At 43.6% G+C, this 57671-nt stretch carries 48 protein-coding genes, 3 tRNA genes and 1 pseudogene; 17 read left to right on the plus strand and 35 right to left on the minus strand.

Annotated features, from left to right (window positions below; all coding sequences use genetic code 11):
- Positions 1-656 precede the first annotated feature (656 nt).
- The 4 genes from JMW85_RS11325 to JMW85_RS11340 all read left to right on the plus strand — a co-directional run bounded on the left by JMW85_RS11325 (position 657) and on the right by JMW85_RS11340 (position 5317).
- Entirely contained in the window at positions 657-2156 is a 1500-nt protein-coding gene (locus JMW85_RS11325; RefSeq protein ID WP_087813692.1) for a SulP family inorganic anion transporter, read from the plus strand.
- A gap of 174 nt (positions 2157-2330) precedes the next feature.
- Positions 2331-3185, plus strand: coding sequence for a universal stress protein (locus tag JMW85_RS11330; RefSeq protein WP_060491981.1), 855 nt, complete (start codon positions 2331-2333; stop codon positions 3183-3185).
- Between the two features lie 455 nt (positions 3186-3640).
- On the plus strand, positions 3641-3979 hold the full coding sequence (locus JMW85_RS11335; protein WP_010197981.1) for a P-II family nitrogen regulator: 339 nt from the start codon (positions 3641-3643) through the stop codon (positions 3977-3979).
- 75 nt (positions 3980-4054) lie between these two features.
- Positions 4055-5317 (plus strand): ammonium transporter, encoded by a 1263-nt coding sequence (locus JMW85_RS11340; RefSeq protein WP_045452414.1) that lies wholly within the window; start codon positions 4055-4057, stop codon positions 5315-5317.
- 111 nt (positions 5318-5428) lie between these two features.
- On the opposite strand, the gene JMW85_RS11345 is transcribed toward JMW85_RS11340, so the two are convergent.
- From JMW85_RS11345 to JMW85_RS11355, 3 genes are all read right to left on the minus strand, one after another.
- On the minus strand, positions 5429-5812 hold the full coding sequence (locus tag JMW85_RS11345; RefSeq protein ID WP_045445845.1) for a DUF2147 domain-containing protein: 384 nt from the start codon (positions 5810-5812) through the stop codon (positions 5429-5431).
- Positions 5813-6067: 255 nt separating this feature from the next.
- Positions 6068-6331 carry a hypothetical protein gene (locus JMW85_RS11350; RefSeq protein ID WP_201581859.1) on the minus strand — a complete coding sequence of 88 codons (264 nt, stop codon included), beginning with the start codon at positions 6329-6331 and terminating at the stop codon, positions 6068-6070.
- A gap of 87 nt (positions 6332-6418) precedes the next feature.
- Positions 6419-7312, minus strand: coding sequence for a DNA/RNA non-specific endonuclease (locus JMW85_RS11355; RefSeq protein ID WP_227681846.1), 894 nt, complete (start codon positions 7310-7312; stop codon positions 6419-6421).
- Positions 7313-7440: 128 nt separating this feature from the next.
- On the opposite strand from JMW85_RS11355, the gene JMW85_RS11360 reads away from it, so the two are divergent.
- A tRNA-Ser gene (locus JMW85_RS11360) sits at positions 7441-7531 on the plus strand.
- A gap of 169 nt (positions 7532-7700) precedes the next feature.
- On the opposite strand, the gene JMW85_RS11365 is transcribed toward JMW85_RS11360, so the two are convergent.
- The 6 genes from JMW85_RS11365 to JMW85_RS11390 form a co-directional block, all read right to left on the minus strand.
- The gene (locus JMW85_RS11365; RefSeq protein WP_201581860.1) at positions 7701-8426 is read right to left on the minus strand and encodes a DUF3726 domain-containing protein; all 726 of its coding nucleotides are present in this window, start codon (positions 8424-8426) and stop codon (positions 7701-7703) included.
- Complete coding sequence (locus JMW85_RS11370) at positions 8410-10149, minus strand: hypothetical protein (protein ID WP_265090753.1); 1740 nt, start codon at positions 10147-10149, stop codon at positions 8410-8412. Before JMW85_RS11370 ends, JMW85_RS11365 begins: the two co-directional genes overlap by 17 nt.
- Positions 10150-10275: 126 nt before the next feature.
- A complete protein-coding gene (locus JMW85_RS11375) occupies positions 10276-11961 on the minus strand; it encodes a BCCT family transporter (protein ID WP_201581861.1) in 1686 nt (561 codons plus the stop codon).
- Between the two features lie 191 nt (positions 11962-12152).
- Complete coding sequence (locus JMW85_RS11380; protein ID WP_201581862.1) at positions 12153-13142, minus strand: membrane dipeptidase; 990 nt, start codon at positions 13140-13142, stop codon at positions 12153-12155.
- 46 nt (positions 13143-13188) lie between these two features.
- Positions 13189-14664, minus strand: a complete 1476-nt coding sequence (locus tag JMW85_RS11385) for an aldehyde dehydrogenase family protein (RefSeq protein WP_201581863.1) — start codon at positions 14662-14664, stop codon at positions 13189-13191.
- A gap of 48 nt (positions 14665-14712) precedes the next feature.
- Complete coding sequence (locus tag JMW85_RS11390; protein WP_201581864.1) at positions 14713-15102, minus strand: RidA family protein; 390 nt, start codon at positions 15100-15102, stop codon at positions 14713-14715.
- A 157-nt stretch (positions 15103-15259) separates the two neighbouring features.
- Between JMW85_RS11390 and JMW85_RS11395 the strand changes: the two genes are divergently transcribed.
- The 3 genes from JMW85_RS11395 to JMW85_RS11405 all read left to right on the plus strand — a co-directional run bounded on the left by JMW85_RS11395 (position 15260) and on the right by JMW85_RS11405 (position 18765).
- Entirely contained in the window at positions 15260-16165 is a 906-nt protein-coding gene (locus JMW85_RS11395; RefSeq protein ID WP_087813654.1) for a LysR family transcriptional regulator, read from the plus strand.
- Positions 16166-16274: 109 nt separating this feature from the next.
- A complete protein-coding gene (locus JMW85_RS11400; protein ID WP_201581865.1) occupies positions 16275-17069 on the plus strand; it encodes a YdcF family protein in 795 nt (264 codons plus the stop codon).
- Positions 17070-17241: 172 nt separating this feature from the next.
- Positions 17242-18765, plus strand: coding sequence for a phospholipase D-like domain-containing protein (locus JMW85_RS11405; RefSeq protein WP_201581866.1), 1524 nt, complete (start codon positions 17242-17244; stop codon positions 18763-18765).
- Positions 18766-18832: 67 nt separating this feature from the next.
- Here JMW85_RS11405 and JMW85_RS11410 read toward each other — a convergent pair whose 3' ends face one another.
- The 7 genes from JMW85_RS11410 to rsmH all read right to left on the minus strand — a co-directional run bounded on the left by JMW85_RS11410 (position 18833) and on the right by rsmH (position 28571).
- On the minus strand, positions 18833-19810 hold the full coding sequence (locus JMW85_RS11410) for a putative RNA methyltransferase (protein ID WP_201582151.1): 978 nt from the start codon (positions 19808-19810) through the stop codon (positions 18833-18835).
- Positions 19811-20048: 238 nt separating this feature from the next.
- On the minus strand, positions 20049-21167 hold the full coding sequence (mraY, locus tag JMW85_RS11415; RefSeq protein WP_087813657.1) for a phospho-N-acetylmuramoyl-pentapeptide-transferase: 1119 nt from the start codon (positions 21165-21167) through the stop codon (positions 20049-20051).
- 3 nt (positions 21168-21170) lie between these two features.
- Entirely contained in the window at positions 21171-22631 is a 1461-nt protein-coding gene (locus JMW85_RS11420; RefSeq protein WP_201581867.1) for a UDP-N-acetylmuramoyl-tripeptide--D-alanyl-D-alanine ligase, read from the minus strand.
- 111 nt (positions 22632-22742) lie between these two features.
- Positions 22743-24452 (minus strand): UDP-N-acetylmuramoyl-L-alanyl-D-glutamate--2,6-diaminopimelate ligase, encoded by a 1710-nt coding sequence (locus tag JMW85_RS11425; protein ID WP_201581868.1) that lies wholly within the window; start codon positions 24450-24452, stop codon positions 22743-22745.
- Between the two features lie 71 nt (positions 24453-24523).
- Entirely contained in the window at positions 24524-26632 is a 2109-nt protein-coding gene (locus tag JMW85_RS11430; RefSeq protein WP_087813660.1) for a peptidoglycan D,D-transpeptidase FtsI family protein, read from the minus strand.
- Positions 26629-27126 carry a cell division protein FtsL gene (ftsL, locus tag JMW85_RS11435; protein WP_201581869.1) on the minus strand — a complete coding sequence of 166 codons (498 nt, stop codon included), beginning with the start codon at positions 27124-27126 and terminating at the stop codon, positions 26629-26631. Before ftsL ends, JMW85_RS11430 begins: the two co-directional genes overlap by 4 nt.
- A gap of 245 nt (positions 27127-27371) precedes the next feature.
- Entirely contained in the window at positions 27372-28571 is a 1200-nt protein-coding gene (gene rsmH, locus JMW85_RS11440; protein WP_374220461.1) for a 16S rRNA (cytosine(1402)-N(4))-methyltransferase RsmH, read from the minus strand.
- A 319-nt stretch (positions 28572-28890) separates the two neighbouring features.
- Here rsmH and gltX point away from each other — a divergent pair, with 319 nt between their 5' ends.
- The 4 genes from gltX (at position 28891) to JMW85_RS11460 (ending at position 31363) form a co-directional block, all read left to right on the plus strand.
- Positions 28891-30420, plus strand: coding sequence for a glutamate--tRNA ligase (gene gltX, locus JMW85_RS11445; RefSeq protein ID WP_201581870.1), 1530 nt, complete (start codon positions 28891-28893; stop codon positions 30418-30420).
- Between the two features lie 144 nt (positions 30421-30564).
- Positions 30565-30942, plus strand: coding sequence for a hypothetical protein (locus JMW85_RS11450; protein WP_201581871.1), 378 nt, complete (start codon positions 30565-30567; stop codon positions 30940-30942).
- 122 nt (positions 30943-31064) lie between these two features.
- Positions 31065-31140: transfer RNA gene (locus JMW85_RS11455), tRNA-Ala, on the plus strand.
- Between the two features lie 147 nt (positions 31141-31287).
- A tRNA-Glu gene (locus JMW85_RS11460) sits at positions 31288-31363 on the plus strand.
- 390 nt (positions 31364-31753) lie between these two features.
- On the opposite strand, the gene JMW85_RS11465 is transcribed toward JMW85_RS11460, so the two are convergent.
- The 11 genes and pseudogenes from JMW85_RS11465 to JMW85_RS11515 all read right to left on the minus strand — a co-directional run bounded on the left by JMW85_RS11465 (position 31754) and on the right by JMW85_RS11515 (position 46061).
- Entirely contained in the window at positions 31754-32377 is a 624-nt protein-coding gene (locus JMW85_RS11465; protein WP_045444510.1) for a BLUF domain-containing protein, read from the minus strand.
- A gap of 386 nt (positions 32378-32763) precedes the next feature.
- A complete protein-coding gene (gene ispD, locus JMW85_RS11470; protein WP_201581872.1) occupies positions 32764-33555 on the minus strand; it encodes a 2-C-methyl-D-erythritol 4-phosphate cytidylyltransferase in 792 nt (263 codons plus the stop codon).
- A 150-nt stretch (positions 33556-33705) separates the two neighbouring features.
- On the minus strand, positions 33706-34014 hold the full coding sequence (locus JMW85_RS11475; protein WP_055125147.1) for an FtsB family cell division protein: 309 nt from the start codon (positions 34012-34014) through the stop codon (positions 33706-33708).
- 124 nt (positions 34015-34138) lie between these two features.
- Positions 34139-35455 (minus strand): phosphopyruvate hydratase, encoded by a 1317-nt coding sequence (gene eno / locus JMW85_RS11480; protein WP_201581873.1) that lies wholly within the window; start codon positions 35453-35455, stop codon positions 34139-34141.
- A 320-nt stretch (positions 35456-35775) separates the two neighbouring features.
- Complete coding sequence (locus tag JMW85_RS11485; RefSeq protein WP_201581874.1) at positions 35776-38136, minus strand: heavy metal translocating P-type ATPase; 2361 nt, start codon at positions 38134-38136, stop codon at positions 35776-35778.
- 219 nt (positions 38137-38355) lie between these two features.
- On the minus strand, positions 38356-38580 hold the full coding sequence (locus tag JMW85_RS11490) for a heavy-metal-associated domain-containing protein (protein ID WP_011280902.1): 225 nt from the start codon (positions 38578-38580) through the stop codon (positions 38356-38358).
- Between the two features lie 263 nt (positions 38581-38843).
- A complete protein-coding gene (locus JMW85_RS11495; RefSeq protein WP_201581875.1) occupies positions 38844-39098 on the minus strand; it encodes a heavy-metal-associated domain-containing protein in 255 nt (84 codons plus the stop codon).
- A gap of 30 nt (positions 39099-39128) precedes the next feature.
- Positions 39129-40004: a 3-deoxy-8-phosphooctulonate synthase gene (kdsA, locus tag JMW85_RS11500; RefSeq protein ID WP_201581876.1), complete on the minus strand. Its 876-nt coding sequence runs from the start codon at positions 40002-40004 to the stop codon at positions 39129-39131.
- 229 nt (positions 40005-40233) lie between these two features.
- Positions 40234-41868, minus strand: a complete 1635-nt coding sequence (locus JMW85_RS11505) for a CTP synthase (RefSeq protein WP_045444494.1) — start codon at positions 41866-41868, stop codon at positions 40234-40236.
- A 194-nt stretch (positions 41869-42062) separates the two neighbouring features.
- Positions 42063-43127, minus strand: coding sequence for a porin (locus JMW85_RS11510; RefSeq protein ID WP_201581877.1), 1065 nt, complete (start codon positions 43125-43127; stop codon positions 42063-42065).
- Positions 43128-43861: 734 nt separating this feature from the next.
- Positions 43862-46061, minus strand: a pseudogene (locus JMW85_RS11515) (malate synthase G).
- 680 nt (positions 46062-46741) lie between these two features.
- On the opposite strand from JMW85_RS11515, the gene JMW85_RS11520 reads away from it, so the two are divergent.
- Entirely contained in the window at positions 46742-47434 is a 693-nt protein-coding gene (locus JMW85_RS11520) for a tRNA-(ms[2]io[6]A)-hydroxylase (RefSeq protein WP_374220463.1), read from the plus strand.
- 155 nt (positions 47435-47589) lie between these two features.
- Here JMW85_RS11520 and JMW85_RS11525 read toward each other — a convergent pair whose 3' ends face one another.
- The 6 genes from JMW85_RS11525 to mtgA all read right to left on the minus strand — a co-directional run bounded on the left by JMW85_RS11525 (position 47590) and on the right by mtgA (position 52362).
- Positions 47590-47793: a hypothetical protein gene (locus tag JMW85_RS11525; RefSeq protein ID WP_045453159.1), complete on the minus strand. Its 204-nt coding sequence runs from the start codon at positions 47791-47793 to the stop codon at positions 47590-47592.
- Between the two features lie 78 nt (positions 47794-47871).
- A complete protein-coding gene (locus JMW85_RS11530) occupies positions 47872-48264 on the minus strand; it encodes a hypothetical protein (protein ID WP_201581878.1) in 393 nt (130 codons plus the stop codon).
- A gap of 123 nt (positions 48265-48387) precedes the next feature.
- Positions 48388-48639 carry a hypothetical protein gene (locus tag JMW85_RS11535; protein ID WP_201581879.1) on the minus strand — a complete coding sequence of 84 codons (252 nt, stop codon included), beginning with the start codon at positions 48637-48639 and terminating at the stop codon, positions 48388-48390.
- Positions 48640-48714: 75 nt separating this feature from the next.
- Positions 48715-48885 carry a hypothetical protein gene (locus JMW85_RS11540; protein WP_173936719.1) on the minus strand — a complete coding sequence of 57 codons (171 nt, stop codon included), beginning with the start codon at positions 48883-48885 and terminating at the stop codon, positions 48715-48717.
- Between the two features lie 372 nt (positions 48886-49257).
- Positions 49258-51465: a polyphosphate kinase 1 gene (gene ppk1, locus JMW85_RS11545; protein WP_201582154.1), complete on the minus strand. Its 2208-nt coding sequence runs from the start codon at positions 51463-51465 to the stop codon at positions 49258-49260.
- Positions 51466-51675: 210 nt separating this feature from the next.
- Entirely contained in the window at positions 51676-52362 is a 687-nt protein-coding gene (mtgA, locus tag JMW85_RS11550; protein ID WP_045453173.1) for a monofunctional biosynthetic peptidoglycan transglycosylase, read from the minus strand.
- Between the two features lie 227 nt (positions 52363-52589).
- Between mtgA and JMW85_RS11555 the strand changes: the two genes are divergently transcribed.
- The 4 genes from JMW85_RS11555 to JMW85_RS11570 all read left to right on the plus strand — a co-directional run bounded on the left by JMW85_RS11555 (position 52590) and on the right by JMW85_RS11570 (position 56339).
- The gene (locus JMW85_RS11555) at positions 52590-52907 is read left to right on the plus strand and encodes a glutaredoxin family protein (protein WP_087814428.1); all 318 of its coding nucleotides are present in this window, start codon (positions 52590-52592) and stop codon (positions 52905-52907) included.
- Positions 52908-52943: 36 nt separating this feature from the next.
- The gene (locus JMW85_RS11560; RefSeq protein WP_201581880.1) at positions 52944-54131 is read left to right on the plus strand and encodes an alpha-hydroxy acid oxidase; all 1188 of its coding nucleotides are present in this window, start codon (positions 52944-52946) and stop codon (positions 54129-54131) included.
- Between the two features lie 191 nt (positions 54132-54322).
- Positions 54323-55297, plus strand: coding sequence for a rhomboid family intramembrane serine protease (locus JMW85_RS11565; protein ID WP_201581881.1), 975 nt, complete (start codon positions 54323-54325; stop codon positions 55295-55297).
- A gap of 229 nt (positions 55298-55526) precedes the next feature.
- A complete protein-coding gene (locus JMW85_RS11570) occupies positions 55527-56339 on the plus strand; it encodes a MipA/OmpV family protein (RefSeq protein WP_201581882.1) in 813 nt (270 codons plus the stop codon).
- Positions 56340-56508: 169 nt separating this feature from the next.
- Here the strand turns inward: JMW85_RS11570 and JMW85_RS14325 are convergent, their stop codons facing one another.
- Positions 56509-57183: a DUF4145 domain-containing protein gene (locus JMW85_RS14325; RefSeq protein WP_227681850.1), complete on the minus strand. Its 675-nt coding sequence runs from the start codon at positions 57181-57183 to the stop codon at positions 56509-56511.
- An 87-nt stretch (positions 57184-57270) separates the two neighbouring features.
- Positions 57271-57645, minus strand: coding sequence for a hypothetical protein (locus JMW85_RS11580; RefSeq protein WP_201581883.1), 375 nt, complete (start codon positions 57643-57645; stop codon positions 57271-57273).
- Positions 57646-57671: the final 26 nt, after the last annotated feature.

Here is a 57671-nt window from a genome sequence, read left to right on the forward strand (position 1 = left end):
TCCTTCTGTTGGACGAGCAAAATGGCATCAAACAAAACTAGTATATAAAGAAGCAAAATGATGCCATCAAGATGAGACGCATCATAACGGTATCGTTCAGATTTCGGTACTGGTTTTTTATGACGATGTGCTATTATGCGCCTGTTTTTATATTAAGTGGCTAATGCTATAATAGTTGCCTTAATCTGTAAGTGACTGGGTATTTACCCAAGCATTTTAGTTTAGCATGTTGTCACAGTTAGCACGCTATTGTCACTTCTGTTTGGCAAAGTTACTACTATAGACTGGTCATGTCGAGCGGCTATTTTTATTTGATAGATTATTTATTACCCTCTACCGCAGCATATCATTGCTGACGCTATTCGTTATTGTAGGTGCTCTTATAAATGCCCTGCTTTAAGCACCTTATTTTAACTATTTTTTTAGGTAGTCTCACTGAATTTATCATCGTATCAATTATTGGTGAGCGTATTAGCGATACCAGTAAGTAAATCAATAGACCTACTTATTAGTGACCTTTAATAATTCAATACCGCAATATGACACAGCACATGTTGCCGTAAAAGAAAGATGAATAGCTACTTTTATAGCGATGCGATCATTTTATGAATGAGTAATGATTACTTTTTTTGCCTCTAACCCTATGCAGTTTACTTATGACATCTTTTATTGATAACTTACGTGACGAGTGGTTTTCCAATGTTCGCGGCGACGTTTTGTCCGGTTTGGTCGTTGCCCTAGCGCTGATTCCTGAAGCCATTGCCTTTTCTATTATCGCAGGTGTTGATCCAAAAGTCGGCTTGTATGCCTCATTTTGTATCGCGGTCGTGATCAGTTTCGTCGGTGGTCGTCCAGGCATGATTTCGGCAGCAACTGGGGCGATGGCACTGGTGATGGTTGACTTAGTCGCCGAGCATGGTTTGCAGTATTTGCTAGCTGCCACCTTATTGTGCGGTGGGATTCAGATTGTAATGGGTATTCTAAAGCTCGGTAATTTGATGCGCTTTGTGTCGCGTTCGGTAGTCATTGGCTTCGTCAATGCGCTCGCGATATTGATCTTTGCTGCCCAGCTGCCTGAGCTTAACCCAATGACTGAGCGCGTTGGCATGACGGTTTATATCATGACAGCGGCGGGTTTAGCGATTATCTACTTGTTTCCGCTGATTCCTAAAATCGGTCGCGTGATTCCGTCACCGCTGATCTGTATCGTTGGTTTGACTGCTGTCGCGATGTACATGAATCTCGATATTCGTAATGTCGGCAGTATGGGCGATTTGCCTGATTCATTACCAATGTTCTTATTACCTGACATTCCCTTGAACCTAAATACTTTACTGATCATCGCGCCTTACTCTATCGCACTTGCCATCGTTGGTTTATTAGAATCGATGATGACAGCGACTATCGTCGATGATTTGACAGATACGCCAAGCGATAAAAACCGCGAGTGTCGCGGTCAAGGGATTGCCAACGTCGTATCAGGTTTCTTCGGTGGCATGGCAGGCTGTGCCATGATTGGTCAATCTATGATCAACGTCAAATCTGGCGGACGTACGCGTCTGTCTACTTTGATGGCAGGTATCGTACTGCTCATTATGGTAGTGTTTTTAAGTGAATGGGTCAGTCAAATTCCCATGGCGGCACTGGTCGCTGTGATGATTATGGTCTCCATTGGTACTTTTAACTGGCAGTCTATTCGCGAATTTAAAACGCATCCGATGTCATTTAATATTGTCATGCTAGCGACTGTTTTGACCACAGTATTTACGCACAACCTAGCTTATGGTGTGGGCGTGGGCGTGCTGCTATCGGCGCTGGCGTTTGCCAATAAAATTGGTCAATTCTTAACGGTATTTAGTGAGTATGATGAGAGTACTAATACCCGTTATTATTATGTGCAAGGACAAGTATTTTTTGCTTCTACGACCCAGTTCTTAAACAGCTTCGATACCAAAGAAGCTTTGGACAGTATTCAAATTGATGTCAGCCAAGCGCATTTTTGGGATGTCAGTGCCGTAGACACCTTGGACAAATTGGTCATGCGCTTGCAACGTGAGGGCATTGATGTCAAAGTGGTGGGACTCAATAATGCGAGCCGAACACTGATTGATCGCTTCTCTATCCACGATCGCCGAGATATTGGCTTATTGGATTAAACAAAGCCACGTCTATTTATTGAGTTAATATTGATTAACTGCTCATAAATAGACAGTTGAATAAACAGCTGCATTGGTACAAAGGGTTGGGCATAAGCATTATCGCCCCATCCTTGAGCCAAGCAGCTGTCTTTTTATTCTGTCTTTTTAATATTGGAATAATGTGGTGGTCTTATGAGTAACTTGAAACCAGATAGTGTGATTGCCTGCTTGGACTGCCCAGACCACGTGCAAGCAGTGTTAGAAGCCAGCATGTGGGCCGCGACTCGTCTACAAGCACCTGTTGGACTGTTGCACTCAGTACCGAGCTTACAACAAAAAGCGGCTGTGAATTATTCAGGCTGTCTAAATATCGATGATGAAAACATGCTGCTTGAGCAATTCACCACCAAGGAGCACTTGAGTAATTGTGAGCTAAAAGCCCAAGGCAAGCTTTTGCTTCATCAAGCCACCACCTATTGCGAACAGCAGCGACAAAAACTAAAAACCTATACCCTGCATCGCCATGAACACCTCAATGAAAGTATCGATTACGTCGATGACAAAGCACAATTGATTGTTATAGGTCACAATGTCACCTGCAAATCGACATTGAGCCAGTTAATTAGAGTCAGCCACTGCCCCATTTTGGTGACTCATGCACCATTTTTGCCCCCTACAACCGCGTTATTTGCTTTTGACAACAGTCCAACATCTCATAAATTGCTCAATTGGCTCTGCAAAACCTCACTGGTGCGCGCATTAACCGTTCATATCGTGATGGTCGGTAAAGAAAACTCTGAAAATTGCGATGCGCTACGTGAAGCTTATGCGCGGCTCAAACAAGCAGGCATCAAGTCTAAAAAAGCCTTGCTGGACTGCCGCGATGTCACTTCGGCTTTGAATTATTATCAAAATGAAAATAATATCGGTATGCTGATGACCGGTGCTTTTGGCCAATCTCGTCTGCGCGAACTTCTAAAAGGTAGCGACACAAAAAAGCTGCTCGGCAGCACCAAAACCCCCTACCTACTCTTCCCAAAGGTATAGGCTTTAGCCGATCTACACAGCCACCCCTCTCTCTTTGAGCGCAGAGCCTATACATCCATGTTAAGCTCTTCCGCTTACCGTATCACACAATTTTCCCTACTTTCTCCTCAAGTGATTCGTTTCATATACCAAACTAGGTTAGCAAATCATCACAGGAAATAGTTGGATGGTCTCCCCAAGCACCTAAAAAGTTGGTTATAATAAAGTTTTCGTCAGTTCAACGCTAAAGGTTAATTCGCATTCTCTATGCTCATAATGATGGTTTATACCATTGCAGCATAACCAGTATTTTTTGCCATAACTATGGCTGTTTTTGAACAAACAAATCCAATCTTACCTATCCCCCTTGAGTAAATTGGCACAGTTCTTGAATGACTAATAGTAAGCATGGCAGCGATACGATGCATCACAATGCTTCGATCAACCTGCGGCATCACACAAATAAGGAATATTTTATGAAGCTAATCACTGCGATCTTAAAACCGTTTAAGCTCGATGATGTACGTGAAGCGCTTTCTGACATCGGTGTTAAAGGTGTCACTGTTACTGAAGTCAAAGGTTTCGGTCGCCAAAAAGGTCACACAGAACTCTATCGCGGCGCAGAATACGTGGTGGACTTCTTACCTAAAGTAAAAGTCGAAGTGGCTGTTATTGATGAGATGGTCGAACCTGCTATCGAAGCCATCACTCGCATCGCTAGCACGGGCAAGATTGGTGACGGCAAAATCTTTGTCACTGCACTCGAGCAAGTTATTCGTATTCGTACGGGCGAGACAGGCCCTGACGCTATCTAACGCTCAAGGCCATATAGACACAGATTTATAGATCATACCGATAGCTGTATTGCATCAATTCAAGGGGGAATTAACATGCAAAATCAAATCTTCGAGCTCCAGTACGCACTTGATACATTTTACTTTTTAATGTGCGGGGCGCTCGTCATGTGGATGGCAGCAGGCTTCACCATGTTAGAAGCTGGACTCGTCCGCTCAAAAAACACCGTTGAGATTTTAACCAAAAATATCGCACTTTTTGCCACAGCTTGTACCATGTACATGATATGCGGCTATGCCATTATGTATGGTGGCAATCTATTCTTGAGCGGTATCGCGGGTAATGAAACGCTGGTAGCAGATGCTCTAGCAGCCTCCGCTGAAAACGGCTTTGACGGTGATTCTGTTTACTCCGCTGCGTCTGATTTTTTCTTCCAAGTGGTATTTGTTGCAACCTGTATGTCAATCGTTTCAGGAGCGGTGGCTGAGCGCATGAAGCTGTGGTCGTTCTTATTATTTGCTGTGGTGATGACTGGTGTCATTTATCCATTAGAGGGTAGCTGGACGTGGGGTGGCAATGATGTATTTGGGATGTTCAATTTAGGCGACATGGGTTTTTCTGATTTTGCAGGTTCTGGTATCGTCCATATGGCGGGTGCTGCGGCTGCATTAGCAGGGGTATTATTATTAGGTGCACGTAAAGGCAAGTACGGCCCTAATGGTGAAATACGCGCTATTCCAGGGGCTAACTTACCACTGGCAGCGCTTGGAACACTTATTCTCTGGATGGGTTGGTTCGGTTTCAATGGCGGCTCGGTGCTAAAACTGGGTGATATTGCCAGTGCTAACTCGGTTGCCATGGTGTTTTTGAACACCAATGCAGCAGCGGCAGGCGGTGCAATTGGTGCTTTAATAATAGCACGCATCATCTTTGGCAAAGCTGACTTAACCATGCTCTTAAATGGTGCACTCGCAGGATTAGTCGCTATCACAGCAGAACCCTCAACCCCATCTGCATTACAAGCAACACTGTTTGGTTTGATCGCTGGCGTTATCGTTGTGCTATCTATCTTAGCATTGGATAAAATAAAAATAGATGATCCAGTGGGTGCTATCTCAGTTCATGGTGTAGTCGGTCTGTTCGGTCTACTTATCGTACCAATTACCAATCCAGCAGCATCGTTCGTAGGTCAGATTGCTGGTGCAGCCACTATCTTTACTTGGGTATTCATCGCCAGCTTAATCACTTGGGCGGTTATCAAATTAGTGATTGGTCTGCGTATCTCTGAAGAAGATGAGTATGAAGGTGCGGATATAGCAGAGTGCGGTATGGAAGCATATCCAGAATTTGTGAGATAAACTCTTAAACCAATATTAAAATATATGTAATAAAAATCCCGCAATACTAAAAGGTATTGCGGGATTTTTATTTATCAAAATTAGGTCTAATACTAAAAATAAGCTATCGGTTTATTTCTTTTTCCACGTTTGACTGCGTGAGAATGGACCGATATAACCTTTTAGATTTAAGGTGTTGCCACTCAAGTTTGCGGTCATACGATAGTCTTTGCCCTTTTCAGGATCAGTGATCGTACCGCCACTATATTTGCCACCACCATCAGACTTTAAGCCTTTAATAATGGTCGTACCAACGTGCTTTTTGCCTTTGGCTGAGTTAGTAGCGATAAGCGTACCTGTTAGTACACCGTTTGACTCAGTAATCTTTACGGTACCTTTTGGCTTACCCTCATCAAATGTCTGCCACGTGGTATTGGCCAAAGGATCAGCGGCGAATGCCATGCTTGCTAAACTGATACCTGCAACAGCTAGAGTGGTTTTGGTAAATAATTTCATAGACTGATTCCCTTCATACAATGATTACTCGAAACGTTATGTTTCTGATCTCCTAGGCTTATCCTTCGCTAAAATCCCTATTAACAGCTATGCGACTTTCTACTCTTTGGAAGTGATTAGCGCATCTAAAAACTGCTCATCAAAATTTTATACGACATAAGCGATGTCTTGACTCATTATAAGCAATTTTAAGCTTTTGCCTAGTAATTTTTTTATAGTTTATTATTTCTATAAAAATTGAACTATATCAAATAGTTATAAAAAAGGATTGTCGATATTTTTATCCAACCGGTCATCTTTTTCTTTTGACTTATGCTGACTATTATTGTAAATAGCATCATTTTCAAACGCCTGAAGAATCTTGCTTGTTAGTTCATGTAACTGTTGTGCTTGCTCATATCCAGTAGCATCAAGAGTCAAATCAATATCGCCATATATAATAATTTTATCTGTTTGGTTTTCGATGATAAGCTCACCAATTTGCATGCTTTGGTGGTCATTGGCAAATGGATCAATCATTTGATTCTCCTTTTTATTAACAATATCTTGCGTAATTTTTGGATTTTTTGTGCCTTTTATTATATATAGACTCGTGTCACAGAGGCATTATGCTTGCAATTGGGCGATTACCCACTCAAGAATCGCCCAAACAAACAGCATCCAAGCCGGCTCTTCTGTTGGCTCATCGGGCAACTCGGAGCTTTCACCCGCCTTTAATGGCAGATCAAATGCCTGTGTTTTGGTTTTGGCATCCAAGACGGGCAGCACATCGATACCAATTCTAGTCGAGAGTTCATCAACACTAATAACCTCTATGCGCTCTGACTCATCATTGGGTGCATAATAGACCCCTGCTTGATTAATCGCTGGTATGTAGACAGCTTTGAAAAAATGGCTGGGCACCAGTACACGATCTGCCAATTGCTTGGTTGTTTTGCCAGTAAATGCTACTCCAGTAATGCTATAAACTTCTCCATATTGCTGGGTCAAATAGCGAGTGGCTGATTCAATATTACGCCAGATATAGCGATTGTTGCGCGGTGACTGCGGGGCGATATTGGCAAGGCTAAAGCTATCATATTGTTGACTACGATTCGCCATATCGGCATTGGGCGCTAAATGCCCGCGATCATAGCCAGAGCCTGAATAGTCGGACAATGAGGCGCGTGCGGATTTTGGTAACCTACTTTCTTCATGAAAGCTGTCTTCACGATCGATTTCTTTTGCTTGTTGTAAACGCTTGCGATCCAAATATTCTGCCGACCAAAGCGGTGTACGCGACACACCAGAATACATAACGGCAAAACCATCCATGCATAAAGCTTGGGTTTTGTTGCTTAGCTTGGTATTGATAAACTCAGGATAGACACCGCCATAAAAGGACTCGCTACACTGGGTAAAGTCATCAGCATGCGCTGAAGTTATGCTTACGACTACCACCATCACGGTCATTGTAATACTGTTTTTCAAACGGGCATTGAGCCTACCGAAACTTATCATTCAACTTTCAACCATCTATGCTTGTCATTACGTATACGCTATCGTAGCAGGCGTTTGTAAATAAAGAAAGATAAGGTGCAAGTCGTGACATTCTAGACAGTATCCGCTATACTAAGCCGTCTAAAAACGGTGAAGTGGGTGAGTGGCTGAAACCGCACGCCTGGAAAGTGTGTATGCGTTAATAGCGTATCGAGGGTTCGAATCCCTCCTTCACCGCCAATCTTATTCTGCTTAATCAAAGCCTCTAGCTTTTCCCATCTGTTCAAACAACTCCGAAATACCTTTTAATCCAAAATACTTTCTGAAATTTTTAATTACAAACCTCTTTTTGGCTTAATCTATTTGCCTATGTCATTTTGTAACCTTTTATTTATTACCTTCCTCTCGCTTACGCCCCTCCCGCACCTTTACTTGATGTTTCGCTATTTTCTACCAACATCGCCGCAGCCGTTTTTTTGAGTATCACCCACTGTTCATCGTCGACATAGATACCTTCTTTCCATGCGCGCTGATGGGTTTCAAATAGCTCATCTGTCGATATTTTATGATTGAAATGCTGTATGTCCTGTTCAATATCAAAATTTTGGGTCGCAATTTCAATAATCATATCATTGGTATTATAATTGGCTTGTGCTTGGTCAAAAAAGTATAAATTAGGATACACAAAACCTTGATTTAACGTAAATAATGTATGCTTGGGCACAGAGCCATTGTCCCATTTAGCCAAACAAGCAAAGCCTTTGGCAGCCAGCCCCACCAGCTCACTATAAGCCAACCAGCGGTTATGACAGTTCTGTAAATAAATATGAAAATGCGCCAAATCACCCATTTTTTCCAGAGCATAGTCAATGATAGTCGGCAAGTGACAAGCCAAGCTGCTACCATGCAGATCTAAACGAATAGCGCCGTCTTCTTGATAAACGATATCGATTGGCGTATCGTGCTCGGTTAAGATATACGGACTGGCATTATTAAAGTGTCTGATACCGTCCAAGCCCGCCATCTGTAACTCAGCGACCATAGTAGCAATCACATCCGCTTCGCCTACTTCACGGTGCATCCCAGTAAAGGCTTTGTGTACTATCGTCACAATTTCATTATGCGATACGATCATGAGTCAAACCTCGCTGCTCTTTCGATAAATCGGGTAATAAAGGAAACAGCCACTCATCACTATGCACTTCTGCAAACAAAGGCGCACCTTGAAACAAGGTGATCCGCACCCAGCGATCTGATCTGGGATCGAACTTAGTTGCCCCAAACATCGATAATTTACACCGTAACAGGTGCATGGGTAATGCATTTTTATGCAAGACATTCATCTGGATATCACCCAGTGGCTTATGTCCCATCGTCCAAACGCGGCGCGCAATCGAGCGATATTTTGGCTGATTTAAGATGAATTCTGAAATGAGCTGCTGTGGATCGGTGGGTTTCAACGCGAGATACAGCTTATTTGCTTGCCGTGCGATGTCTAATGCAAGCTCACGATCAGCACCCGGTTCTTGCCCGCGCACGCCCATCCTTGGCTCTTCTTTATCCACCGAACGATACCAAAACCAATGGCTATTATCGGGCTGGCTAAAATCAATATTAATCGCCCACTGATAATGTAGCTCTAATACATCGATTAAATCTTGGATCACCTTGCCTTTCGGTAGCGACAGCGTTTCATCGGCATTTATTTTTTCTTGAAACGCATCGACACGCTCAGGATAAAGCTCCATCAAGCAAGAGATAATCACTTCTTGGCTCTCAAGGCTTAGGTAATGGTGAGCTTGTAAGAACTCCGCCCATGTACTGTATTGATTAATGGTTGCCATCAAATTATTTTGTAGTACGGCTAATTCCGCAACGACCGCTTCATTGAGTTTAATTTGCTGCTCATTGATAGTAACAATTTCACTAAAATGCTGAATAGCGCGTTTGATTAAACTGGCAAAATGCGCCGTTTCATTAGGCTCAATTTGGCAAACCAGTGTCGCTTGCAACGCTTCTTCACGGGTAGTTAGCCATTGATCGAGGACACAGGGATGGTTGATTAGATACGGTGCCATGCCTAGACCGGTAGCGTTACCAACTCCCAAGTAACGTTTAATCTCTGGATGCAGCGCAGCGGCGTTGCTACCGCCTTTTTGCTTTGCCAAATAATCGACCCAATCTAAACTAAACTCACGCAGCAAATACACGGCACACATCTGCGCTCGAAAGGATTGATCAAAATCTGCACTGTGATCTAACGGTTTAAAGTCATAAATACCAAACTTACCATTGCCATAGACGGCAGTAGTGCGCAATATATAACCCACTTGCGCAAGTATATCTAAATCTGGTTGCTGACCAATGGCGAGTGAGCTAACGATATGATCAAAGACCCGTACGCTTTTATTTGCTCGTGCCAGCACCATCACCATATTAGAGTTGCGACCTGCTTCTTGCAGCGGTACGTTGGCTTGTAGATTATCCAGTAACTCTTCACTTATCTCACCAAAGACCAGACCAAAGGTCACATCCCATTTTTGGGCAATCACCCTATCGTTGCGCTCATCATCAGCCAGCTCATTACAAAATACCACCAGATGATACAGATGCTCTGGAGTATTGAGGCGATAAATAACCGTGCCATAGCCTTGCTCATCCAAATCCCACAAATGGGTACTGAGCGTCCATTGCTCTCTATCAATCTTACGCAGTAACGTCCGCACAAAGCTAATGCGAGTTTGGTGCATCGCGCCCAACCTTTCTGCATTCATAATCACGTCACGAGTACGAAATTCAGTACTAAGTTGAGGTGGCTTGACGTTAATTCTTTCATTATTTGCATGAATCATATTCATAATTTCACTACCTTACCTAATATATTGAGCCAGCAGCTTCGTTAATAATGCCAATGATGATATCTATCGGTAAATAAGTATTCAGCCGTTTTTAGGATCGTTATTTTGACCTTGACCGTTTGGTAGTCAATCAGTTTTTTGAGTAAGCTTTTCCTTAGCAAGCTTTTCTTCGCTGATTTTATGTCTCACCTCTACCTGATTAGGTCGATACAAATCTTGCTCTCGCGCCATTTGCTGGGCAATTTGTGGTCCATTCCATAACGACGGCAATAGAATAAAGGATACAGGCACAGCGGTAATCACAATAAAGGACTGTAATGCAGTCACGCCACCTGAACCAAGCGAGATTAAAACAATCGCTGTCACCCCCATCATAATGCCCCAAAAGGTACGAATCATGGCGTTTGGCTCGCGCTCGCCGCTGATGACGACGCTGATGGTATAGGTCATCGAATCGCCTGTCGTGACGATAAAAACGGTGGTTAAAATTAGAAATAATATCGAGGTCATTAAAGGAAAGGGTAATTGCTGGGTAACGGCTAATAGTGCACCAGGTAAGTTAAAGCCTTCAAACGCGCTACTAACACTGCCCGGATTGGCAATCTCAAACGCCAGACCCGAACCACCAACGACGGTAAACCAAAAGCACGTCACGAGCGGCGCAATAATACATACGGTGGTAATCAATTGACGAATGGTACGACCACGTGAGATACGAGCGATAAAGATGGCCATCATCGGGCCATAACCCAAGAACCAACCCCAAAAGAACACGGTCCAACCGCCAAGCCAGCCTTCATCACCGCGAAAAGTCGCCATCGGAATAAAGTTATCGACCATCGTGCCGACACCTTGAATATAACCATTGACGATAAAATTGGTCGGTCCAAACATCAAAATAAAGACCATCAGCGCAACTGCCAATATGACGTTGAAGCGGCTGAGCAATTGCATGCCTCGAGCAAGACCACTGATCGCTGATAAGGTATAAAGCGCAATCGCGAATATGATAATGATAAGCTGGGTGGCAAAAGTATCAGGAATACCAAACAATTCATTCAGTGCATAGCTGGTTTGCAAGCCCAAGAAACCAATAGGACCGATAGTGCCAGCAGCAACTGCCACGATACAGCAAGCATCGATAATCGCGCCCGTTTGACCAGTAAGTACGCTCTCACCAAACATAGGATAAAGAAGTGTGCGAGGTTTCAGCGGCAAGCCTTTGTCATAATGCAAATGCATGACCACAATCGCGGTCAAACTACCGACAATCGACCACGCCAAAAATCCCCAATGCATAAAAGATTGTGATAAGGCGTTAAATGCTCGTTGTTGCAAGTCTGGTGACTCACCGTATAAAGGAGGCGCTGACACGAAATGAGCAATAGGTTCTGCCGCCGCCCAAAAAACCCCACCGCCAGCCAACAATGTACAAAACAGGATGGCCATCCACTTGAAATTGTCCATTTCAGGCTTTGGTAAGTTGCCCAAAATCACACGACCCGTGCGACCTGCACCAACCGCTAAAGCGATGACGAAAGTAGCGAGAAGCAGAATTTGCCAAAAAGGGCCAAAGATATTGGCCGACCATTTAAAACCAACATCCACGATCGTTGCTAACTGTGCTTCTGCAAAAATAGCCATGAGCACAAAAATCGTAATAAACCCACCACTATACCAAAAGGCAGGGTTTTTTAGCCCCAACGCATCAATATCGGCAGCAGCTGGTACAGCGCTGACCTTATCCGCTGTGCTATTGGCAGCGTTTGAGCGTCCTTGCTCACCTTGGTTAAGTCCCTTTAAATCGGCCATGATGTGGCTCCATATGCTAACGTTTCGTTATTTAGATCAGACGTATAACAATGAGGATATATCCAAACAACCTCACCATATTACTTACTTCAAAGCTGTCTATTTCAAATGGGTATGCGCTATAAAACGTCTGTCGTCCTATAGCGATTTTTAGCGATAACTTGCTAGAATTATCCTTTAGGAATGAGCCTTTAGGCTAAAGGCTTTAAACCACTCTCAAGGAAATCAAACCAGTTTTGACCGATGACTTTTCCAGCGTCAATCTCATTAAAGCCATGCTTGAGCAAACCGTTATAGATATTTTCCATGCCCTCCTTGCCAGCAAACCACGGCAGGGTATCTGGCCAACCTGAATTATTGGCATTGCCTTCACCGTAATCCATCGCTTTTGACCAACGTCCATTGCGCATCCACTCAAGCACGGCTTGCGGTTGATTGAGACACAAGTCACTACCAATGGATAAATGCTCGACGCCATACTTGTCAGCACAATTGGCAATCATCGTACAAAAATCATCTAATGTGCAATCACTACCATTTGGCAAATGGAACGGATATAAGCTAAACCCTAACAACCCACCTGCTTGGGTCAAGGCACTGATAACCGTATCCGATTTATTACGCAGGGCATCGTGTGCTGTGGTTGGATTGGCATGGCTGATACATATCGGGCGACTAGAGTGCTCAATCGCTTCAAGCGTTGAACGCTCAGCGCTGTGTGACATATCGATAATCATACCGACACGGTTCATCTCTTTGATCGCCTGCTGACCAAAACGTGTGATGCCGCTGTCATTCTGCTCATAACAACCTGTCGCCAGTAAGCTCTGGTTATTGTAAGTCAGTTGCATAATCAATAGACCCAAGCGGCGCATCACGCTGATTAAGCCGATTTCATCATCAATTGGTGAGCAGTTCTGCGCGCCAAAGAAGATACCGACTTTGCCCTGCTCTTTTGCCATGTTGATATCAGCAACTGAGTACACTGGCAAAATAAGATCTGAGTTTTGCTCAAAGCGTGTGTGCCACTCGCTAAAGCGAGTCATGGTCTGACGGGCATCTTCGTGATAGACCAAGGTGGCGTGTACCGCATTGATATCACTGGCTTGTAGCATCTTAAAGTAGTCACGATCCCAATGGCTATACTGTAATCCGTCAATGACGATATGGTCTTGGTACATATCAATTCCCTTTTTATGCTTTTACAAATACGATTTTTAGTACAAATTAATACGCTTTTTGATAAGCGGTCTTCACGATGGTATAGAACTCTTTGGCATATTGACCTTGCTCACGCGGACCAAAGCTTGACTGTTTACGGCCACCAAACGGTACATGATAGTCCGTACCTGCAGTCGCTAGATTGACCATGACGCAACCTGCTTGTACCTGCTCTTTGAACATCGCACTGCTACGTAAGCTTTGGGTGATGATGCCACCCGTCAGACCAAAGCGCGTGTCATTGGTCATCGCAATCGCTTCGTCCAAATCCTTGACACGCATGACACACGCCAGCGGGGCAAACACCTCTTCTTGGTTGATATCCCAGCTGTTGTCCGTCTCGGTAAATAACGTCGGTGACATATAGTAGCCGTCATGTGGCATCTCTAAACGCTCACCACCAAAGGCTAAATTGGCACCTGATTGCTTGGCCTTTTCGATCCAGTCCATGTTTGATGCCAGTTGCTTGTCATCGACAACAGGGCCCATAAAGATACCGTCATCAAGCGCATGTCCGACCTTTAAGGTTTTCATTTTGGCAATCACACCTTCGACAAAGGCGTCATGAATACTATCCATGACGATGAGACGTGAGGAAGCGGTACATTTTTGTCCCGAACCGCCAAACGCACCAGCCACTGCCGCATCGATAGCAACTTGCAAATCGGCATCGTCAGCGATAACCAAGGCGTTTTTGCTGCCCATCTCAAGCTGACAACGAATAAAGTTCGGTGCCGTCGCAGCAGCGACCTTGCGACCTGTTGGTACAGAACCGGTAAAGCTAACGGCATCGATATCTGTAGAATTGATGAGTGCATCACCGACTGACGAGCCGCCACCCAGTAGCAGGTTGAATGTGCCTTCTGGCATGCCTTGACGGTGGATAATCTCAGCAAATGCCACTGCACTAGCAGGCGTTAAATTCGCAGGCTTCCAGATAACACTGTTACCAAATGCTAACGCTGGCGCGATTTTCCATACAGCAGTTGCAGTTGGAAAGTTCCAAGGAGAGATAATTGCGACCACACCGACAGCTTCACGGGTGACTTCGACTTTGACCCCAGGACGTACTGAGTCAGCAAGGTCGCCCATTTGACGTAAGACTTCAGCGGCATAATAATGAAAGAACTGACCAGCACGATAAATCTCACCGCGACCTTCCGCAAACGGCTTGCCTTCTTCAAGAGACAACAGTGTACCTAGCTCATCACAGCGAGCAATCATTTCATCGCCAATCGCTTGTAGGATAGACTGCTTTTTTTCTAAAGGAGTCGCTTCCCATTTTGGCTGAGCGTGACGCGCCGCTGCAATAGCGTCTTTGACTTGATCGCCACTGGCCTGTGCGAACTCGCCGATAGTGTCAGTGATATCAGATGGGTTAATATTGGCAACGGTATTTACGCCCGCCTGCCATTCACCATTGATATAAAGTGATTTGGTTGGGTCTTGCTGCAATATCTGTTGGGCGGTATGAGCTGACATAAGAGCTTCCTTGATAAAGTATTAAAAGATGGAATATTAAAATTAGTTTTAAGGCACAGCGGCATATACGACCAGCTCAACCAACATTTCTTCACGAGCCAGTCCTGCTATCACGAGCGCTGCCCGATTTGGGTATGGTGCTTCAAAGTATTCGGCGTAGACTTGATTGACGGTTTTTAGATAGTCGCGATCGGTCACATAGATTATGACCTGTAGTACCGAATCCATACCAACATTGGCACATTCTAGTGTGTGCTTGAGATTGTCTAACGTTTGACGAGTTTGCGCTTCGATACCACCTGCAACCACATCACCATTTTCATCGATAGGAATCTGCGCGGTGTACAACGTACCATTGCTAGTGATCGCCCATTCTAAACGGGCTTTAGACGCATAAAGTGAGGTTTTGATGGCTTGTTTGGTTGAATGAGTCGTCATGTCGTCATATCCTTTGATCAATGATTGGGCAGCGATTGCTATAGAGGTATCCTACCCAAGTAATAACGATAAATCTAACTAATTAAATTTAGAATATGATAGATTTAATCTATCGTAGACGATATCTTATATATTAATAGTGGTGAGGAGTAAGCCTATGAAATTACAGCAATTACGTCACTTTTTATGCGTGGTAGAGGAAGGCGGCTTTCGGGCGGCGGCGGATCGCGCCAATCGCTCGCAAGCGGCGTTGTCTGCCTCGATAAAGGAATTGGAAAAAATACTAGGTCAGCGCTTATTTGAAGGAGGAAATAAAGCAACACTCACGCCTTTTGGCGAGACTTGTTTACCCAAAATCGAGCAGTTTATGACGGTTTATCAAGCGCTAGAGGATGATTTAAAAGGAGCAGCCGCTGGCGATAAAGGCAAAATAAGGATTGCAAGCGTGCCATCACTGGTGACAAAACTCTTGCCTAGCGTGTTGGTTGAATACTCCAAAAGATATCCTGATGTCGAGATTGTACTAATAGATGATAACTCTGTCGGTGTTGCCAATCGTTTATTGGCAGGTGAAATCGATTTGGCATTGGGCAACTGCACTAGTATCGACCAATCAAACATAGATTTCACCTTGCTCATATCTGACCCGATTGGCGTGGTCTGCTTAAAAAGCAATTCGTTAAATCAACCAATAAAACCTTCAAGAAACCATCAAAAAACAGGGCTTAAATGGCAACAACTGATGACCCAGCCTTTTATCTATAATGGCACTTGTCGACTGCTCGAAAACACACCCGCCGAGGTGCTCAACCGCAATGCGCGTTACACGGTCGAGAACATTACTTCCTTATTTTCATTATTACGCAATGATCTTGGTATCACCACCCTACCCAAGCTCGCCTTTCCGTCGAATGAGCCAGAATTGGTATGGCTCGACTTACTTGAACCTACCTTAGACAGACAAATTGGTATTTTTAAATTGGCAAATAAAACGATTTCACCGCCAGCACAAGCGTTTCATGAATTGTGCATTCAGTATGTCCAGAATCACTATATTTTATAAAGACAGGTTAAAAAAAGGTTGAAAATGGGTTAAGACATACCTCACTACCGCCTACTTTTATAAGCCACTATCAGAAACTCCATTCACTTGAATAAAAGCGTCTTTCACTATGTCTAAAGGTTTAATTTCCGTTACTCGTGGCCTCTTATCTGTTATCGGCATCATACTTATCATCGATTGTGCTGCATTGATGGTCATCGGTAAAGTTAATTTCGGCTCGGTTGTACCTTTTTTAGTCGGCATGGTTTTTGTCATACATGGGATGTTTTGGCATGCAATACGCAGGTTTTGCGGCCAACATTATGGCTTTAACCGCCTTTGGTATGGGTTATGGGCTGTATTTATACTTTGGTTATTGAGCTTCGCTCTATTTATTTGGTCATTAAAGCAGCAGATTGCGCTTAGCCAGCAGCCTGCACCGACAGTGGCAGCGATTATTGTATTAGGCTCTGGCACGGTTGCAGGTAAGCCGACACCGACGCTCGCCAAGCGCTTGGACACCGCCGTGCCCCTTATCGAGACACAACCAGATGCTTTGGTGATAACCAGTGGTGGCGTTGGTTTTCAGCGTACACGTAGCGAAGCCGATATCATGGCCACATATTTGCATGAGGCACATGGCGTGCCATTCGAACGCATTTTACAAGAAGGCAAAAGTACCAGTACGGAAGAAAACCTCGCTAACAGCCGAACGTTGTTAGAAGCAAAAGGGCTGTCTATCACTGATCCTATCGCCATCGTTACCAGTGATTTCCATAGCATTCGCGCAGCCAGCATTGCGCGACATCAGGGCTATACACAACCCATCACCGTCGCCAGTCCCACACCTTTATCCATTCGTTATAACGCTTGGTTTCGCGAGTATTTTGCCTTTGTCAGTGGCTGGTTGTTAGGAGAGTATTGATGGAGGTGTATATTTCACCAGTTTGAACAAGCTTACTACTAAGTATCATAGCTCCAGCGTTGCCGCATTGCTGTTTTTACCAATCAAAACGGTGGTAATTTTACAGTGCGTTATAATCAGTAAGAACCGCTGATAAATACTGCAAATAAAAATAATAATGATGGAGCGCATTATGCTATTGGATATCTTTTTAACTGTTCATTTTATGCTACTGATACTGATCTCTTTGCGAGTGCTTGCGCGCCATGATCTGACCTCGCCCGCTCGGCTTGCTTGGCTCGTGATATTGTTCATTTTGCCTTATCTGGGAGTTGTAATTTATTGGATGTTTGGTGAGGTGCATCTAGGACGCGATTTTACGCGCAAACGTAAAGCAATCATTGATAAATTAAGCGCACATAGTCCCGAAGTACTTGGTGATGACATCGCTTTGTCGGAGGCTATCAAACCTGAATACCAAGCGGCCTTTGCCTACTCTGCCAATGCAACTGGCTATCATACAACGGTGGGCAATCACGCAGAGCTAATGGCAGATGCGGCTGAGACGCGCAAACGTATGATTGCCGACTTTGATGCAGCGACCGATCATATTCATGTGCTGTATTATATTTGGCTAATCGATGGTATGGGAATCGATACTGCTCAAGCGCTCATACGAGCGGCAAGGCGCGGCGTCATATGCCGAGCAATGGTTGACGGTATGGGCTCACGAAAAATGGTCGGCTCAAAGATATGGCAGGAAATGATAGAAGCTGGCGTACAAGTCAGTGTTGCCCTACCAATTAGTAATCTTTTAAAGGTACTCATATTTAGCCGGATTGACTTGCGAAATCACCGCAAGATTACGGTTATTGATGGCAAAATCGGTTACTGTGGCAGTCGCAACTGCGCCGATCCTGAGTTTCGTGTAAAGCCAAAATTTGCGCCGTGGGTAGACATTATGCTGCGGGTCGAAGGGCCAGTGGTGGCACAGAATCAGATGTTGTTCGCCAGTGATTGGCTGACTGAAAATCCTGATACGCCGCTTGACAGCTTTCCTTATTTTATTGACTCTCAACCAAAGCGACAAAAATCCCCACAGCCAGAAACTGATAAGCCTTTACCAATAACATCACCGCCACCTTTACCAGTCACATTGCCGCCAAATGGCTTTGCTGCACAGGTTTTTTCTGATGGTCCTACCCAACGACGCGGCACCACACCGCAATTTTTAGGTGTCTTAATTGGTCAGGCAAAACGAACCCTGATTATCTCAACGCCTTATTTTGTGCCTGATTATTCGCTCGTTAGCATTTTGTGTGCGACCGCTTATCGCGGTGTACAAGTAACCATGATTTTCCCAAAGAATAACGACTCAATAGTCGTGGCTGCTACCAGTCACAGTTATTACTGGCAGCTGCTTGAAGCGGGGGTCAATATTTACGAATATAAACCCGGTCTATTACACGCAAAAACCTTGACCATCGATGGCGAAATCAGTCTGATTGGCTCGACCAATTTAGACTTGCGTAGCTTTGATTTGAACTATGAAAACAACATTGTGTTTAGCGATAAAACGCTCACAGCGGCCATCGTTGAGCGACAATACCAGTATATCGCTGATTCTGAAGAGGTCACTCGTGAGCAAGTTGAAAACTGGCCGTTATCTTATAAAATCTGGAATAACATTGTCGCCACGATGGGACCTGTTTTATAACCCATTATTAGGGCGTGCCCTCAATTCAATTGATCATATCTAAACGGGCTAATGACCTTAAGCCATTCTATTCAGCTGCTGTCTTCTGCAAAATATAAACGACAAACTTAGCTTGTGTCGTAAAGGGTTCTGTTTCGACCGCTGCTAGTAGCGTCTGTCTTTTTTCATTAAGCGCGCGATAAGCATAAGGCGTCATGGTCATCAAATCAGCCAAATCAGCGGCTAACAACGTCATCTCGGTACTGACATGCTCCGTACCCATCAGCGTAAAGTATGGAGCCAATTCATGCAAAAACTTATCCGAATCATGCTCGCGGACGTTATCAAATAACGCTTCGCGCATCGTCGCTAGATGCCCGATATCGGGCTTGGCAATGATTAAATAACCGTCTGCAGTCAATACCTCATTGAACGCGTCTGGCAAGATAGGGCTAAAAATACTGCTAATACCCTTTATGCTATGCGCGCGTAACGGCAAATGGGCAGCGCTGGTAACAAGCGGATAGATGACTGCCGACTTGGCTGTCGCATTAGTAACACTGTCTTTAACTTGCTGATACCAAAGACACCCCGCTACCTTACTGGCTTTCGCAAGCTCTACCACAGCAGGTTTACTGATATCTGCGGCGATGAGCGTATCCATGCCTGTCTGTGCCATTGCTTGCGTGTAATAACCTTCACCGCAGCCAATATCCAACCAATTGATTGCCTTGCTATCCTTTTTAGTTATCGGCTCAATTGCTGAATCAGCGACCGACTCATTTTTCGCCAACAATTCTCTCATTTTTTGGCAAATAAGCGTCTGCAATGGCTGATAATGTCCGGCGTTTAAAAACCGTTTGCGCGCATCAATTGATTGCTGGCTATCGCCCGGTGCTTTGGATTTTTTTTGTTGCACGGGTAATAAATTAACATAACCCTGACGTGCCACATCAAATGGATGAGCCGTTTGTTTTGGGTGCAAGCTGCCATCGCAGCGCCACGTATCTGCGGCAGGTTGTAATGGTGATTGGCAAAGGGGACAAATAAATAAGCTCACAAGTATCTCAACGTCATCGCAATATGACTGCCATTTTAACAAAATTCAGGCTTACTGCGTGATAAAAGGCACGATAAACAATGCAGGAAAGAAAATGCAAAAAACAAACTATCAGCAACCAAACTATCAGCAACCAAACTATCAGCAACCAAACTATCAGCAACCAAAAAAAGCCACCTCAACTAAAGTGAGATGGCTTTTGCATAGATGATATTCATATGAATGTTCGAGCGATATGGCTATGTTAACGCAGTTTTAAGGTCATGAGCCCAAGGATGACGAGAATAATGGCAATAATCCAAAACCTTGCCACCACTTGCGTCTCTTTCCAGCCAATCTCTTCAAAGTGATGATGCAATGGTGCCATCCGAAAGACGCGCTTTTTACGCAGCTTATACGAGCCAACCTGTAGCATGACCGACAGTGCTTCGGCGACAAATAGACCGCCCATAATAGCAAAAGCAATCTCTTGACGGGTCATAACGGCAATCGTACCGAGCATCGCCCCGAGAGCAAGTGCCCCCACATCACCCATAAACACTTGGGCTGGATGGGCGTTGAACCATAAGAAACCAAGCCCTGCACCAATCATCGAACCACAGACAATGAGAACCTCGGAGTTATAGGCAATATAAGGCACATGCAAGTAATCAGCAAAGCGTACATCACCTGATACATAAGCCATCGCGCCCAAACCTGCCGCGACCAAGACCACGGGCAAAATAGCCAAACCATCCAAGCCATCGGTTAAGTTGACGGCGTTAGAAGCCCCATTAATCACAAAGTAGGTAAAGATAATAAAGCCAATACCAAACGGCACTGCCGAAAAAGGAATCATCCAATCTTTAAAAATCGGTAGCAGCAAATCCTGCATCTCACGCGTGGTCGCGATATCTGGCTGCAAGGTGGCGATATAATATAAAGACACACCGACGAACAAAGCACCCATAGAGAGCCAAAAGTATTTTTTGCGAGCAATTAAGCCTTTAGGATCTTTATACTTAATTTTTAGCCAATCATCTGCCCAGCCGACCGCACCAAAGATAATCATGACAATGAGCAAAATCCAAACGTACGGATTATTCAAACGCGCCCATAGTAAGGTGGACACGCCAATCGCACTTAAAATCAGCACCCCACCCATGGTCGGCGTACCAGTTTTCGCCAAATGCGATTGCGGACCATCATTGCGAATCGCTTGACCATATTTCAGTGCACGCAGACGTCGAATGACAGGCCCACCAAAAAACATGCTAAATGCGAGGGCGGTAATGACCGCGAGTAACGCTCGCAGCGTCAACGAAGAAACCGCAGAAAACGGCGTGTAATACTGGCCAAGCCAGCCAAACAACCAAACTAACACCGCCTACTCCTCGATTAGCGCATTGATAAGGGTTTCCATTTGCATGGAACGAGAACCTTTAAACAGCACCGTACAAGGCTGCGCCTGCTGTGCTTGCAAATACGGCTTCAAATACGCCAATAAACTGTCTTTATCGGTAAACGCATGGGCATTGATGTCAGAAACCTCTTGTGCACCCGCCACGGTAAAAGGCGCGTATTCACCAACACACAGCAGTACATTGATGCCCGTTGTCGCAATGGTACGACCCAAGCTTTGATGCTCGCTGACCGCCGCCTCTCCCAGTTCTGCGATATCGCCCAGCACCATGACTTGCGTGCCTGTTTGCGCCGCCAATACTTTTGCTGCCGCTCGCACCGAATGCGGATTGGCATTATACGTATCATCAATCAAGCGATGCATACCCAGTAATTGACTGTTCAAGCGCCCTTTAGCAGGACGCGCGTTTTCAAGACCAATGACGATATCACTAACATCGATATTTAGTGCATGGGCACAAGCAGCAGCGGCTAAAGCATTATTGACATTGTGCTCGCCCGCTAGTGGCAAGTTGATATCATGGACTTGATTGCCGATATGCAGCTTAAATTCACTGCGCTCAGGCTCGACATCTAAATGGCTGGCACTGACATCAGTATTACCAAAACCAATCACGTGTGACGTATACTTTTCAGCGATACGGCGTAATTGATTGGTAAAATCATCTTTATCAGGAACGATCGCAAATTGGCTGTCATTCAAGGTATGGTAAATCTCAGCCTTGGTTTGGCAAATCCCTTCACGGCTGCCAAACTCACCCAAATGCGCCGTGCCAATATTTAAGATACACGCGACATCTGGCTTTACAATCTCGGTAGTATAAGCAATTTCGCCAATATGGTTTGCGCCAAGCTCTAGGATGGCATAGCGATGATGGTCGGATAATTCGAGCAACATCATCGGCACACCCAAGTCATTATTTAGGTTACCACGGGTAATCAATGTCGGTGCAAGTCTGCCAAAGATACTACCAAGCATTTCTTTGCAAGTTGTCTTACCACTAGAGCCTGTGATGGCAATCACGGTCAAATTTTGATGCTGTTGACGACGATACGCAGCCAATTGTCCTAGCGCCAAACGGGTGTCGCTCACCACTAACTGCGGAATGCTATTTGCATCAGCCGTAGCAATAGGGCGAGCGACGATAGCCGCAACCGCACCTTGCGCGATGGCAGTATCGATATAATCGTGACCATCAAAATTATCACCCGATAACGCTAAAAATATATCACCAGGTTTTATCGTACGGGTATCGGTGGCGATACGAGTGCTCATGACATCATTTACTGAAGTGTTTTCTGAATCGGGTTGATCTTCACTCAGTTGCCAATGTCCACCCAGTGTTGCGGTTGCTGCGAGCAGGTTGTCTGCTCGCCAAACATACAGCCCTTGCGACTGAATGCTGTTATCGTTGTCGGCTGTCATAATGATTACCTTATATATGATGACTACTTATTTATTTTTTATCGTTAACGACTCATGCTTCTTAAGAAGCATATAAAATGGATGTTCAGCGCTACTATTTATTTATCAAGGCTATACGCGCCCTGCTTGTTTTAAGGCGTTTTGCAAAATAACACGGTCGTCAAAATCATAACGAACATGGTTAATTTCTTGATAGGTTTCATGACCCTTGCCAGCGATCACGACGATATCATCAGCTGCTGCTTGATTGACCGCATACTCAATCGCTGCTTGGCGCGCAGGTTCGATATGGGTACGCTGATATTGCTCACTCGTCATGCCCGCTTGCATATCTTGCAAAATGATATTGGGATCTTCGGTGCGTGGATTGTCTGCCGTTAACACGACTTTATCCGCGCCTGCCAATCCTGCTTGCGCCATCAAAGGACGTTTGCCCGCATCACGGTCGCCACCGCAGCCAAACACTGCCCAAAGCTGACCCTTACAATGGGTCTTTAGGCTGGCAAGCACTTGGCTTAAGGCATCTGGCGTATGCGCATAATCAACGATAAAGCAGCCATCATTAGACGGCACACGCTGCATACGTCCAACTGCACCTTGTAGCTGCGGCACCACTGCGGCAATACGCTCAAGGCTAATGCCTAAAGCGACGGCAGCTGCCATTGCGGCAAGCAAATTGGCAACATTAAAGCGCCCGAGTAATGGGCTGACGATACCTAAATTATTAACTTCGCCATCGCCTAAATCTGTACGTAGCGTAATCTCGACACCTTGTAAGCTTGGTTTGATTTCAGCCGCAACAAAGGTCGCAGATTTTGATGGTTCTAAACTGTACGTCCAGACCGTTAAATCACTGGCATGTGCGGTGTCGAGCATAATCTGGGCATGTTCATCATCGATATTGATAATGGCATGGGTTAAATCTGGAAAATGCGCTTTATCAAACAGTCTAGCTTTTGCTGCTGCATACTCTGCCATATCGGCATGATAGTCTAAGTGGTCACGGCTAAGATTGGTATAAATTGCCACCGAAACGGGCATACCTTGTAAACGCTGCTGATCCAAACCATGTGAGCTGGCTTCCAATGCCAATAATTCAGCATTCTCTGAACCCATTTGATATAAAAACTGCTGAACTGCTAAGGCATCACCCGTGGTATGGCTGGCTTGCACCAAAGCACCAAGCCTGCCATTACCTGCTGTGCCCATGACCGCGCTGCTCATGCCAGTCAGCTGCGTCAGTTGCGCCACCAATTGACTGATAGTCGTTTTGCCATTGGTGCCCGTCACCGCTATGACAGTTGGCAAGGTCACGGGCTGCTGATACTGCAAACGTGCTTGAATGAGTGTCCCTAAAAAATCACGAATATTGGGCACGTATAAAACAGGGCAAGGCAGTGCTGCTAATTGCTGCTGCACTTTAGTAGCACTATCATTTGGTAAGGTGATATCGGCGTGATTTGATATGCTAATCGTGTTAAGTAAAGCCGTGGGATCTATTTCTGATAGGATAAAAGCCGCATGTTCAGCGGCTTGATAGAGGTAGTCACGGCTTTTTTGACAGTTTGGTATGTGGCTTTTTAATAACACAAACACATCGTTCGGCTCTAGCTGACGACTGTCTAAACGAAACTGCAGGAATGGAATATCAAGAAACGAATTCATTGGTTTTGAATCCGCTCCAACCAATGTCGTCTGAGTCGATAGTTTTTGCAATGCCTGCTCTGTACCTACACCATGCCTGCTATTGCTACTACTAGATTCAGTCAGCTGTTGCAAGGTGACTGGTGTGATGCTTGGCGACGAGGGTGACAGGGTCATTGGCAAATCCTATACGGTTAAAACACATCAAATAGTTAAAAACTGAACACTTAAAAAACTTACGTTTAAGCCTATAGATCTTCCGTTTTTAACGGCTTATCTAAGGGTACATTGTATAAACGCAGCGCCTCTTTCATGACATTATGAAAGACTGGCGCGACTGTTAAACCAGCATAAATCTGACCACGCGGGTCTTCGATGAGCATCACGCCGACCAGCCTAGGGTTGGATGCTGGCGCCATACCCGCAAAAACGTTGCGGTATTGGTCAGTATAGTAGCCACCTTTTGGATTGATACGGCGCGACGTTCCTGTTTTACCAGCGACGCGATAACCGTCAATCGCAGCACCTTTAGCCGTACCACCCGGTTCGGTGACACTTTCCATCATTTGTACGATAGACATCGCTTGCTCGTGTGCCATGATACGCTTGCTTGGCTGCGGCTTGTCATCTTTAATGAGGGTCAATGGGTGCATCACACCGCCTGCCGCCAGCGCCGAATAAGCCTGCGCGACCTGAGCCAGTGTTACCTGTAGACCATAACCATAACTGACCGTTGCACGTCTTGATGTTTCTTTTTCTTTTGGTGTAACCACAAGCCCACTACCTTCCCCTGGGAACTGTAGCGGTGTCTTTGAACCAAAACCAAATTGCTTTTGCATATTGGTAATGCCATCAGCGGGTAAAGACAAAGCAATCTTAGTCGAGGCGACGTTACTAGATTTCTGTAATAGCGTTGCCATTGTGATCCGCCCTAAATTATTATGGTCACGAATGGTATAACCACGGACACGAATAGAGCCAGGATTGGTATCGATTAAGGTAGTGGCGGTATATTTTCCTGAGTCTAAAGCCGCTGCAACGGTGAATGGTTTCATCACTGAACCGGGTTCAAAGACATCGAGCAGCGCACGGTTACGTTGGTTTTCACCAGTCATCTCATTCAGGTTATTAGAATTAAAAGATGGCCATGTTGACAAGGCAAGCACTTCACCCGTTTGCACATCAACAATCATGCCTGTTGACCAGCGCGCTTTTTGCAAACGCCCTGCTTTCTCTAGTTCTTTATAAAGCAAATACTGCAAGCGCGAATCAATGGTCAACGCCACATCTTTACCTGGTATTTCTGGTTCAATCTGTTTAATTTCTTTTAAACTGTTTTGTTTGGCGTCTTTTAGCACCAACACTTTGCCATCATCACCTGCCAGCTCAGTCTCATATTGGCGTTCGATACCAGCACGACCTTCGTAACCACCTTCAGGGTCGCTGACATTTTGTCCCATAAAGCCCAATAGTTGCGAGTTTGGTTGTGGCTGTGGGTAATAACGTTGGAAAAAGTTTTTTTCATAGACGCCAGGAAAATCAAGGGTGCTGACACTTTGGGCAATCTCAGGCGTTACTTTATTCAGTAGCGGCAAATAGTGCGAGCCTGCACCCGATGGCAGCGCGGCTTTAACTGCTGCTTCATCGGTTACATCAATACTGTCATCGATGGCGGTAACTTTTTTTAGCTCAGTGACCGAAATATTCGCAGCCGCCGCAAGCGTGGTTAGATCCATATTATCCAAACGCTTTTGCATACGCGCAACCAGCTGTGGACTCTCAGGATTGGTGATAATAATACGCTTAAGCTCGTAATATTCGCGCGCGTAATCATGCGGACTAAAGGAGACCGTCGCCAGTGGTGCACTGACTGCAAGTGGCAAATTATTGCGATCGGTAATCATACCGCGATAGGATTTTTGCGTGCGCACGCTAGTGATGAGCTCATCACCTTTGTCTTGATAAAACTGGGCATTGGCAACTTGTAAATAATAAGCACGGGCTATCAGCAAACCCAAGACAACCAATGCAATGACCCAAATAGTACGGAAACGGTTTTTGTCTTGCTCAAAACCGCCGCGAGAGGAAGCGCCAGACGCTTTACCCAAAAACCCTCTTTTATTTTTTAGGTTTTTGACACTGGTATAAGCGCCTTGCTCTTCACTCTTTTTCAATCGATCAAACAATTTAGCCTTACGGTTGCCAGAGGATTTTTTTTCAGCCGTACTGCCTGTTTGCCCCGATTTGGCTGCACTGGCAGGACGTAAGGGCTTAGTGACCTTACCGCTAGTCGGCTTTTTATTCGCATTTTTCGCGGTCGTTTTACCACTATTGGCATTAGGTTTTTTATCACTCATTGTCCTGCCTCCGCTACCGTGGCATCGGTGATAGGAGCGTCAGGCGATATATCCGTAGCAGCTCGTGGTTCGATAACGTCAGACTTATCCTCATTTGAGTCAGTATCGACGACTGGCACCTGTGCTGTGGCAACACCCGGCTGGATAATGAGCTTATCTTTTAGCGTCGGTGAAAACATGCCCAGTTCAGCCACCGCACGGCTAGCGATTTGCGGCGTCGCACTAAAAGTCTGCTGTTCAATGAGCAAACGCTGATGTTCGACTTGCAGATTACGCTCTTGTTTTTTCATGTCTTGCAAGGTTTTATAATCCTGATGATATTGCTGAACGCCTTCGGCTGTTTTGATACCGCTCCACACAATCGCCACTGCTAACAGCAATAGCACCACTACATAGATACTAACCACATTAAATCGGCGCACAAATAGCTCGCCGATATCGGTGTTATGCGGCATTGCAGCGCGACGGTTTGCGGGTTTGTCAGATATTGCCATGACGCTCTCAAAAAGTGGACTTCAAGTATGAAAATTGGCAACTGTTTTAGAGCGGTAAGACGCTTTATACAGAACCATCAATAAAGTAAAACCAAACGAAAAAGGAACTGCCGAGCCTAGCAGATAATGTTTACAGATTTTTAACAGCCGCGTAAGTATTCAGACTTTCTATCCTACTTAATTGACGGCAACCAATCACCAGCAACTCAGCCAAACACCCTCTCTATAACATCACGCTACCTGTGCTATTGCTCGACACTGGGTAGATAGTCGGTATCAGTACGAGTCGCCATACGCAACCACGCACTACGCGCGCGTGGGTTTTGACTGGTTTCAGCTTTGCTTGGACCCACGCGTTTAGGCTTGCTAAAGTAGCGTGGACGATTGGGCGGCATCGGCAAATTCTCATCCTCTGGATATTGGCCTTTACTCTGACGCTGCAAAAACTGCTTGATACGGCGATCCTCTAACGAGTGAAAACTAATCACTGCTAGCTGCCCGCCTGCCTTTAATATCGGAATGCTTTGTTCTAAAAAGTCATCAACATCGCCAAGCTCATTGTTAATAAAAATGCGCATCGCCTGAAAACTTTGAGTCGCTGGATGCTTACCTCGCTGCCAATTAGGATGCGCCACTTTAATCACTTCAGCCAATGCCAAAGTAGAGTCATAACTGTCCATCTGCTTAATAGCACGGGCGATACGGCGACTATGACGCTCTTCGCCAAAATCATAAAGCACATTGGCCAAGGTTTCATCATCGACTTTTTCTAACCACTCAGCGACCGACTGCCCACGGCTGGTATCCATACGCATATCGACCGCACCGTCACGCATAAAACTAAAACCACGACTGCCATCATCAATTTGCGGCGATGAGATACCCAAATCTGCCATTAAGCCATCAACTTGAGTGATTCCCATCGCCGCTAGACTATCCGTCAACGTCGCAAAACTATCGTGCACCACTTTTACGCGACTATCGGTCTTTGCCAATTCGCGAGCAACGCTAATAGCGGTTGGATCTTTATCAAAAACAATCAAGGTTGCGTCATCGGCCAACTGGCTTAATAATAATCGACTATGACCACCACGCCCGAAGGTAGCATCAACGTAGACGCCACTCATCTGCAAGCTATTTTGGTTGTCACTGCTTTGTTCTGCATCGTCTGTTTGCTTAGGTAGCGCTTTGACACCGAGCACTGCCGCGACGGTTTCTTGCAATAGCACTGCATCATGAACAAAGCTCAATTCACCAGAGCTGACTTTATCCGTGACAGACTTTTGATTCGGCTGATTAGCAGAGTCATTCTCTACCACAAAATCGTTTTCTACAGCAGACAGCTCAGCCGCTGATGCAGCATTAACAGTGGCTAAAGAAGAATCTATTTTAGAATCTTGCTTAGTATTCGGCGTAATTTTTGGCTTATTATTCAATATGGACACAAACGACTCAGTAGATGACGACCATTTTGGTCAGTAAGAGTGAAAAATCAGATGAAAATAAACAAGTTATGACTTGTCTAACATTATTATCGCAAGGATACACGGGTAGTCAAGCGCTAGACGGGCATTTCGTTAAAAATATTCCATCTCTCTGTTATACTAGCGCTATATTTTACGCTATTTTTCTACATTGACGGCTATTGTTTCATCCGTATTTTTTATTCAAACGTGTTATTCACATTTATTATTAATATTTTTAACCGCTATTTTTTTCATTTTTCACTGCCATATTCATTAACTACCCTATTATGAGAATTTTATGATGCAATCATCGACTTCAACTAACAGCACGCGCCCTGTCCGTACTCGTATCGCGCCTTCACCGACTGGCTTTCCGCATGTCGGCACCGCTTATATTGCCCTATTCAATTTAGCTTTTGCTAAAGCCCACGGCGGCGAATTTATTTTGCGTATCGAAGACACGGATCAAACGCGCTCAACCGAACAATCTGAAAAAATGATTTTGGATGCGCTGCGTTGGGTCGGTCTCGACTGGGCGGAAGGTCCAGATATTGGTGGCCCGCACGCGCCTTATCGTCAGAGCGAGCGTAGTGATATTTATAAAAAGCACGCCGAACAGCTCATAGAAAACGATCATGCGTTTCGCTGCTTTTGTACCAGTGAAGAGTTAGATGCCATGCGCGCTGCACAAATGGCCAATGGTGAGACACCGCGTTATGACGGTCGCTGTGCACATTTAAGCTCTGAGAAGACTCTTGGACTTGTTGCAGCAGGCATGCCTCACGTGATTCGTATGCGTGTGCCTACCGAAGGCGTCTGTCAAGTACATGACATGCTACGCGGTACGGTTGAGATTCCTTGGACACAAGTCGATATGCAAGTGCTGCTAAAAACCGACGGCATGCCAACGTATCATTTATCCAACGTTGTCGATGACCATTTAATGGACATCAGCCATGTGCTACGCGGTGAAGAGTGGCTGAACTCTGCACCTAAACATCAGCTGCTTTATGAGTATTTTGGTTGGGAGATGCCTGTACTTTGCCATATGCCGTTACTGCGTAACCCAGATAAATCAAAGCTTTCTAAACGTAAAAACCCAACCTCTATCACCTATTATCGTGATGCTGGTGTGCTCCCTGAAGCGCTGCTAAACTACCTCGGTCGTATGGGCTACTCAATGCCTGACGAAGCTGAACAATTTACCTTAGCAGAAATGATTGCTAGTTTTGATATTCAGCGGGTGTCACTTGGCGGCCCTATCTTCGATATCGAAAAACTGAACTGGCTCAACGCAGAATGGTTACGTGCATTAACGCCTGAAGAGCTAAAAAATAAAATACTCGATTGGGCAAATAACAGTGATAAATTAACTGCTATCGCAGCGGCGATTCAGCCTCGTATTGAGCTGTTATCTGATGCGGTTAATTGGGGTGGTTTCTACTTCCAAAACCTACCTGCTATCACTACAGAAAGTTTTACCCATAAATCACTCACCCCTGAGCAAATTACTGAGATGCTGCAACTGGCGCTTTGGCAGCTAGAAACCTTGCCAACGTGGTCAGAAGAAAATATTTACGCCACGCTAAAAGGTCTTGCTGCCCACCTCGATATTAAGATGCGTGATTTTATGGCACCGTTCTTTATCGCTATCGCTGGTAGCACCTCATCGACACCAGTCATGAACTCTATGGCAATTATCGGCGCTGATATGACCCTGACGCGCTTGCGCCATGCGGTTGATGTACTGGGTGGCCTTGGTAAAAAGAAATTGAAAAAGCTTGAGAAACAAGCGGCTGAGTTACCAGATTTTTTGGCTGCTGAATAGTTTGGCAGCTGAGTAATAAATTGGTTGAAAGTTTTTGAAGAAAAAAGGGTCAGGTCAATTCTGACCCTTTTTTTGTCATTAATAGGTACTACTACCCTTCAACTATTAAATATCCTTTATCAAACCTTTTAACTGGAAACAAACATGGCCGCCAAAACCGTCACGATAGAAAGCAAAGACTATGTCTTTAACACGCTCAAAGAAGCACAGAAATACTATGATGCTATCGTAAAAGAGCTTTGTGATGCAAAACTTACCCTGACAAAGGGTCAGGACTTTGAAGATTTAAAGTGGATATACACCACTTACTGCAGTTATACCAATCATAATGTCGATCGATTGAAAGAATCTGACATCGTTGGCTTTAAAGGAATCAGCACAGTACAACAAAAAGGGGGGCAATATATCCCCACAGAATGTTGTGCCATTATTTTTTCAGATGGCAGTTCTAAGTGTACAGAAGAAGAATTCTTTACCGACAAAGCCATCAAAGAGATTGCCATCAAGCAAAATCCACGCTAATTTGGGCTTATTAAGTAGCTAAAATAGCTTTAAACGCTTTTTTTCGAATATTTATGCATTATTTTTAAAATAGTAGTTGACAAGACTGCCGCTCTTACATAAAATACGCACACTCTTAGCGAGGGGCTATAGCTCAGTTGGTAGAGCACTTGCATGGCATGCAAGGGGTCAACGGTTCGACTCCGTTTAGCTCCACCATACTATTTATTGCAACGCTCAGTATTACTGAAACGTAACCATAAATACTCGCTAGTAGGACGATATCAGCACCTAGGCAATGCTTACTTATTAAGCTATCTGATATTGTGAAGTACCGTTGTAACCATTGGTTATAACACTCTATGCGTCCCCATCGTCTAGAGGCCTAGGACACCGCCCTTTCACGGCGGTAACGGGGGTTCGAATCCCCCTGGGGACGCCACTATTCGGCGTCACTTATTAGCAAGCTTGCTTAGCACCTTTAAGCATCTGATAAGACTAATAAGCGTACCATCAAAAAGCCCAATCACATACTATTGTGATTGGGCTTTTTTTATGCCTGTTTTTTATATCATGAGGCTCTTGATACCTTAGCACTCAGTTCGTCATCGCCGATTTACTTAATAGGTGAAGCATAATTAATTTTATAGATAAGATTCGGTATTAAGTTCGCTCAAGATATTAAGGTATATTTACTAAGCGTCGCTATCCATAGTTTCTATACTTAGCTTGATATTCTGTTTATTTATTGAACTCCTCATCATAAATTTAAGCAAAAAAATCCAGCATTGAATACTGGATTTTTAAGTCAAACAGTCTATTTTTACAAAAACTACCAAATCTTATCTGATAGCATTAGCCACAACAATGTCATCACAATCATGATACCGAGTACTGTTTGAATCAAGAAGAATGCTTGATGCTGACCAACAACCTTACTTAACGTCACCCCTAACGTGCTGTACTTGATAGGTGGCGTGTCAATATTGCCAGTTCTTGCTTGTTCCTCATAATATCCTTGTAAGATATCTAAAAATTCGCGCCATGCGTTAGAGCCCCAATCATAGGGTTTAAATGGCATGAGTTTTTTCAGCTCAGGCTCTTTGGTCATCCAACGTTCAAGTGTAATGGAGCGTAAAGACCAGTTCGAAAAACGGCGTTCAGTAATTTCTGAAAAATCTAAGATTTTTAATTCTTTATGTCGATCGTCTAATAATAAGCGATTCTTTAGATTGGTTAAATCTTGTTCTGACCCTTCTGCACATTGAAAAAAGTAGCCATTGCCATAGCAAAGAATACCCGTAACATTATCGGCTTGGTTACGCTCAATCGCGACCTCTGAGATGTCGTTAAGCGTGCTGGGACTTGAAAGACCAGTCGAAGTAATTTGGCTTATATATATAAGCTGGCAGAGATCTGTCGTCACTGGATTTGTCGAATCGTTGATTGTTGACAATCAGCTTCTCCCTATTTTTAGGTAAATGTAGCTAAGACAACCATACTAAATTTAGAAAAACATAGAAACAAGATCTTTGAAAATATCAAATAGGCTTGGTATATTATTGATTTTATAAATGTTTATATTAATTGTATTAAGTTGGTTACATCATAGGCTAGTTTAGTCATCAAAGCAATATATGTTTATCTTATATCATCAACCAACAAAACTAAACAATAATTCACAATTATTTCTATTGAGAACTTGCACTGTGGTTTATGGGAAGCAATAGGATAAATAGGTAATATGGGAGGGGAAAGTGATGATAAAAACCGTCACCAATGAGCGATAAGACTACCGGCTCATTAATGAGATTGATACAGACTGATGGCTATTGCGAGTGTTTAATTATTTTTAGTCTGCTCAGAACAGAACTGAGCGTTAATAATCGCTGCGAGTAAGATAGCATCATCAGGATAGGTGAGCTTGATATTCTGGCGACTGCCAGTCACGATGCGAATGGGTAGGTCTAAACATTCAAATGCACTGGCTTCATCAGTAATAGTGAGCTCGTGTTCAGCGACATAAGTTAATACTTTTTGCAGCTGACCTAAGCGAAACACTTGCGGCGTTTGTGCTTGCCACATATGACGACGATCGATAGTACATTTAGCGTAAGAATGTGGGCTGCTACTCACTGTCAGGTTAACTACAGGCGTCTCACCTACAAGCTCAGATTGAGCGGTAGACTGGGGATAAGACTCCTTTAAAGTGTCAGCCACCGGTGTCGCTAAGATAGCGCCATAGGGCTCTAGCATCGCCGCTTCGATGACCTCTTCAATATCATGACTGGGGACCGCAGGACGCGCAGCATCATGAATAACAACCAAATCTGAGTCGTCGGCTCCCGCCTCAATAATCGCCTTTACCCCTGCCTGTACGGACTGCCAGCGCTCAGCGCCGCCCATGGCATAATGTATGGGTAGCGCAAAATTAAGCGTCTGTGCTGTACTGTCATCTGCTGCGACGACTAATAAACATCTATCAATATAAGTACTACTAGCAAGCCGTGCCACACTATGCTGTAGCAAGGTTTGCCCTTGCAACATCGTATATTGCTTGGCGATAGAGGCACCAAAACGACTACCGCGACCCGCAGCGACGATCATGGCATGTACATTAGGTGTGATATTCATAAGGCAATATTCATAAAGTAGTATTCATGGTTAGAGCCCATGATAGTATTGCTAGGGATAGACGAGGAATAAGAGAAGTAACGAATTTCAGGTGAATAAGATTTCTATTATAGACAATAGAAGATCATAATTTTAGACAGTTAAGAGCAATTAATAACGGCTATGCGTCGTGGGTGCCGTAGATACTTGTACAAAGGTCTCGTTCGGCTTAATCAAACCCAAGTCTAAACGAGCGTGCTCTTCCACTGCCTCAAGACCAGTTTTTAAGTCATGCACATCAGTACGCAATAAGTTATTTGCTGCCACTTGGTTTTCGTTTAAGCGTTGTTGTTCTTCGATTTGAGTCAGCAATTTATTATGCTCAAAGCGACCATTTTCGCCCAGCCAATACTGATATTGCAATCCCAAAAGGACGGCAACGGCTAGAGCAAGTAGCATAAATTGGCTAAAGTATTTCATAAGATAATAACGCCGAACAACATAGAGACAATAATAAAAATAAAAAACCAGCTAAGCTTGCTAAGCGATATATCACCATATTAATGATGACATATCGCCTAGCTGTAGCAAGAAATCTGGCTTGTTAACCACGTAGACCGATGAACTCTTCACGACCACGATAGCTTGCACGTACTTGTTGCTCGATACGTAGCAACTGATTGTATTTTGCCACACGGTCTGAACGGCATAGTGAGCCAGTTTTAATCTGACCAGCAGCAGTACCAACTGCTAAATCTGCAATGGTGCTGTCTTCAGTTTCACCTGAACGATGTGAGATAATGGTTGCATAGCCATTTTTCTTCGCTAGATAGATCGCATCTAGCGTTTCTGATAAAGTACCGATTTGGTTAAACTTAATCAAAATTGCATTGGCAATATGCTTATCAATACCCTCTTGCAAGATAGCAGGATTGGTCACAAATAAATCATCACCAACCAACTGAACTTTATCACCAATCTGCTCAGTCAAATATTTCCAACCATCCCAATCAGACTCGTCAAGCCCGTCTTCGATAGAGATAATAGGATATTGACGCGCCAAGCCGACTAGATAATCTGAGAATCCTTGGCTATCAAAGGCTTTGTTGCCCTCGCCTGCCAAGATATATTGACCACCTTTATAAAACTCACTAGCCGCACAGTCTAACGCCAAATGAATGTCTTCGCCCGCTTTATAGCCAACTTGCTCAATCGCTTGCATGATAACGGTGATGGCTTCTTCGTTGCTACGTAGGTTCGGAGCAAAGCCGCCTTCATCACCGACTGCTGTATTCAAGCCTTGTGATTTCAGCACAGATTTCAAGCTGTGGAAAATTTCCGTACCAGCACGCAATGCTTCTGAAAAACTGGTGAAACCAACGGGCTCAATCATAAATTCTTGGATATCAACCGTGTTGTCCGCATGCTCACCACCGTTTAAGATATTCATCATCGGTACAGGCATCGTCAGCGACGTCTGATTGCGCAAGTTGGCAATATATTGATGTAATGGCAGATTTTGTGACTTGGCAGCGGCTTTAGCCGTAGCAAGTGATACCGCTAGCATGGCGTTGGCACCAAGGCTATCTTTGTTTTCTGTGCCATCTAGCGCAATCATTGCATCATCAATGCCTTGCTGTTCGGTGACGTCTTTATCCATCAACGCGCTGCGAATTTGGCTATTGACGTTAGCAACGGCTTTCTTGACGCCTTTACCCATATAGCGACTTTGGTCACCATCACGTAGCTCAAGCGCTTCGCGTGAACCAGTTGATGCACCACTTGGGGCAGCAGCACGGCCGATAGTGCCATCAGCTAAGATTACATCAGCTTCGATGGTTGGGTTACCACGCGAGTCTAAAATCTCACGGGCGCGAATGTCTTTAATTGCGGTGACGTTGGTGGTTTCTTCAGCGTACATAATGTCTGTTAATTCCTTTGGTCATGCCAAGTTTGTGGGATAAATAACGGCAACTAGAATACAAAAAAGATAAAGCAAAATATCGTATAGTGCTATGCTCAAACCAGCTTTGCTTATCTATATAGTCAGCAAGTTTTGAGCAGGATTAAAGGTGGTTTTAATACTTTAATCGTCAGCTATAGTGCTTGGCATCATAGCATAAATTTTGCCAAACTTCCCTTATCTTGCACCGACTGGCGCTGATAAAATCACACTTAGATAAACAAATTACCAATTATGGATTTGTCTCAGCACCTATAATATTAAAAGCCATATGACTCTTATGCTTTTGTTAGACGTTCTGTTTTAGCGTGGGAGCCAGATACTGTGTTATCCAGCTCAACCTTTGTTTTAAATTGGGTCAAACGTAACGCATTCATTAATACTGAAATAGAGCTGAGCGCCATCGCAGCGGCGGCAATCATAGGGTTTAAGAAACCAAAAGCAGCCAGAGGAATACCAAGGCAATTATAAATAAAAGCAAAAAACAGATTTTGCTTGATGTTGCGCACTGTTGCATTAGCTATTTTTTGCGCGGCATCAATATGCATCAGCGACTCACCCATCAAGCGGGCTGACGCACTATGCTGGGCGACGTCTGTGCCTTCAAACATAGCAAAGCTTGCATCGGCAGTTGCCATCGCTGGCGCATCGTTGACACCATCACCTGCCATTGCAACTTTATGACCAGCCGTTTGCAACAAGGCAATTTGACTGGCCTTATCGCGTGGGCTCATTTTACCATAAGCCTGCTCAATACCCAGCTGCCCTGCCACATGATCGACCACAGACTGCTTATCACCACTCATCAAAATGACATTAATACCTGCGTCTTGCAGCGCAGTAATAGCCTTTGGAGTATCTACTTTTAAGTCATCGGCTAGGGCAAAAGCACCCAAAGCTTCCTCATTAATACTGACGGCGACGGTACTGGCAATTTGCCATACCTTTGGCATCAGCTTAGGCAGTGTTAAATTGGCAAACTCTGCGGTACCGACTTTTACCACACCCAAACCTTCAATATTTGCTTGTATACCAGCGCCTTTAATGACACTAATATCAGTCACATTCATCAACGGCAAGTTTCGCTCAGTAGCCGCGTTAACCAATGCTGTTGCTAGCGGATGACTGGCATGCGCCTCAACGCTTGCGGCAATTTGTAACACATCATCGACTGCGATCGATTTATCCACCATCACATGGTCTACGATAGTCGGCTTACCAATAGTCAAAGTACCTGTTTTATCGAGCACTACTGTATCGATGTTGCCTGCAGCTTCTAGGCTTTGTGCGTCTTTGAACCAGACACCATGACGAGCAGCAACGCCCATACCAGCCATGATAGCGGCTGGCGTTGCCAAACCTAAAGCACAAGGACAAGCAATGACCAATACCGATACTGCGTGCATCAAGGCAGTATCGATCATGCCTGTCAGCCACCACGTCACCCCAAAAGTGATAAGCGCAATGGCAACGACGACTGGTACGAATACTGCCGTCACTCTATCGGCGAGACGGGCTAAATTGGCTTTTGAGCCTTGGGCATCGCTGAGGGCTTGTACCATATCACCAAGCTTTGTATCACTACCTTTAGCACTGACGCGGTATAACAAGCTGCCATTTTCAACCAACGCCCCTGCCAATAATTTATCTCCCACTTCTTTTTTAAGCGGTACCGACTCACCCGTTAAATGACTCTCGACACACCAGCCAGCACCATCGATAACCACCCCATCGGTTGCAACTCGGCTGCCTTGCTTGGCACGCAAAATATCACCAACTTGCACGTCTTTCAGAGCAACATTATGAAAATCACCATTAGGCTGCTGCTGTTCGACTTCATCGGGCGTTAAGGACAATAATAAATCGATACTATTGAGGCTGTGTTTCTTAGTGCGCTCTTCTAGATACTTACCCGTACGTACAAAAGCAATGACCATGACGCCTGCTTCAAAATACACCGCAGGACTGCCATCCGCACCGTGACCACCAGCATGACCACTTTGCAGCAAACTGTTTAAAGTGCCATCGCCATGGGTCAGCCACAGATACGTTGAATACGCCCAAATAGTCACGGTACCGATGACGACTAGCACGTCCATATTAGCAAGACCACCTTTAATCGATGCCCAAGCGCTTTTGTAAAATGGCAAGGCAAATCCAAACTGTACAAGGGTCGCTAATATAAACTGAATCCAAATCGGCGGCATCCACGCCATACCCTGCCCAACGAGCATGCCTGCCATACCAATTAAAAACGGCACCAAACAAATCCATAACCCAATCAAGCGCCATGGGTACTGAGTCGCGGTATCTTCGTCTGTTTTTGCAAACAAACTATCGGCCGCCTGCAAATTGGCAACGAAGCCTGTTTTATTTACCCATTCTGTCACTTGTTCAGGCGTTGTCTGGGTCGGATCATAATCAACATTCGCAGTTTCGCCAGCGAAATTTACACTCACCTCGTATACCGACGGCTTTTTGTTGAGCACCTTCTCAATTCGCGAGGCGCAGGCTTGACACGTCATCCCCTCAATTGCTAGCTGCAAATGTGCACGCTGCGGCGCGAGCGGCGTATTGGATTGAATATCAGTTTTTACATCGTAGGCGTCATGATTGTCGGTTTGGGTAGTATCATTCATAAATAAAACTCGGTATGGCGTTTATGCGTTATGGCGTTATAAAGTCGTCTGAGCTAGGACAGCAACTCAGTGGATGGAATATCTAAGTCAAACAAATAGCACGCTTTAAAATTTAATATTGGTATGGTCGCACTGAATAATAAGTACGCTACTATCAATAATTTTTAACCATTAAAAAACCAGCCTTGATAGCCGGTTTTTTAATACAAATGAAGCAGGTTAAGCATTGGCAACAGTGGCATCAAAGCCTGCATCGTCGATAGCAGCAGCAATTGTCTCTACACTGGTTTTGCTATCATCAAAAGTAACCGTCGCTTGATTATCTGCCAGCTCAATACTGATATCGTCTAAGCCATCGATATCGGCAGTGGCGTTATGCACACTGGCCACACAGCCACCGCAAGTCATGCCATCAATTTTGATAATACGTGTTTGGTTTGCCATGAGAGGCTCCTTATTTTTGTAACTGAGTTTTTATAGGTAAATACTTTTATTAAAGAACTGCTTTTATAACTGTCTTTTTAAGACGGCTATCTTTTAAGACCTTATAAAAATAGCACTTAACCAGCTTAAGCCCTATCACGGTTAACAACAAGGCTCTTTGATTATCACTTTATTAATAGAACCGTGAATAATAGAACCGTGAATAATAGAACCGTGAATTTATGCCTAAGTGACAGACAATAGCGCTTATTTTAGAATAACGTCTAATCATCATGACGTGGGTTTTGCGGTGCATCAAGAGGAAACGGCTGGGTCACATAATCGACCGTACTAATTGCCGCCGTAAACGCATGAATACTGGTGTCTGTATCTTCATAACGTATGGTGGCAACATTATTATCAGGATCAAGCTCGATGGCCGTCACTCCTGTGATATTTTTCAGCGCTGTCATCACACTCTTTAATCCTTCATCATCATCGATATTTTCGATACTGACTGTTGCTGTTTGCATCGTCATGATCTCAGCCTCTTATTGTCTATGAATACATTAATGAGTATCTAACACCTCAAAGCCTTTGACCAAGTCATCAATTTGCTTCAACTGACGCAAAAACGGCTCTAATTGGTTCATACGTAGCGCACATGGACCATCGCATTTTGCAGTCTCTGGGCTTGGATGCGCTTCTAGAAACAACCCTGCCAATCCTGTCGCCATCCCTGCTCGTGCCAATGTTGTGATTTGTTCACGGCGTCCACCCGCACTATCGCTACGGCCGCCTGGCTGCTGTAAACTATGCGTCACATCAAAAAATACGGGGATATCCATCTGCTTCATGGTATCAAAACCAAGCATATCAACGACCAAATTATTGTAACCAAAGGCACTGCCGCGCTCACAAAGAATTAACTTATCGTTACCACCTTCAAGGCATTTGTTAACGATATGACGCATCTCATGCGGCGCTAAAAACTGCGCTTTTTTGATGTTAATAATCGCATCTGTCTTCGCCATAGCGTGTACTAAATCTGTCTGACGCGATAAGAATGCTGGTAATTGGATGATATCTGCTACTTCAGCAACGGGTGCCGCTTGATAAGGTTCGTGGACATCCGTGATAATAGGGACTTGATATTTTTCTTTAATTTGACCCAGCCAATCAAGACCCTGCTCTAATCCAGGACCTCGATATGAGTGCAGGCTTGAACGGTTGGCTTTATCAAAACTGGCTTTGAAGACATAGCCAATCCCCAAACGCTGACATATTTCGACATATTGCTCTGCAATCTCGAACGCCAATTCCTTTGATTCCAAAACATTCATACCACCAAATAACACAAATGGCTGGTCGTTACCGATATTAAGACTATTGCCATTTGGCGTAGTAAGTTTGATATGTGATTGCGCCGTTGATAAATGTTCCATGAAGTCGTTACCCTCTTTATTGTTATTAATATTTCTATCCCATATTGTAACCGATAGACTCAGTAAAAAAAGGGGTTAAGCGTAATTGCTGACCAACCATTAAAAAAATTGTCATGTTTATTGCTTAAAACCAATCTCATTCATAGCCACAGTCATAAAATTAAACGCAAAAAAAGACCAATCCGAAGATCAGTCTTTTTTATACATGTAAGTTTTTATACGTTAACGATTATTTGCTTTCGTTATAGTTCTTGGCCGCTTTTACAAAGCTGTTGAACAGTGGATGACCACCGCGTGGCGAGCTGGTAAATTCAGGATGGAACTGTACGGCGACAAACCAAGGATGATCAGCAATTTCGACCGATTCTACTAGATGCTGCTTGGCAGAATAACCAGATATGGTCATGCCTGCTTGCTCTAATGGCTCGATATAGCGATTGTTCATCTCATAACGATGGCGATGACGCTCAGTGATATTTTTGGCGCCATAGATTTGGCTAAGCTTGCTACCAGCAACCAATTCGGCTTGCTGCGCGCCTAGACGCATGGTGCCGCCAAGATCCGAGTCATCACTACGAATCTGTAATTCGCCGCGCTCATCTAACCACTCAGTGATGAGACCAATGATAGGCTCTGCCGTTTTGCGATCAAACTCAGAAGAATTGGCATCGATTTTGAGTACATTACGCGCGTATTCAATCACTGCTAACTGCATACCAAGGCAAATACCTAAATATGGCACGTTATTTTCACGAGCATAAGTGATGGCTTTTATCTTACCATTGGTACCACGCTCACCAAAACCACCCGGTACTAGGATGGCATCGGCATTGTGTAGCTGCGCCAATAGGCTGTCATCGTCTTCTAGACGCTCAGCATCAACATAGTCAATTTTGACATCGGCTTTATGAGTGATGCCAGCATGCAGCAGTGCTTCGTTGATCGACTTATAAGCATCAGGTAACTCGACGTATTTACCAACCATCGCTACCGTAAGACTCATTTCAGGATTAAGCTGAGCTTCAACTACTTTATCCCAATCACTTAAATCTGCTTCTGGTACATCTAAACCAAAACGCTCACAGATCAAGTCATCAAGATCCTGCTCATGAAGCGTGCGTGGTATTTGATAAATACTTTGCGCATCTTCACACATAATAACCGCACGCTCTTCCACATTGGTGAACAGCGCTATTTTGCGACGGTTGTCTTGCGAGATGTGGTGATCAGAGCGGCAAATCAATATATCAGGCTGCAAACCGATAGAACGTAGCTCTTTTACTGAATGCTGCGTTGGTTTGGTTTTGGTTTCGCCTGCACTAGCAATGTAAGGAACTAGCGTCAAATGCATCAACATGGCTCTATTACGACCAAGCTCCACTTGCATTTGGCGGACGGCTTCCATAAATGGTAACGATTCGATGTCACCAACCGTACCACCAATCTCAATAATCGCGATATCATAACCTTCACCACTGGCTAAGATTTTACTCTTAATTTCATCAGTGATATGTGGAATAACTTGTACTGTACCACCAAGATATTCACCACGGCGCTCTTTATTTAGCACGTTTTGATAGATACGACCACTAGTAAAGTTATTGCTCTTACTCATTTTTGAATGGCGTAAGAAGCGCTCATAGTAACCCAAATCTAAATCAGTCTCTGCACCATCTTCGGTGACGAATACTTCGCCATGCTGGAATGGGCTCATCGTACCTGGATCGACGTTGATGTACGGATCCATCTTGGTCATAGTGACAGTCACGCCACGGGCTTCTAAGACCGCTGCAAGAGAGGCTGCGGTGATACCTTTTCCTAGTGAGGACACTACCCCACCGGTCACAAATATAAACTTGGTCATAGTACTCTGTCGGTAATTGGTAAAGAAGGATTTTACTAAAAATACGTCAAAAAATATAGGGCAAAAGCACAAACTCTTTGAAACATTCAATCTTTAGTACTTAGCTATTATAACGCACTACCCACTCAAAAAGGATATAACAAAAAAACTCACCCCGAAGGATGAGTTTTTATAATCAGATTCTAATGCTTAGATTAGAATTTGTATTCTACACCACCACCGATACCGAAACCGTCAAACTCGCTCTCAGCTTTTACAAGAGGTGCAGTTACTGTAGCCTCTGAGCTTAAATAAGCGCCATATAGGTGACCAGTCGTTGCAGCATTAAATGCATATTTGCCGCCTACAACTGTACGGAAAGCCTCAGCGTCGTCAGCACCGCCAACGTTGTTTACGAAATCACCTTGAGCGTAAGCAGTCCAAGGAGTAGCGGTTTTCATTTCGCCACTGATAGTGAATGCATTTTCGTTGTCATCACTGTCAAAATCAGTGTTTTGATATAGAGCACCTAATGTAACCACTGGGCTGATAGCATAGTTACCACTAACACGAGCAACTTTAAAGTCGCCAGCTTGGATATACGTAGCGCCAACATTCATTGGACCTGTTTCATATTTACCACCAAGACCAAATGCATCACGACCTAGTGTATCAGTACCATTGTCTTCGTCCATTGCGTACATTGCCATGAACTGCATGCCGTTGATACTAGGGGTAAAGTAGTTGAAAGTATTGTTTGTACGTGGTGCATCAAAGCTAGCAAGTACAGCATCTCCACCTAGTACGCCACCTTGGGTAACGTTAGCAAAGTTTACATAGTCATCGATAGCTGATAAACGACCAGCAAGTAATGTACCATACTGTGCGTTTTTCAAACCAAGATAAGTGTCACGAGAATAGAACTGATCCGATTTCTCCATACGTCCGCCACCGGCTGCATCTACAAAACGATCGCCAGCATCAATATCGATACCGTATTCAAGTTGATAAAGAAGATCTGTGTTTGCAGTTAATGCTTCAGAACCTTTTAGACCAATACGTGAAGCATTTGAGTTTAACTGGCTACGGCCATCAGCATCTTCAGAGCTCTTAACAACCTCATTAACACTTCCATCAACGTTATAAGTCGTGACTGTTGTATCAACGTCACCAGTGTTTAAATCTAAAGTTAAAAAACCTTTACCATATACGGTAGGAGCTGCATTGGCTGCAGATACAGATAAGGCAGCAACTGCTGTAGCTAAAAGTAGTTTTTTCATGGGGTATCTCCACTTTACAATTTTAGTAATAAGCTAGCTATGATTAGCTGGTGCTCATAATGGTATCGTCACAAATCCTCAAAGATATAATGTGTAACTGGCTACCGAGATTAGTCAGAAACAAGTGTGGCGAAGTTCTATTACAGTAAGATGAAAAAAACAATGACTTACATAACTGGGATTAAAAAGTAACTGCCATGTAATCTTAGGTCTTTATCGCTCCGTTGCGTAACATCCGTTACCAAACTCATACTTCGAATACAAGCATAACAACTTTGACATAATTTGCAACATTTTTTTTCGCTTTTTAAACCCAGTATTTGTTGAATGCTATATCCACTATAGAATGTAGGTCATTGTAAAAAAAATCCCTATCTGCTCAAATAGATAAAGATACTATTGATTAATATAATTACCAAGAACTTGAAACTAGCGTAATGAATACTCTTTCATTAACAAAAATAAAGCCGTACTTGTTCATTAACAAGTACGGCTAATAAAAAATAATAAATGTGGTTTATGACATACTGACAGTCACAATTGAGATCGGAAAATTGCTACAAGAACAGTAAAAAAGGTATTTTCACTGCTCTTGTTTCCAGACTATAACCTTAGTCAATGGCTATCACAGACTTCTTATTAAGTATAAAAGCCAATAACAAGCCTCATTTAGTCATGACAGTATCATAATAGAATGTCAAGTATGCCATATTCTAATATTAACCTGCGCAATATTAGCAGCCTGCTTTTAGATCAAGACGTGCCTGATGCAATAATGGCTCAGTATAACCACTCGGCTGCTCACGACCTTTAAACACTAAGTCACAGGCCGCTTTAAAGGCATAAGAGTGGTCAAAGCTATCTGCCATCGTCTGATAGTCGCTATCGCCTGCATTTTGCTCATCAACTACTTTTGCCATACGCTTCATCGTATCCATCACTTGCTGCTCGCTCACGACATCGTGATGCAACCAGTTGGCAATATGTTGACTTGAGATACGTAAAGTTGCACGGTCTTCCATTAGACCAACATCATTGATATCCGGTACTTTAGAACAACCAACGCCTTGGTTTACCCAACGCACAACATATCCTAAGATGCCCTGAGCGTTATTTTCAAGCTCTTGTTGTTTCTCTTCATCTGTCCAATTAGTATTTTTTGCTAATGGAATGGTCAAAATGTCGTCTAATCTGGCACGCTCACGTGATTTTAGGCTGTCTTGAACATCAGCAACACTCACTTGATGATAGTGCATGCTGTGCAAGGTTGCCCCTGTTGGTGACGGTACCCATGCGGTACTGGCTCCAGACTTAGGATGCAGCAGCTTTGGTGTCCATCATCTCTTTCATCTCGTCAGGCTTCGCCCACATGCCTTTACCAATCTGAGCAACACCCTGTAAACCAGTCTCTAAACCGATATCAACGTTCCACTGCTCATAAGCTGGCTGCCATGCTTGTGACTTCATCTCACCCTTAGGTACAAATGGACCTGCATTCATGCTGGTATGCATCTCATCACCAGTACGATCTAAGAAACCTGTGTTGATGAAAATGACACGCTCTTTCGCTTGGCGGATGGCTTCTTTCAAGTTGACCGTCATGCGGCGCTCTTCATCCATGATACCGATTTTGATGGTATTACGCTCTAATCCTAATAAGTCTTCTACTGCATTGAATAAATCGTTGGCCATTTTGACTTCTTCAGGGCCATGCATTTTTGGTTTAACGATATACATTGAACCTTTACGTGAATTCGATAGCGCATTTTTACCTTTAAGGTCATTGAGCGTTAATAGTGGTGTAATTAGACCATCCATTAAGCCTTCAAATATTTGTTCTTGACCATCACCCAAGTCGACCAATATTGCAGGGTTTTGCATGAGGTGACCGACGTTACGAATCAGTAATAACGAACGACCTGGCAGGATAAGCTTACCACCACCTGGGGTGGTGTATTCACGATCTGGATTTTGCTGACGTGTGCGGGTTTTGCCACCTTTTTCAAAGGTTTCTTGCAAGTCACCATTCATGAGACCAAGCCAATTGCGATACACTTCCACTTTTTCTTCTGCATCGACGGCAGCGATTGAGTCTTCACAGTCTTGAATTGCCGTAATAGCTGACTCTAGTAGCACATCTTTGATATGTGCAGGGTCGTCTTTACCGACTGGATGGTTGGCATCTATTTGAATCTCTGCATGCAAACCGTTGTTTTTTAATAAAATACCCGTTGGGCTTTCTGCATCACCGACGAAACCAACGAATTTTTCGGCATCTTTTAGCTCAGTACTGCTATCACCTTGGACAATTTTAAGCTTACCATCGACCACTTTAAAGCCGGTCGCATCGTTATATGAACCTGACGCCAATGCAAAGTTTTCATCTAGGAATTGTTTGGCATAAGCAACGACAGCAGCACCGCGAGTTGGGTTGTAACCACCTTTTGCTTCTTGACCATTTTCATCACTGATAACGTCAGTACCATATAAAGCATCATACAAGCTGCCCCAACGAGCGTTGGTCGCGTTCAATGCGTAGCGCGCATTACGTACTGGTACGACCAACTGCGGGCCTGCAATATGAGCAATCTCGTCATCGACATTTTCTGTGCTAACTTTAAAATCATCGCCTTCTGGCAACAGATAGCCAATCTCTTGTAAGAATGCTTTGTAAGCAAGATAATCAATGTTGCCGTCTTTGGCAGGATGTTGCAGGTGCCACTGGTCGATCTGCGCTTGAATCTTGTCACGAGTTGCAAGCAATGCTTTATTGCGCGGCGTAAACTCTTTAATGACCTTTTCAAAACCTGACCAATAACTGTCTGAATCAACACCGACTTTCGGCAGCACTTCGTTTTCAATAAAGTCATACAATTGCTGGTCGATGGCAAGAATGCCTTTTTGAATACGATTGGCGTTAGAAGACTGGCTCATGTTGTTATCCTTATCTGTTCGTGAGGGGTGTGAATACGAAGTTGCTACCGCAATGATTACACATTGTCGGTCTTAGGCATCTATTCCAAATTTAGATGAAATACTAAGCAAACCTACTGATATATCATACAAGCTTGTGGTGAATAGCAAATTAACTATTTATGCTATGCTATTAACCTATTTTTGCTGCATTAGCCATTAGCATGGTCAAAGCATTTATAACGGATGATGGTGTCAACCTTGCTTAATGTACTCAGTGTACGATTTGAGCTCGGTTGCCTTGCACCTACTGTAAACGGTTTCAACTGCATAACATTGGCAATCATCACCACTGCGACAACACAATATGGCGACACATCAATAGTAAGACAAAATAGCGCTTAAGCAAAATATCATCCTACTATCAAATAAAGAAATAAACAAGAAAACATCATTCACTAGATAAATACTGGGGTTGTATTATAATGATAATCTATATGAGACAGGCGCTAAGAGGTTTTATTAGTGCTTATTGATCAATACTTGATATCGCATAGACAAACTGTCAGTAATCATTACTCCATGGATTTATGCTTAACCGTTATCTATCTAATATTAGTAAAAGATTTTTTAAACGTTCGATTATGGCAAAAACTATGAATAAAGAATATATAAGAACCAAGGACAGTAACGACAAAGTTATGAACGACAGCAATATAGAAGAACCTCGTATAGTAAAAGACGAGATAGAAGAGGACGATGTTGATATCACAAAGCTACGCACCCCAATCAAGGACCTATCTGCTGTTTATAATTTTTTGGGTGCGCGCACAACACAAGCTTGGGTTGATGCGGCGATTGCGAATGTACCGATGATCATTCAAGATCATGCCAATTGCGAAAAAAAGGCCGCTGGCACTGCCATGAATCTCATATTCCGCTATGAGTTTTCTTATGATTTGCAGCGTAAATTGGCACAATTGATACGCGAAGAAATGCTGCATTATGAGCAGGTTTTAGGTATTATGAATGACCGTGGTCAGGCGTGGAAATATCTGAGTGCTGGACGTTATGCTAAAGGCATGTTAAAACACAAACGTACTTATGAGCCAGCAGCGATGGTTGATGTGTTGATAATTGGCGCATTTATCGAAGCACGCTCTTGTGAACGTTTTGCCGCCCTTGCTGAGGTCATCGACGACGAACGCTTGGCAAAGTATTATCGCTACTTACTTAAGTCAGAGAGTCGTCACTTTGAGGATTATTTAGCCTTAGCTCAATCACTGTCTGAGGATGATATTGATGAGCGTGTCGCATTTTTTAAAGAAGTAGAAGCAGAACTGATTTCTAGCCCAGATCATGAGCTACGCTTTCATAGCGGTACACCTGCTTAAATACATCATATTAGGTATCATTTTCGATTAGATACTCTCTTATACAATAAAAATTATACAGATAATAAGTGAAGTAACTAACCAAGCTTCATGCTCTGGTCTGCTACTTCACTTATGAGCCTTTTATTTGAACTTCGTTATAGCAAAATGAACGGTTATTTATCATCTTTCATTAATGAGCTGTCGTACTGTTTATTATCCTTCGCAACATGATGAGGATCGTGATCATCGGTTGCCCTTTCTGCCGCTGCTGGATTGACTTTTTGTAGCGCATCATCAGGTACGATGCCATGGTTATCGTTCGCATCTCTTAACTGATGGTCTTCTTGGTTGACAGCCTTATCATCTGGCGTATTCATCATTACTCCTTATTATCATAATAGTCATTCTCTAAAGATAAAAAAATCTGTGTTTAATCAATTTTTCATAAAAAGCTATTAATCCTTTTCGTCAGGATTTAACACCCGTGTTTGGGCGTTATCGATATTTGCATAACGATTCATGTTGTTAATACCTTCGCTTTTGGATGTCTCGCTAACCATCGTATGCTCATTCACACCATCATCAAAGGCGTTACCTTCTTGGTCTCGACGATCAGGCTGACGTGCAGGGTTGTCATTATCATTGACATGCTCTGAGTGGACGACGCCTTCTTTAAAAGTATCCGTTCCTTTATTTTCAGTGATGTTCTTTTCAATGCCACTATCAGTATCACTATGCTCATTAGAAGTAGGACTACTAGAGAAGCTATTAGCAGAATCATCACTATTGATTGAGTCATCATTTTTACTGATGCGTGTCTTGGTGAGTGCTGGATCATTGGTTTGCATGGCTATATCCTTATTATTGTTATTCGTGTTCTGGCAATTGCTTAATGTGCTTAGAGTTTTTATGGCGGTTTAGCAAAAGGTGAGCTTAATTTAATACCCAATCAACCTAGCCTGTAAGCCGTACTATTCATTGCCTTCTTGGCTTAGGTCATAGGCATTCAAATCTGCGACGTTCTTGCCGCCAGCGGATAAATTCTCTTCTTTACGAGGGTCAACATATATCTCGTCCGTTTCTTGCGACTCTTGTTGTGGGCCATCGATATTAGGTTCGTGCTTACGACCTTCATAACTGTCTTGTGCATTGTCTGGGTGTAAGGCGGCTGGATCACGAACTGGTACTGCTTCTTCGTGATTTGGATGAGTATTATTTGGCATTGCAGATCCCTCGCATCAATATGTCATTAATAGATAAAATAAGTTAATCCAAATATTTATGTCACAGCTTATTTATCATTTATCCGTACGCAAATCATCTTCAATAAAAGAGGTTTGCTCATCTTTACTTAATGTTTCAGGTGCATAGACCTCTTTCTTGTCTTTGAGATTTCGCGCAATTTGCTGACTGTCTGCTTGCTCAGCAGCTTTTTTGATATCTGATGTGTCGTTATCGGTATTGCTCATAAGGTGTTTCCTATTTTTATAATTCGTTGATTTAGTCAGTCCCTACTCTTTTTCGTAATACGATCAATGATAGTAATACGAGCAATTTTGCATGAATTACTAGAGTGCTAATGGTGTATTAAACCATCAAATCCGTTTAATAATAGCGTGAGGGCTGACCTTGATTATAAGGATGAGATAACGGACTGCACCAGTGTGCTGCCGTATCAATATGTGAATAAATGTGAGGTTACAAGACAGTTTGTAACTTAGACAAATCGTTTATCCAAAAAAAACCAAGCATAGAGAATACTCTACACTTGGTTTTTTGCTTGGTATTTAGTGATCGTAAAGACGTCTTTACCGCTTTGAGGATATCGTTGAAATATTAAGCTAGCTTGATGCATCAACGCCATTAATCACTTTTAATAAATACTCTTGAGCAGTATGCGGCGTTTCACCTGCGGCTGGCTGCAGCTGCTGCCAAGTACCATCACCGCTAAGTATCCATGCTTGGGTATTGTCTTTCAGATAGTTAAGTAAACCGTCTTGATATACTTGTTTGAATAGTTTTTTGTCTTCGATTGGAAATGCCACTTCGACGCGATGGAATAAATTACGATCCATCCAGTCTGCACTACCACAATATAAGCGCTCGTCGCCATTATTATAGAAATAATAGACACGCGTATGCTCTAAAAAACGCCCGATAACAGAGCGTACGGTAATGTTTTCTGATAGACCTTTTACTTGCGGACGCAAACAACACATAGAGCGTAAAATGAGCTCGATTTTGACGCCTGCTTGCGAGGCATCGTATAACTTGCTAATCAATCGACGTTCGGTTAAAGCATTAACCTTAACGATAATATGAGCGCGCTTGCCGGCTTTTGCATGAGCAATTTCATCATCGATAAAGCTTATCAACTTATCATGCAAGGTAAAAGGCGCATGCAGCAGCTTTTTGAGATTGGCAGGCTTACCCATTCCCGTCAGCTCTTGAAATATATTATGTACATCCTCTGAGATATCAGGATCTGCGCTAAATAAACCATAATCGGTATAAACTTTGGCATTGGCGGCATGATAGTTGCCCGTCCCTAAGTGCACATAGCGGCGGATTCGATCATCCTCACGGCGCACAATGAGCATCAGCTTGGCGTGGGTTTTATAGCCGACAATCCCGTACACGACGACCGCACCCGCTTCTTGCAAATAATTGGCGACGGCGATATTAGAGGCTTCATCGAAACGCGCACGCAGCTCGATGACGGCAGTGACTTCTTTACCATTACGAGCAGCAGCAGCCAATGCTTTAACGATTTCTGAATTGGTGCCTGAGCGGTACAATGTCTGCTTAATCGCTAACACTTTTGGATCGCTCGCCGCTTGCCAAAGCAGATTGATAATCGGTGAAAACGCATGAAAAGGATGATGCACCAGCACATCGCTTTTACGCATGGCGGCAAACATACTGGTTGCTTTATCCAGCTTATCCATTTCACGGCGGAACTCTTTTGGCACCACATGGGTAAAGGGCTGATAGCGCAGCGCTGGAATATTGAAATCAAATAATAAGCGTGTTAAGTTGACAGGACCATTGACGCGGTACAGCTGATTGTCATGCAGCTCAAATTCATTAAGCAAATAATCACTGATAGGCGTTGGACAATCGGTTGTGACTTCTAGCCGCACTTTATCACCGAAACGGCGGTTTTCTAGCTCGCCCTCCAGAGCTTTAGCAATATCTTCAACATCATCAGCCAAATCTAAATCGGCATTGCGCGTCAGTCTAAACTGATGGCAGCCAGTCACACTCATCCCAGGGAACAGCTCGCCGATATGCTCATGAATAATAGCTGAGAGCATGACGTGATGTTCTTTGCCACCTGTCAGCTCATCAGGCAGGCGAATCACGCGCGGCAAACTGCGCGGTGCGGGCACAATCGCTAGATTGATATCACGACCAAAGGCATCTTTACCTTCTAAAGTAGCGATGAAGTTTAAGCTCTTATTGACCAAACGCGGAAACGGATGCGCCGGATCGATGCTAATCGGTGTCAACACTGGCGATACTTGCTCAGTAAAGTAGCGCTTCATCCATGCCGATTGCTCAGCATTTAGCTCATCGCGTTTTAGATAACGGATATCCTCAAGCGCCAGTGCTGGTAAGATATCTTCATTGAGAATACGATATTGCTCAGCGATGGCATCGTGCATTACGGTGGATATCTCATTCAGCACTTCACTAGGACGCATGCCATGAACACTGGTCGAGACATCACCCATATTGAGCTTTTGCATAATGCCTGCGACACGAATCTCAAAAAACTCATCGATATTCGATGAGAAAATAATCAAGAAAAACAAGCGCTCAAGTAGCGGATGATGAGGACTTGCTGCCTGCGCTAAGACACGTAAATGAAACTGTAATAAAGACAAGTCGCGATTGATATAACTGCTGGGTGAATAGCTGCCGTCTTCTGAACGCTGCCATGCAACCTCAGTTAAATGGTCATTGCGACTCTCTGTATGGCTTTTATTATCAACTGCTATCACCGTATTATTGCTATCAGTGTCCTGCTTATTATTCACATCCATCACGTCACTACTCCTTTGCGTTATCGATACGCCATCATCTTCAATACCAATTGTCTTTTATAATCGCTTTCCACTAAGAAATTTATCAGGGTTCTTTCTTCATTCATTACTACTCGAAACTGCCATTCAAAACTATCGCTTAAAACCGTCACTTAAAACTATCATTCAAAAACACGGCGCTATTTGTTAAATAGTATTAGGTACAATCCATTAAGCCGATTGTGGTAACACCGCATTGCTCATGCGCTTTTTGATAATACGTTGTTTATTGCGTAAACGTCTATCACCCTGATTGTCTTCGTAGTATTTTGGATTGGTCAACATAGCGATAAGTAAGGCTGATTCATCACGGTTCAGCTTGGCCGCAGATTTATCAAAGTAATGCTGAGCTGCTGCTTCGATACCATAAATGCCATTGCCAAACTCTGCCACATTGAGATAAGCGGTCAAGATACGCTGCTTATCCCATAATGTTTCAATCATGACAGTGATAATCGCTTCCTCAATTTTACGAACATACGAGCGATGCGAGGTCAAAAATAAGTTTTTTGCTAGTTGCTGGGTAATCGTCGAGCCACCAGCGGACATCTTACCCGTCTCTTCATTTTTCTTACGTGCCGCCTCAATGCCTTTAAAATCAAAACCATTGTGCTGACTAAATGTCGAATCCTCACTCACTATCGCGGCTTGTTTGGCAGATTTTGCGATGGCATCGTATTCAGCCCAAGTCTGGGTGACAGTACCACCCGTCAAACGATGAGTCAGCATAAACATGCTGTTATTAATCGGCTGCGTTTTCCAAATTAATAGTAGCCCAGCAACTAATACATGAAATGCGACGACCAATAGCATGATTGCCATCAATAATCGTTTGAAAAATTTGCCAAAACTTGCCATGCGCGATATCCAAGTGATTGAAAAGGTAATAAGATAAGATGAGCTGAAGAGCCAGTAATTAAAAACAGCAGGTCATCTTACCTAATCTCACAATCGCTGTCATTACTTACCCCACTTCTTTATCATGCCATAGAGTCTACGTAAAAAAGATCAGGCCGTATTTATACTGGCAATCGAAGTCCTAAAAACCGAAACTTTGTGACAAGTATTAAGACAAGAGAATAAATATGTACGATGATAATAATATAAAAGCCTTACGAGAACGTATGGTTGCTGCAAACCCCGATCTTGGTCATGCTGAAAATAATGATAAATGGTGGCTACTTGGAACGTCTGGCTGTCATTTGTGCGACATCGCGAAGCAAGTGCTGACTCAATTTCAAGCTGTACAGCCGATTGCCTGTCAACAGGTCGATATCGCTCATTTCGATGAACCATTGATGATGGAATTTGCCACTACTATTCCGGTGATTTTGACACCATCAACACGATTAAACTATCCATTTTCAGTCATGGATTTACAGCAACTTTTCATACAATCATAGCAATCCTACAATAAAAAACGATGTAGCGAGAACATAATGAAAAATTTGAGCAAAATTACTGAAATTGAAGACCTGCGCCGCGTTGCCGAACGTAAAGTACCGCGTATGTTTTATGATTATGTGGATTCAGGCTCATGGACTGAGACGACTTATCGTAGCAATGAAACCGACTTTGACCGTATCAAGTTACGCCAGCGGGTATTGGTAGATATGGACAATCGCAGTCTAGCAACCCACATGATTGGCGAAGAAGTAAAAATGCCCGTCGCCATCGCGCCCACTGGCTTTACCGGTATGATGTGGGCGGATGGCGAGATTCATGCAGCGCAGGCAGCAGAAAAATTCGGCATACCGTTTTCGCTATCGACCATGAGTATCTGCTCTATCGAAGATATCGCCACTCATACCAGCAAGCCCTTTTGGTTTCAGCTATATGTGATGCGCGATCATGACTATGTGGCCAATTTAATTCAGCGGGCGAAAGATGCCAATTGTTCGGCGTTGATTCTTACCGCGGATTTACAAGTGCTGGGACAGCGCCATAAGGACATCAAAAATGGCTTGTCTGCACCGCCTAGACCTACACTTGCCAATATCGTCAACTTGATGACCAAGCCGCAGTGGTGTATGAATATGCTGGGCACCAAACGTCATAGCTTTGGCAACATCGTCGGTCATGCAAAAGGCGTCGACGACTTATCTTCTCTCACCGCTTGGACGGAAGAACAATTTGATCCGCGCTTGAGCTGGGATGATGTGGCACGCATCAAAGATATGTGGGGCGGCAAATTAATTATTAAAGGTATCATGGAACCTGAAGATGCCATTATGGCTGCTCGTAGCGGTGCCGATGCACTGGTCGTCTCAAACCACGGTGGTCGTCAATTAGATGGCGCCCTCTCTTCCATATCTGCCCTATCCGATATCGTACAAGCGGTGCATGCTGAAAATAGCGATATCGAGGTGTGGTTAGACAGCGGCATTCGCTCGGGTCAGGATGTACTAAAAGCGCGCGCATTGGGTGCAAAAGGCACGATGATTGGTCGCGCTTTTCTTTATGGTCTGGGCGCTTATGGCGAAGATGGCGTGCGCCGTGCGCTGGAAATCATCCATAAAGAATGCGATCTATCGATGGCGTTCTGTGGTCATACCGATATCAATAAGGTCACCACTGATATATTGGTAAAGGGCACTTATGAGAACCTCAAAGTTGCTAATCGTTAAATTTGTCATTAAAACGGTCGTTAAAACGATCCACCATTAAGGGCACTAATCGTTTAAGAGTACTAATCGTTTAAGAGTACTAATCGTTTAAGAGTACTACTCATCAAATCATAATGTCATGCAGATGTCTGACATTATTTGACCATACCCTTTATACTCTATTTACAACATTCTAATGATATCTCACCTTTATGACCATTCAACAATTATTAAAAACAGCCCCTGTCACCACGCTGTTACTAGCTAGCTTTATTGGGTTATTCATCATACAGGTACTGACAGGCGTCGATGCCAATAATCCATCGACTGAGGCGCTCTTAAAATGGGGTGCCAATGCATTGCCATTTACCATGGGCGATGAGCCGTGGCGCTTGGTCAGCAGTGCCTTTTTACACATCGGCTTGATGCATTTATTGTTTAATGGATTTGCCATGTATTTCTTTGGGCAGATTGCCGAGCCGATGTTTGGCTCAGCCAAGTTTTTGGCATTGTTTTTACTGGCGGCGATCGGGGGCAACTTACTGAATAACTATGTCACGTGGCATAGTATCGTAGAAGGAACTGGTCAACCGGGTCTATCGGCTGGGGCGTCAGGTGGCATCATGGGTATCGGCGCGGCATTATTGATAGCCGCACTGTTTAAAATAACGGTCAATGGCATGGTGCTCAATCTTAAGAGCTTGCTATTTATCATGGGCATTAACCTTGTTTATGGTTTTGCCGTACCGGGTATCGACAATGCGGGGCATATTGGCGGCGCGGTGACTGGCTTAGTGATTGCCCTGGCATTCGCAATCGCCTACCGTCAGCGTATGACAATAGCGCTACAGAATATGCCTAACCCAGCTACTTATGAAGACCATTATCGAACGACTTATATCAATTTTCCAGTAAGCAGCGATACTGATTCTTCTGCTAATAATGAGCACTTTAATAATGCTGATTTTGACAATAACAGCAGTTTCCACCCCGACTCTGCTGTAAACTCACACTTAAATACTCATGCTAATCACAGCCACCTTAGTGAACAAGAAACACCGACCAAATCTATCCTTATTTGGCAATTACTACCATGGCTAATGATGCTACTGATTAGCATTGGCTTTATTTGGTGGTGGCAAGATATTCATGATCAAATACTACAAGTATTAAAAACCATTGAGTAAACTTTCATAGTTATTTATCATTGCTAAATAGTTCATGATAACAGCTTATTGGTTAGGTTTTCCTTACTCGCTTCTTGCTACAGTCAGAGCACTTTTAAACCGCTACGGTGTTACCCGCTCTAGATGTACTCAGTTTACTATCTGCGGTCGGTCGCCTTGTAGCGATTCTAAAATTCCTTGACTATACACAATTGCCCCCAATTATTTCATCCATTCACGAGACTCTATTATGTTTAAACCTGTAGCGCTACCTCATATTTCTACGCGCGTCATGCTTAGCGCATTAACGGCTACCGCGTTATTTAGTGTCGCCAGTATGTCCAATGCTGCACTTTTTAAGGACAATTTACCTACTGACCAAGACGCTGTATTAAGCGTCGGTGTCAACGTCATAGCCGTCAACTCAGCCTACGATATGGAAGACAGCCTCGATGTACGTGTGTTGCCAGGCGCGTTTTATGACAACAATAGATTCTATGTGCGCGGCGCCCAAGCGGGTGCTTATATCATTAATGATGGCAAAAATCAGCTGTCGGCTTATGCTCAGCTCGCTGGCAACGATTTCGATCCTGATGATGCTAGAGGCGCATTACAAGGTCTTGATGAGCGTGAAGCATCAGTCGCTGCTGGTCTAACTTATTTGCGCCGCACGCCCGTCGGTGGTTTCCGTGCTCAAATCGCAACTGATGTTTTAGACCGTAGTGGTGGTAACACAGCTCGCTTGACCTACCTCGCTAGAATTACAAAAGACAAGCTAACAGTCTATCCAAGCATTGGCTTTGAATACAACGATGCTGACTATAATGAATACTATTATGGCGTCAGTAAAAAAGAGTCAGCGGAAACAGGCGTCGCCGCCTATAAGTCTAATTCGAGCTTGAATCCTTACGTTAACATTAGTGCCAACTATGATTTCAATGAGCGCTGGGCATTGTTTGCCAATCAAAGCTTAAGCTATCTGCCAAATGAGCAATATGATAGCCCAATGGTTGACTCGCGTACTGAGTCAACTTCGACGCTTGGTTTGCTTTATAAGTTCTAACTAGGCTTGGATATTTAATAGTAAAAAGACCTTGCCGCGTAATGTGGCAAGGTCTTTTTAATGAATAACTTTAGATGTGGGGCGTAGCCAGAACACTACTAAAATGCATAATTATTGGACGCGATGCATGAGAGGAAATTTACTTTAGAAATCACTTTCAAATCTATCATTAAGAATTATTAGCTTTGAATTTAGCATCCTTAGATTCTGCATCTTTTCTTGGGCCTTCTGGTGTGAGTTGATATAAATCTTCTAGCTCTTTTGGTTCTGAAATTCCTTTTTTTACTATGAAATTAAGGAGATCAAACATTTTGGAAGCTACCTGGTCAAAGTCTTCGTCTGTCATTGTTCCTGGATGAACAGCATTATTTCCTGTAATTCGTACCGTATCAGCTACTTTAACAACCATAGGAGGTAGAATATTTTTAGAAGCAAGACTACGAATATCAGTATTTATATTTTTACCATTTTCACCTAGATGCTTACATAGCTTCTGCAACGCTAGTCTAAGTAGAGCTGCTGAGCCACGAGGTGACTTTGAAAATATTTTTGCCGCTTCAATATAGTCGGCTTTTACATCACTGGGCATATCATCCTCAGGCAATGCCGCCAATCCATTATCTGGAAATAAAAGTATAGCTTCCGCAACGTTCTGTCCAGATGAACTTTGACTATAACCATTTACCCTCCAAAGACTTTTTTCATTACAGTATGAACAAATTGACTCGTGGTATTTCGTAAGGTAACCTTGATTGACTAAATTAGTCCAAGTCATATGGGCATAAGTACCACATAAAGGACAATTAAACCCATTTTTATTAAATTCTGGTGTAGTAAATTTCATTATTATCAATTCTTCTAATTGCAGGAAGCGCTAGGGGCACTAAAAAGTGTATTTCTTTTAAGATAAATATTTTAAAATCACTATACTTTAGTTATCCACTTCTAAAATATTTTCAACAGAATTGTTTTCAATCCAACGGTAATGGTTTATTAATTCACTTTTTTTAGTTTCGAATACTCTTTCATCCTCATTTACTACTGCTTTTAGTAACCAACCTGCATCTATGCCAGCTGATTTTACAGAGTCTTCTTTACTTTTGTGCTTTTCATATAGCTTAATCAAAGGCGTTCCTTGCCAATGAAAATTATCACCACCCATCAAATCTCTTAACGAAAACCATTCATCTTTTCTATTCTTACACCAGCAATAAACTCCGCCTTGCAAAAAAGCTTTTATTTTACCTTTCTCATCCTCAGTAATTTGGTAGACATCATGTATTCTATGACCTTCATCTATAAACATAATTAATCCTTAATCATAAATACAAA

The organism is Psychrobacter glacincola (genome assembly GCF_904846075.1).
GTDB classification, from domain to species: domain Bacteria; phylum Pseudomonadota; class Gammaproteobacteria; order Pseudomonadales; family Moraxellaceae; genus Psychrobacter; species Psychrobacter glacincola_C.

What these genes read in the sequence shown, in the direction of transcription:
- JMW85_RS11325 (WP_087813692.1), top strand. Translation starts at nt 657, where the DNA reads ATGACATCTTTTATTGATAACTTACGTGACGAGTGGTTTTCCAATGTT.
- JMW85_RS11330 (WP_060491981.1), top strand. Translation starts at nt 2,331, where the DNA reads ATGAGTAACTTGAAACCAGATAGTGTGATTGCCTGCTTGGACTGCCCA.
- JMW85_RS11335 (WP_010197981.1), top strand. Translation starts at nt 3,641, where the DNA reads ATGAAGCTAATCACTGCGATCTTAAAACCGTTTAAGCTCGATGATGTA.
- JMW85_RS11340 (WP_045452414.1), top strand. Translation starts at nt 4,055, where the DNA reads ATGCAAAATCAAATCTTCGAGCTCCAGTACGCACTTGATACATTTTAC.
- JMW85_RS11345 (WP_045445845.1), bottom strand. Translation starts at nt 5,812, where the DNA reads ATGAAATTATTTACCAAAACCACTCTAGCTGTTGCAGGTATCAGTTTA.
- JMW85_RS11350 (WP_201581859.1), bottom strand. Translation starts at nt 6,331, where the DNA reads ATGATTGATCCATTTGCCAATGACCACCAAAGCATGCAAATTGGTGAG.
- JMW85_RS11355 (WP_227681846.1), bottom strand. Translation starts at nt 7,312, where the DNA reads ATGATAAGTTTCGGTAGGCTCAATGCCCGTTTGAAAAACAGTATTACA.
- JMW85_RS11365 (WP_201581860.1), bottom strand. Translation starts at nt 8,426, where the DNA reads ATGATCGTATCGCATAATGAAATTGTGACGATAGTACACAAAGCCTTT.
- JMW85_RS11370 (WP_265090753.1), bottom strand. Translation starts at nt 10,149, where the DNA reads ATGAATATGATTCATGCAAATAATGAAAGAATTAACGTCAAGCCACCT.
- JMW85_RS11375 (WP_201581861.1), bottom strand. Translation starts at nt 11,961, where the DNA reads ATGGCCGATTTAAAGGGACTTAACCAAGGTGAGCAAGGACGCTCAAAC.
- JMW85_RS11380 (WP_201581862.1), bottom strand. Translation starts at nt 13,142, where the DNA reads ATGTACCAAGACCATATCGTCATTGACGGATTACAGTATAGCCATTGG.
- JMW85_RS11385 (WP_201581863.1), bottom strand. Translation starts at nt 14,664, where the DNA reads ATGTCAGCTCATACCGCCCAACAGATATTGCAGCAAGACCCAACCAAA.
- JMW85_RS11390 (WP_201581864.1), bottom strand. Translation starts at nt 15,102, where the DNA reads ATGACGACTCATTCAACCAAACAAGCCATCAAAACCTCACTTTATGCG.
- JMW85_RS11395 (WP_087813654.1), top strand. Translation starts at nt 15,260, where the DNA reads ATGAAATTACAGCAATTACGTCACTTTTTATGCGTGGTAGAGGAAGGC.
- JMW85_RS11400 (WP_201581865.1), top strand. Translation starts at nt 16,275, where the DNA reads ATGTCTAAAGGTTTAATTTCCGTTACTCGTGGCCTCTTATCTGTTATC.
- JMW85_RS11405 (WP_201581866.1), top strand. Translation starts at nt 17,242, where the DNA reads ATGCTATTGGATATCTTTTTAACTGTTCATTTTATGCTACTGATACTG.
- JMW85_RS11420 (WP_201581867.1), bottom strand. Translation starts at nt 22,631, where the DNA reads ATGACAGCCGACAACGATAACAGCATTCAGTCGCAAGGGCTGTATGTT.
- JMW85_RS11425 (WP_201581868.1), bottom strand. Translation starts at nt 24,452, where the DNA reads ATGACCCTGTCACCCTCGTCGCCAAGCATCACACCAGTCACCTTGCAA.
- JMW85_RS11430 (WP_087813660.1), bottom strand. Translation starts at nt 26,632, where the DNA reads ATGAGTGATAAAAAACCTAATGCCAATAGTGGTAAAACGACCGCGAAA.
- ftsL (WP_201581869.1), bottom strand. Translation starts at nt 27,126, where the DNA reads ATGGCAATATCTGACAAACCCGCAAACCGTCGCGCTGCAATGCCGCAT.
- gltX (WP_201581870.1), top strand. Translation starts at nt 28,891, where the DNA reads ATGATGCAATCATCGACTTCAACTAACAGCACGCGCCCTGTCCGTACT.
- JMW85_RS11450 (WP_201581871.1), top strand. Translation starts at nt 30,565, where the DNA reads ATGGCCGCCAAAACCGTCACGATAGAAAGCAAAGACTATGTCTTTAAC.
- ispD (WP_201581872.1), bottom strand. Translation starts at nt 33,555, where the DNA reads ATGAATATCACACCTAATGTACATGCCATGATCGTCGCTGCGGGTCGC.
- JMW85_RS11475 (WP_055125147.1), bottom strand. Translation starts at nt 34,014, where the DNA reads ATGAAATACTTTAGCCAATTTATGCTACTTGCTCTAGCCGTTGCCGTC.
- eno (WP_201581873.1), bottom strand. Translation starts at nt 35,455, where the DNA reads ATGTACGCTGAAGAAACCACCAACGTCACCGCAATTAAAGACATTCGC.
- JMW85_RS11485 (WP_201581874.1), bottom strand. Translation starts at nt 38,136, where the DNA reads ATGAATGATACTACCCAAACCGACAATCATGACGCCTACGATGTAAAA.
- JMW85_RS11490 (WP_011280902.1), bottom strand. Translation starts at nt 38,580, where the DNA reads ATGGCAAACCAAACACGTATTATCAAAATTGATGGCATGACTTGCGGT.
- JMW85_RS11495 (WP_201581875.1), bottom strand. Translation starts at nt 39,098, where the DNA reads ATGACGATGCAAACAGCAACAGTCAGTATCGAAAATATCGATGATGAT.
- kdsA (WP_201581876.1), bottom strand. Translation starts at nt 40,004, where the DNA reads ATGGAACATTTATCAACGGCGCAATCACATATCAAACTTACTACGCCA.
- JMW85_RS11505 (WP_045444494.1), bottom strand. Translation starts at nt 41,868, where the DNA reads ATGACCAAGTTTATATTTGTGACCGGTGGGGTAGTGTCCTCACTAGGA.
- JMW85_RS11510 (WP_201581877.1), bottom strand. Translation starts at nt 43,127, where the DNA reads ATGAAAAAACTACTTTTAGCTACAGCAGTTGCTGCCTTATCTGTATCT.
- JMW85_RS11520 (WP_374220463.1), top strand. Translation starts at nt 46,742, where the DNA reads ATGAACGACAGCAATATAGAAGAACCTCGTATAGTAAAAGACGAGATA.
- JMW85_RS11525 (WP_045453159.1), bottom strand. Translation starts at nt 47,793, where the DNA reads ATGAATACGCCAGATGATAAGGCTGTCAACCAAGAAGACCATCAGTTA.
- JMW85_RS11530 (WP_201581878.1), bottom strand. Translation starts at nt 48,264, where the DNA reads ATGCAAACCAATGATCCAGCACTCACCAAGACACGCATCAGTAAAAAT.
- JMW85_RS11535 (WP_201581879.1), bottom strand. Translation starts at nt 48,639, where the DNA reads ATGCCAAATAATACTCATCCAAATCACGAAGAAGCAGTACCAGTTCGT.
- JMW85_RS11540 (WP_173936719.1), bottom strand. Translation starts at nt 48,885, where the DNA reads ATGAGCAATACCGATAACGACACATCAGATATCAAAAAAGCTGCTGAG.
- ppk1 (WP_201582154.1), bottom strand. Translation starts at nt 51,465, where the DNA reads ATGGATGTGAATAATAAGCAGGACACTGATAGCAATAATACGGTGATA.
- mtgA (WP_045453173.1), bottom strand. Translation starts at nt 52,362, where the DNA reads ATGGCAAGTTTTGGCAAATTTTTCAAACGATTATTGATGGCAATCATG.
- JMW85_RS11555 (WP_087814428.1), top strand. Translation starts at nt 52,590, where the DNA reads ATGTACGATGATAATAATATAAAAGCCTTACGAGAACGTATGGTTGCT.
- JMW85_RS11560 (WP_201581880.1), top strand. Translation starts at nt 52,944, where the DNA reads ATGAAAAATTTGAGCAAAATTACTGAAATTGAAGACCTGCGCCGCGTT.
- JMW85_RS11565 (WP_201581881.1), top strand. Translation starts at nt 54,323, where the DNA reads ATGACCATTCAACAATTATTAAAAACAGCCCCTGTCACCACGCTGTTA.
- JMW85_RS11570 (WP_201581882.1), top strand. Translation starts at nt 55,527, where the DNA reads ATGTTTAAACCTGTAGCGCTACCTCATATTTCTACGCGCGTCATGCTT.
- JMW85_RS14325 (WP_227681850.1), bottom strand. Translation starts at nt 57,183, where the DNA reads ATGAAATTTACTACACCAGAATTTAATAAAAATGGGTTTAATTGTCCT.
- JMW85_RS11580 (WP_201581883.1), bottom strand. Translation starts at nt 57,645, where the DNA reads ATGTTTATAGATGAAGGTCATAGAATACATGATGTCTACCAAATTACT.